This window comes from Arthrobacter sp. J156, assembly GCF_056172865.1.
On sequence record NZ_CM149650.1, the window covers coordinates 507932 to 564656 of the forward strand.

Here is a 56725-nt window from a genome sequence, read left to right on the forward strand (position 1 = left end):
CAGCCACCCGGCATGGATCGTCCGCGCACTCCGCCAGGCCCTCGCCGCCCACGGCCGCGCCGCCGCCGAGGCGACCGCGCTGCTCGAGGCGGACAATGCCGCGCCGCTCGTGAACCTCGTGGCGCTGCCCGGGATCGGAAGCCTCGACGAGGCCCTGGCCCAGGGTGCCGAGCCCGGCCGTCTCGTGGCCGGCTCGGCCACGTACGCGGGCGGGGACCTGCACGGCATGGCCGACGTCCGGCGCGGAACCACACGGGTCCAGGACGCCGGCTCCCAGCTCGTCGCCCGGGCCCTCGCCGCCGCGCCGATCGAGGGACGGGACACGGACTGGCTCGACCTCTGCGCGGGCCCCGGGGGCAAGGCGGCGCTCCTGGCCGCGCTCGCGCACCAGCGGGGCGCGGAGCTGACGGCCAACGAGCCCGCGCCGCACCGCGCGGAGCTGGTCCGCCAGGCGCTCGCCGCCGTGCCGCGCACGGCCTGGGCCGTCGTCGAGGGCGACGGCCGGCGCTACGCCGGCATCCCGGCCGACGAACGATTCGACCGGATCATGGTGGACGCCCCCTGCAGCGGGCTCGGAGCCCTGCGCCGCCGCCCCGAGTCCCGCTGGCGGAAGAGCCCCGGGGACCTGCCCGAGCTCACGGCCCTGCAGGGCGGCCTGCTCGACGCCGCCGTCGCGGCCCTGCGCCCCGGCGGCGTGCTCGCCTACGTCACGTGCTCGCCGCACGCCGCGGAGACCGTCGCGGTCGTCGACGACGCGTTGGCCCGCCACGCCGGGCTGCGCCTGCTCGACTCCGGCGCAGCCGTGGACGCGGTGGCCCTCGACGGGCGCGCCGGGTCCGCCGCCGCCCGGCCCGCGGGACGGCCCGGACCCGACGGCGCCCCGGACGGGTCCACCGTGCAGTTGTGGCCGCACGTGAACGGCACCGACGCCATGTTCTTCGCGCTCTTCACCCTCGATGCCTAGGCTGGGACCCATGAGCAGCTGCCGCATCCATCCGAGCATCCTGTCCGCCGACTTCGCCAACCTCGAGGCCGAGCTGACGCGGATCCACACCGCCGACGCGGTCCACGTCGACGTCATGGACAACCACTTCGTCCCGAACCTGACGCTCGGCCTGCCCGTCGTCGAGCGGCTGCAGGCGGTCTCGGCCCTCCCGCTCGATGTCCACCTGATGATCGAGGACGTCGACCGCTGGGCCCCCGGCTACGCCGACGCCGGCGCGGCCTCCGTCACCTTCCACGCGGAGGCGTCCAACGCGCCCGTGCGGCTCGCCCGGGAGCTGCGCGCCCGCGGGGCCCGGGCCGCGATGGCCCTGCGCCCCGCCACGCCCGTCGAGCCCTACCTGGACCTCTTGCCGGAACTGGACATGCTCCTGCTCATGACGGTGGAACCCGGCTTCGGCGGGCAGGCCTTCCTCGAGGTCGTCGTGCCGAAGATCCGGCGGGCCCGCCGGGCGATCGACGGTGCGGGGCTCCAGCTGGCCCTCCAGGTCGACGGCGGTATCACCACCGACACGATCCGCCGGGCCGCCGAGGCCGGGGCCGACGTCTTCGTCGCCGGGTCGAGCGTCTACGGGGCGCCGGACGCCGCCGAGGCCGTTGTTACGCTGCGCAACACCGCCGATGCGGCGCGGCCCTGAATATGGTGTAATCGTCAACAACAACTCAACGTGCTCCGGGGTCGGTGAAAGTCCGAACCGGCGGTCATAGTCCGCGACCCGTGGCGCCCCAGGCGCCCCGGTTGAGCCGGTGGAATTCCGGCACCGACAGTTAAAGTCTGGATGGGAGAAGCACGTACAGCCCGAGCGGCTGGCCGGCGTCCTGCGCCGTCCACCCGCCCGCACCTGTCGTACCCCCGGAGCCGCCGCGGCCCGAAGGAGGAACGATGGAATCCCTGCGGTGGCTCACTGAACTCTTCAACGCCTACATCCCCGTCGGCGCCAGCGCCCTGCTGGTCCGCGAGGTCGTCGGCAACGCCTTCGGCCTGGCCAGCGCCCTCGGCGGGATGCGCCGCAAGGTCTGGGCCTGGCCCGTCGGAATCGTCGGCAACGTGCTGTTGCTCACCGTCTTCCTCGGCAGCATCTTCGACTCCGTCCAGACGGCGAACCTGCTCGGCCAGGCCGGCCGCCAGATCATGTTCATCGCCGTCTCGGTCTACGGCTGGAAGCGCTGGCACGAGAGCCGGGGCGGCAGCGGAACCGCGATCGTGCCGCGCTGGGCCACGGCGCGCGAACGCACAGGCCTCGTCCTCGCGCTCCTCGTCGGGACCGTCGCCATCACGCCGCTCTTCCGCATCCTCGGCTCCTACGAGCCGGTATGGGCCGACGCCTGGACGTTCGTCGGCTCCCTCCTGGCCACCTACGGGATGGCCAAGGGCTGGGTCGAGTTCTGGCTCGTCTGGGTCGCGGTCGACGTCGTCGGGGTCCCCCTGCTGTTCAGCGCCGGCTACTACGCGAGCGCGGTGATGTACCTCTTCTACGGCGGCTTCACGCTCGTCGGCTTCTTCGTCTGGTGGCGGGCCAAGGACCGCGCCAAGCCGGGCGTCGAGACGGCCCTGCCGGATCCGACCCTGAAGAGGATCCCGTGAGCGCCGCAGCCGGCGCCGCCGTGCCGGCCTCCGCGTTCCAGCTCGCCCTCGACGAGGCGGCCCGCGGCGTGCGCGGGGCGAACCCGCTCGTGGGGGCCGTCGTCCTCGACGGGGCGGGGACCGTCCTCGCCACCGGGCACCACCGCGGCGCGGGGACACCCCACGCCGAGGCCGACGCGCTCACCCGGCTGGGCCGCCTCGGGCCCGCCGCAGCGGCGGAGGCCACGATGCTCGTCACCCTCGAACCCTGCAACCACACGGGGCGCACGGGTCCGTGCTCGACCGCGATCGCCGAGTCCGGGATCGGCCGCGTCGTCTACGCCGTCGCCGATCCGACGGCGGAGGCCGCCGGCGGTGCCGCGGCGCTGCGGGCGCGGGGCATCGAGGCCGTCGACGGCGCCCGGCTGGACCCCGCCTGGGCCGCGGCCGCCCGCGAGCTCAACCGCCGGTGGTTCGCGGCCCGCCGGGAGGGTCGTCCGTTCACGAGCCTTCACCTGGCCCAGACCCTCGACGGGCGCATCGCGGCCGCCGACGGTTCGAGCCAGTGGATCACGGGAAGCGCCTCCCGGGCCCACTCCCACGCCCTCCGCGGCCGCGTCGACGCGATCGTCGCCGGGACCGGCACCGTCCTCGCCGACGACCCGCGGCTCACGGCCCGCACCCCCGACGGGCGGGACGCCGAGCACCAGCCGCTGCGCGTCGTCATGGGGCGCCGTCCCGTCCCCGCCCGGGCCGCGGTGCGCGGGGACGGCCACTGGCTGCAACTGGCCACCCACGATCCCCGCGAGGTCCTCGCCGAGCTCGGCTCCCGCGGGCACGGCCACGTGCTCATCGAGGGCGGAGCGGCGATCGCCACGGCGTTCCTCGCCGCCGGACTCGTCGACGAGGTGTGGGCCTACCAGGCGCCCCTCCTGCTCGGGGCCGGGCGCGGCGCCGTCGGACCGCTCGGCGTCGACACCCTCGACGCGGCCCTCCGCTTCCTCCCCGACGACGCCGGGGGAGCCGCCGTGCAGCGGCTCGGCACCGACGTCGTCCTCCACCTCCTCCCCGCCCCCGCGGGGAACCACACGACCACCACGACCCCGGAACCCCGCGCGCAGGGCGCGGTGGACGCCGGCTAGGAAGGGCAGCATGTTCACCGGAATCATCAGCGGCACCGGCCGCATCCACGAGATCCGCCCCGCGGCGGGCGACGCCGTCGTCCTGGTCCTCGACGCGCCGGGCCACGCCCACGACCTCGGGCTCGGGGGCTCCATCGCCGTCAACGGCGTCTGCCTCACGGCGACCGCGATCGACGGCGACCGGATCGACATCGACGTCATGGGCGAGACGCTCGCCCACACGACCACGGGGCGGCTCGCTCCCGGCGACGAGGTGAACCTCGAGCGCTGCGTTCCCGCCGGCGGCCGGCTCGACGGGCACGTCGTCCAGGGCCACGTCGACGGGACCGGCGCCCTCCTGGAACGCGAGGACCGGGGCAACTGGGAGCGGCTGCGCTTCTCCGTGCCCCGCGAGCTGGCCCGGTACGTCGCCCGCAAGGGATCGGTCGCCGTCGACGGCGTGTCCCTCACGGTCGCCGAGGTCTCCCCGGCCACGGAAGCGGAACAGTGGTTCGAGGTCGGGCTCATCCCCACGACCCTGCGCGAGACGGTCCTGGGCCGCCGCCGCCCCGGTGACGCCGTGAACCTCGAGGTCGACGTCCTCGCCAAGTACGCCGAGCGGCTCGCCGCCTTCTGGACGCAGGAGGGGGCGTGAGCGCGCGGCAGCCGGGCGGACCCGTGCGGCTGGACCCGGTCGAGGACGCCATTGCGGCGATCGCGGCTGGCCGAGCCGTCGTCGTCGTGGACGACGAGGACCGCGAGAACGAGGGCGACATCATCTTCGCGGCGGCCTTCGCGACCCCGGAACTGATGGGCTGGACCATCCGGCACACCTCCGGAGTCGTCTGCGTCCCGTTGCCGTCGGCGGAGGCGGACCGGCTCGGCCTGCCGCCGATGGTCGAGGTCAACCAGGACGCCAAGGGCACCGCCTACACCGTCTCGTGCGATGCCGCCGCGGGCGTCACGACGGGCATCAGCGCCGCCGACCGGGCCACGACCGTGCGCGTCCTGGCCGATCCCGCCTCGGGCCCCGGCGACATCACGCGCCCGGGGCACCTCTTCCCGCTGCGGGCCGTCGACGGCGGCGTGCTGGCCCGCCGCGGGCATACCGAGGCCTCGGTGGACCTGTGCCGGCTCGCGGGCGTCGCGCCCGTCGGGGTCATCGCCGAGATCGTCCACGACGACGGGGACATGATGCGCCTGCCCGCGCTGCGGCGCTTCGCCGACGCGTGGGAGCTGCCGCTCGTCAGCATCGAGGACCTCGCCGCCTACCTCTCGGCCGGGGGAGCGGAGGCCGCGAGCGTGCCGGATGCCGCCGCCGTCGTGGGCGGACCCGAGGTCTCGGTGCCCACCCCGTTCGGCGTCTTCTCCGTCCGGGCCTGGACGGAGCGCGCGACGGGCGACGAGCACCTCACCTTCAGCGCGCCGGGTTCCGGGGCCACGGACGGGGACGCGGACGACGCCGGGGCCGACCTGGAAGGGCCTGCGGAACGCCGCGGGGGAGCGGGCCCGGTGACGGCGCCGCTCGTGCGGATCCACTCCGAATGCCTCACGGGGGACGTCTTCGGCTCCTATCGCTGCGATTGCGGGGAGCAGCTCGACGCGGCCCTCGAGGCCGTGGCCCGCGGGGGCGGGACGATCGTCTACCTGCGCGGCCACGAGGGCCGGGGGATCGGGCTCGCCAACAAGATCCGCGCCTACGCGCTGCAGGACGGCGGCGCCGACACCGTCGAGGCCAATGAGCAGCTCGGGCTGCCCGTGGACGCGAGGCGCTACGACGCGGCGGCCGCGATCCTGCATTCGCTGGGCCTGGAACGGATCCGGCTCATGACCAACAACCCGCTGAAGACCCGGTGGCTCGAGGAGGCCGGCATCCACGTCGCCGGCACCGTGCAGCCGCACATCCCGGCCCGCCCGGAGAACACGCGCTATCTGCGCACCAAGCAGGAACGCATGAGCCACCAGATCGCCGAGGCCGTCTTCGGCGGTACCGGCGCGGCACCGGACGCCGTCCGGGCCGGCACGCGCAACCACGCGAGTACGTCGACCACCACCACAGGAGGAGCAGCATGAGCGGACACGGAGCACCGCAGATCGAGACCGAGTCGCTGGCGGCGGCCGGGCGGGCGGGGCTACGCGCCGTCGTCGTCGCGGCCAGCTGGCACCAGGAGGTGATGGACGGGCTCGTCGCCGGCGCCCTGCGCGCGGCCGAGGAGGCCGGGATCGCCGCGCCGGACGTCGTGCGCGTTCCGGGCACGTTCGAGCTGCCGGTCGCGGCGGCGCGCCTTGCGCACGGCTACGACGCCGTCGTCGCCCTCGGGGTCGTGATCCGCGGCGGCACGCCGCACTTCGAGTTCGTCTGCCAGGGTGCGACGGCGGGGCTCACCGAGGTCTCGGTGCGCACCGGAACCCCGGTCGGCTTCGGCGTCCTGACGTGCGACACGGAGGAGCAGGCGATCGACCGCGCCGGATTGCCCGGCTCGCACGAGGACAAGGGCCACGAGGCCATGGCGGCGGCGCTCACGACCGCGGCGGTGCTCGCCGGACGGTGAGCCGCCTGTCACATTGCCGCCCCCGGTGACGGGGGCGGCACGGGCAGCCGCTACCCTTGAGGCGTGAAGAGCTTTGATTCCCTGTTTGCCGAACTGGCCGAGAAGGCCGCCTCCCGTCCCGCGGGATCCCGCACCGTCGCGGAACTGGACTCGGGCATCCATGGGATCGGCAAGAAGGTCGTGGAGGAGGCCGCCGAGGTCTGGATGGCCGCCGAATACGAGTCGGACGAGGCCGCCGCCGAGGAGATCTCCCAGCTCCTGTACCACCTGCAGGTCCTGATGCTGGCGAAGGGGCTCTCCCTCCAGGACGTCTACCGCCACTTGTGACCGCGGGCCCGTCCCCGCCCGGCCGAATCCGCCACTGAGCACCGAAGGAAGTCCCCGCATGCTGCGAGTTGCCGTGCCCAACAAGGGCGCCCTGTCCGAAGCCGCCTCCGCGATGCTGAGCGAGGCGGGATACCGCCAGCGCCGCGACAACCGCGAGCTCGTGATGGTGGATCCCGACAACGACGTGGAGTTCTTCTACCTGCGGCCGCGCGACATCGCGGTGTACGTCGGACGGGGCATCCTGGACGTCGGCATCACCGGCCGCGATCTCTTCCTCGACGCCGAGGTCAATGGAGACGCCGAGGAGATCCTGCCCCTCGGTCTCGGCGCCTCGACCTTCCGCTTCGCGGGGCCCGTCGGGGACTTCGGCCAGGCGGCCGAGCTCTCCGGCCGGCGGATCGCCACGAGCTATGACGGGCTCCTGCGCGGGTACCTCGCCCGGCAGGGCATCGACGCCAAGGTCGTCCGCCTCGACGGCGCCGTGGAGTCCTCGGTCCGCCTCGGCGTGGCCGACGCGATCGCCGACGTCGTCGAGACGGGCAACACGCTCAAGGCGGCCGGGATGGAGACCTTCGGGGAACCGATCCTGCACTCCGAGGCCGTGCTGATCGGCCGGACCGGGGAGAACCCGTCCGGGCTCGACGTGCTCAAGCGCCGCCTCACGGGCGTGCTCGTGGCCCGCCGCTACGTGATGCTGGACTACGACATCCGCAAGGAGCTCGCCGACGAGGCCTGCCGCCTGACGCCGGGCCTCGAATCACCGACCGTCTCGCCGCTGCAGGACTCCGAATGGGTCGCCGTGCGGGCCATGGTCAAGAAGAACCAGACCAACAACATCATGGACGAGCTCTACGATCTGGGAGCCCGGGCCATCCTGGTCACCAACATCCACGCCATCCGCATCTGAGGTCCCCGTGAGCGTAGCCATCCGAGTCATTCCCTGCCTGGACGTCGATGCCGGCCGGGTCGTCAAGGGCGTCAACTTCGAGGGCCTGCGCGATGCGGGCGACCCCGTGGAGCTGGCCAAGCGCTACAACGCCGCCGGTGCCGACGAGCTGACGTTCCTGGACGTCACGGCCTCCTCCGGCAACCGCGAGACGACGTTCGACGTCGTCGGCCACACGGCCGAGGAGGTCTTCATCCCCCTGACCGTCGGGGGCGGGGTACGCACGGTGGACGACGTCGACCGCTTGCTGCGCGCCGGCGCGGACAAGGCCTCCATCAACACCGCCGCCGTGGCGCGTCCCGAGGTGATCAACGAGATCACCGAGCGCTTCGGCTCCCAGGTGCTCGTCCTGTCCCTCGACGCCCGCCGCACGCAGGATGCGGGGTGCCCCTCCGGATTCGAGGTCACGACCCACGGCGGGCGCACGGGAACGGGGATCGACGCCGTGGCCTGGGCGCGCGACGCGGCCGCGCGCGGCGTGGGCGAGATCCTGTTGAACTCGATCGACGCCGACGGGACCCAGCAGGGCTTCGACCTGGAGATGATCCGGGCCGTGCGCGCCGCTGTCACCGTGCCGCTCATCGCCTCGGGCGGTGCCGGCGGACCGGAACACTTCCCGTCGGCCATCGCCGCGGGGGCCGACGCCGTGCTCGCCGCGTCGATCTTCCACTTCGGTCCCGTGGACATGATCGCCCGCGTCAAGCAGGCCATCGAGGAGGCTGGTTTCCCTGTTCGTTGAACCCGCCTACCTCGATGGGTTGATGGATGCCGGCTGGCCCGCCGTCGAACGCGGCCGGGTGGAGGGCTGGACCCTGCGCTTCTCCGCCGGGGTCACGCAGCGAGCCAACTCCGTCCTGCCGGCGGGTGAGCCGGGCGACCTCGAGGCCGCGGTGGCGGAGGTCGAGCGGCGCTGCGCCGAACGGTGGCTCGACCCCGTGTTCCAGATCAGCCCGGCCGCACGCCCGGAAGGGCTCGTGGACTTCCTCGTCCACCGCGGTTACACGGCCGGCTCGCCGACGCTCGTGCAGTTCATGGACGCCCACGACCTGGCCCGCTTCGGCGACCGGAGCGCGGAGCCGGAGATCGGGTTGTCCGATGCGCCCGACGCCGAATGGCTCGAGCTCTTCTGGGCCCAGGAGGGCCCGCAGGAGGAAGACGCGCAGACCGTCTCGACGCGCATCCTGACCGGGGCGCCGGCCGTCTATGCGGCCGTGCGGATCGAGGGGCGCATTCAGGCGATCGCCCGCATGGCCGTCGTCGACGGGCACGGCGGGATCTATTGCCTCGTGACGCGCCCGGACGCGCGCCGACAGGGCCTGGCCCGCCGGGGGTCCTGGAAGCGCTGCTCGGCGAGGCCTCGGCGCGCGGGCTGGACGGCGTCTGGCTGCAGGTCCGGGAGTCCAACGTGGGGGCGATCGTCCTCTACCACGCGCTGGGATTCACGACCGTCTCGAGCTACTACTACCTCACGCGATCCCTCTAGCCGCGGGCGGGTCCGCTCTCAGCTGCCGAGCTCGGCGCTCGAGAGCAGCGCGACGGCGTCGGGGGAGCCCTCGAAGGTCACGAGGGCGTGTCCGCGCCGGCCGTGGGCGTGCATCAGCAGCTCCTGCGGCTCGCCCGTGATCGCGACGGACGTCGCGGCCTTCCTCACGACGTGGCGCTGTCCGTCGGGACGGACCAGGATGATGCCGACGTCGACGCCGCGGTAGAGCAGGGCCGAGCTGCGCACGAGCGCGCGCCACAGCTCCTCGGAGTACTCGGTGTCCAGGACGCGCGGCGCCCAGCGGTCGGAGGCGCGGCGGACGTCTTCCGTGTGCACGAAGTACTCGACGAGGTTCGCGGCGTGGTCCAGCGCGGGCACGCGCAGCGGGTGCAGCCGCGAGGGCCCCCGGCGGAAGCGGGAGACGAGCCGGGCCAGCCCTTCCGGCTCGGCGGCGGCGTCGGACCAGCGGGCCAGGAGGCGCTCCATGCGGGGACGGAGGGCGTCGAGGCCGATCCCCGCGGCGAGGGGATGGTGTTCGCGGAGCACGAGGTGCGCCGCGAGGTGCCGTACCTGCCAGCCGGTGCAAAGCGTCGGTGCTTGGGGCCCCGCTGCCAGCAGGACCTCGGCCAGGACTTCGCGAGAAGGCGGTACGAATCTCATCACTGTGAAACTAGCACGGAGCGGCGGCCTTTCGGAGACCATGAAGCCGTCATCCACTGCGTGGCGTGGCCGCCCGAGCGTCTAGACTGGCTGCGATGTCGCACAACCCAGCCACCCCCGGCCGCGAGGCCCCCGAATCCACCGCCGCCGGACGGCTCGATCCCGGCGTCGCGGCGCGCCTGAAGAAGGACGGCGACGGGCTTGTCGCCGCCATCATCCAGCAGCACGGCACCGGCGAGGTGCTGATGCTCGGATGGATGGACGAGGAGGCGCTGCGCCGCACGCTGACCGAGGGCCGCGTCACGTTCTGGTCCCGCTCGCGCCGCGAGTACTGGCGCAAGGGGGACACCTCGGGCCACGTGCAGTTCGTCCGGAGCGCCGCGCTGGACTGCGACGGCGACGCCCTCCTGGTCCAGGTGGAGCAGATCGGGGCGGCCTGCCACACGGGCACGCGCACGTGCTTCGACGGGCGGGGACTCGCCGCCGTCGCCGGGCACCCCACGGACCACTGACCAGAACCACCTGCAACCGCACCACGGAGAGCGCCACAGCATGCACCAGCTTGGGGTCGTAGGACCCACCCTCGACGAGTTCCGCGCCCTGGCCCCCGGCCGCCGCGTGATCCCCGTGACGCTGCGCGTCCTGGCCGACGAGCTGACGCCCATCGCGATCTACAACCGCCTCGCGCAGGGCCGTCCCGGCACCTTCCTCATGGAGAGCGCCGCGGCGGGCGGCGTGTGGAGCCGCCACTCGTTCATCGGCGTCGATTCGCCGGCCACGCTGACGACGCGGGACGGCAGGGCGCACTGGATCGGCGAGACTCCCGCGGGCATCCCGACAGGGGGCAGCGTCGTGGACGTCCTGCGGGACACGGTCGCCTTCCTCAAGACGGAACCCCTGCCCGGCCTGCCGCCGCTGACCTCCGGCATGGTGGGCTTCATCGGCTGGGACTGCGTGCGCTATTGGGAGAAGCTGCCGAGCCCCCCGCTGGACGACCTGGGCCTGCCCGAGCTCGCCATGAACCTCGTCGGGGACATGGCTGTGCACGACAACACGGACGGGACCGTGACCCTCATCGCCAACGCGATCAACCACGACGGCGCGGCGACGGGTGTCGACGCGGCCTACGCGCACGCCGTCGAGCGCCTCGAGGCCATGCTGGAGCAGCTCGGCGCCCCGCGCGGGGCCCATCTGGCCGCGTTCTCCGGGACCGACGTGCCCACGCAGGAACTCATGGACTCCGTCACGCACAGCTGGGACGAGGACGGCTACCGGGCCGCCATCCTGCGCGGCAAGGAGGCGATCGTGGACGGCGACGTCTTCCAGGTCGTCGTCTCGCGCCGCTTCGAGCTGGAGACGGGCGCCTCCCCGCTGGACGTGTACCGGATCCTGCGCACCACGAATCCGAGCCCCTACATGTACCTCTACAACCTGCAGGACCACGACGGCCGCCCCTACGCGATCGTCGGCTCCTCGCCGGAGGCGCTCGTGACCGTGGACGGCCGCCAGGTCGTCACGCACCCGATCGCGGGGTCGCGGCCCCGCGGGGGCGACTTCGAGGCCGATGTCCTGCTCGAGAAGGACCTCCTGGAGGACGAGAAGGAGCGGGCCGAGCACCTCATGCTCGTCGACCTCTCCCGCAACGACCTGTCCAAGGTCTGCGTCCCCGGGACCGTCGAGGTGAGCCAGTTCATGGAGGTCGAGCGCTTCAGCCACATCATGCACCTCGTCTCCAATGTCGTCGGGCACCTCGCCGAGGACGCCACGGCCTACGACGTCCTGGCCGCGACCTTCCCGGCCGGGACCCTGTCCGGCGCGCCGAAGCCCCGCGCCCTGCGCCTGCTGGACGAGATGGAACCCCACCGGAGGGGCATCTACGGCGGCGTGGTCGGCTACCTCGATTTCGCGGGGGACATGGACCTGGCGATCGCCATCCGCTCGGCCCTGCTCAAGGACGGCCGGGCCTATGTCCAGGCCGGGGGCGGGATCGTGGCGGACTCCCAGCTCGACGCCGAGGCCCAGGAGAGCGTGAACAAGACCGCGGCACCGCTGCGCGCCGTCTGGGCGGCCGGGACCATGGCCGCGGCCCGGCAGGAGGCGTGATGCCCGCCGAGGGCGTCCGGCGCCGCCCGGGCCGCCGCGGCGTCGTCCTCGCCGCCATCGCCGGGGCGGGCCTCGCGCTCGCCGGGACCACGCAGACCTGGATCCAGGTCCTCCCCGCCGCGGGTTCCGTGGTCCGCGCGCCCATCGACGTCCCGGGTTCCTCGGCGGCTGCCGCTGTCGCCGCCCTCGCGGTGGTCTCCCTCGCCGGGGCGGTCGCCGCGGCGATTGCCGGCCGCGTCGCCCGGATCGTCATCGCCGTGCTCCTGGCCGTCGCCGGGATCGGCATCGCCGCCTCGGCGGCGACCGTCTTCGCCGATCCGCGGCGCGCCGCCGCGGGGGTCGTCGGCGAGGCGGCGGGCACCGCCACCGTTCCCGGGGACTACGCGGTGACGGCGTGGCCCGTCCTCGTCGCCGTGGCAGGGGCCTGCGTCCTGGCGGCCGCCGTCGCCCTCGTCGTCGTGGGCCGGCACTGGAACGCCGATCGCAAGTACGACCCGGCCGCTGCCGCCGTTCCGGCCGGTACCGGTTCCGGGGACGCCGTCGACGGCCCGCAGGCGGCCGAGCCGGGCGGCCGGTCCGCACCGGCACCGTTGGACGAGATCGACGGATGGGACAGCCTCTCCCGGGGCGAGGACCCGACCCGCTGATCCGGGGCCCTTCCACGGGCGCAACATGGCCCGCGTCCCCGCCGCTCCATGGCAGAATGGATCACGATCCACCGGGGCAGCGCCCCGCCAGCACTGCGATGAGGAGTACCAGAGCCATGGCCACGAACGCCACCGTCCAGACCCCCGAAGGCGTCGATCCGATGCACGCCGAACCGGTCGGCCACGGCAACAGCGTCGCCGCATGGGCCACCGTGGGCGTCATGATGGTCGGCAGCGTCATCGCCTGCCTCGGTTTCGCCCTGACCCTGATCCCGGTGCTCGCCGTCGGCGTCGCCCTCATCCCCGTGGGACTCGTCCTCGGCGGCGTGCTGAAGAAGGCCGGCTACGGCGTCGGCGGCAGCAAGTCCAAGAACAACGGACACTAGGCGTGAGCGTCCTCGATCAGATCATCGAGGGTGTCCGTGAAGATCTCGAGCGCCGCCGTGCGGAGATCGCGCTCGAGGAGCTGAAGCAGCGCGCCCTCGACGCACCCGCGGCCCACGATGCCTACGCGGCCCTCGGCGGCGGATCGCCCGCCGAACGGGACAACAGGCTGAGGGTCGTCGCCGAGGTCAAGCGCAAGAGCCCGTCCAAGGGCGCGCTCGCCGACATCCCCGAACCCGCCGTGCTCGCGGCCGACTATGCGGCGGGCGGCGCCTCCGTCATCTCCGTCCTCACCGAGGAACGGCGCTTCGGCGGATCACTCGCCGACTTCGATGCCGTGCGGGCCGCCGTCGTCACGCCGCTGCTGCGCAAGGACTTCATCGTCGACGAGTACCAGGTCTGGGAAGCGCGCGCCCACGGGGCCGACCTCGTCCTGCTCATCGTCGCCGCCCTCGACGACGCCGGGCTGGCCCGCCTCCTGGACCTCGCCCGGACGCTCGGGATGGAGGCCCTCGTCGAGACCCACACCGAGGAGGAGGTCCAGCGGGCCGTCGCCGCCGGCGCCAGGATCATCGGCGTCAACGTGCGCAACCTCAAGACCCTCGACGTCGACCGCTCCACCTTCGCCCGGCTCGCCGCCTCGATCCCGTCCGAGGCCGTGATCGTCGCCGAGTCCGGCGTCCGCGACGCCGCCGACGTCGCCGGCTATGCCGCCCAGGGGGCCGACGCCGTCCTGGTCGGCGAGGCCCTGGTCAAGGACCGGGAGCCGCGCGAAGCCGTCGCGGCGTTCATCGCAGCCGGGACCGCGGCGCGCCCCGCCCGAACAGCCTGAGCGGAACCGGTCCTGAGCGGACCGGAGCCCGCAGCCCCAGCACCACCGAGACGAAGGACGGCCACCATGAGCCACAGCGCAGAACAGCCCGCGGGAGACGGCCCCGCACCGGACGCGGAGGCGTTCCTCGCCGGGCCCGGGCTGCGCCACGCGCCCGGCCCGTACTTCGGCGACTACGGCGGCCGGTGGATGCCCGAGTCGCTCATCGCCGCGCTCGACGAGCTCCAGGACACCTTCGAGAAGGCCAAGGCCGATCCGGAGTTCATCGAGCAGGTGCGCGAGCTCAACAAGAACTACTCCGGGCGCCCGTCGCTGCTGACCGAGGCCAAGCGCTTCTCCGCGCATGCGGGCGGAGTGCGCGTCTTCCTCAAGCGGGAGGACCTGAACCACACCGGCAGCCACAAGATCAACAACGTCCTCGGCCAGGCCCTCCTGGCCAAGCGCATGGGCAAGACCCGCATCATCGCCGAGACGGGCGCCGGCCAGCACGGCGTGGCCAGCGCCACGGCCGCCGCCCTCCTGGGCCTCGAGTGCGTGGTGTACATGGGCGCGGAGGACACGCGCCGACAGGCCCTGAACGTCGCCCGCATGCAGCTCCTCGGGGCCTCGGTGGTCCCCGTGACCGCGGGGTCCCAGACCCTCAAGGACGCCATCAACGAGGCGCTGCGGGACTGGGTCACCAACGTCGACACGACGCACTACCTCCTGGGCACGGCCGCGGGTGCGCACCCGTTCCCGGCGCTCGTGCGGTACTTCCACGAGGTCATCGGGGACGAGGCCCGCGAGCAGGTCCTGGCCCAGACGGGCCGGCTCCCGGACGCCGTCTGCGCCTGCATCGGCGGAGGCTCGAACGCGATCGGCATCTTCCACGGGTTCCTCGACGACCCCTCCGTCGAGCTGTACGGCTTCGAGGCCGGAGGCGACGGCGTCGACACGGGCCGCCACGCGGCGACCATCACGCTCGGCCGGCCCGGCGTGCTGCACGGGGCGCGGAGCTACCTCATGCAGGACGAGGACGGCCAGACCATCGAATCCCATTCGATCTCGGCCGGGCTCGACTACCCCGGCGTCGGGCCCGAGCACTCCTACCTCCACGACATCGGCCGGGTGAAGTACGAGCCCATCACCGACACGGAGGCCATGGAGGCCTTCAGCCTGCTGTGCCGCACCGAGGGGATCATCCCCGCGATCGAGTCCGCCCACGCCCTGGCCGGAGCGCTGAAGGTGGGCCGCCGGGCGGCCGGGTCCGCGGCGGACCCGGGCGACGTCGTCGTCCTCGTGAACCTCTCGGGGCGCGGGGACAAGGACGTCGGCACGGCGGCCGAATGGTTCAACCTCATCGAGAACGCCGAAGGGCAGGCCTAGCCATGACGGACTCCATCCTCCCCGCGCCGGCCACGCACGCCAGCAAGTCCGCGGCCGCGATCGAACGGGCCAGGGCCGCTGGCCGACCGGCGCTGATCTGCTACCTCCCGGCCGGTTTCCCGGACGTGCAGACCACGATCGACGCCGCCGTCGCGATGGCCGAGAACGGTGCCGACGTGATTGAGATCGGGATCCCCTATTCCGATCCCGTCATGGACGGGCACGTCATCCAGGCGGCCACCGTCCAGGCCCTCGCGGACGGCTTCCGCGTCGCCCAGGTCTTCGAGATCGTCCGGGGCATCACCTCCCGCTGCGACGCGGCCGTGCTCGTGATGACCTACTGGAACCCCGTCCTCCGGCTCGGCGTGGACGAGTTCTCCCGCCGCCTCGCCGAGGCCGGGGGCGCCGGGCTCATCACGCCCGACCTGATTCCCGATGAGGCCGCCGAATGGTTCGAGGCCTCGGACCGCTACGGACTGGACCGCGTGTTCCTCGTGGCGCCCAGTTCCACGCCGGAGCGCATGAAGGCCACCGTCGAGGCGAGCCGCGGGTTTGTCTACTGCGTCTCCATCATGGGCGTGACCGGCGCGCGGGACAGCGTCTCGAGCGCCGCCGAGGCCGTCGTCGAGGCCGCACATGCCGCCGGTGCCGAGCGGGCGTGCGTCGGGCTCGGCGTCTCCGCCGCCGCGCACGTGCGCGAGATCGGCGCATACGCCGACGGGGTCATCGTCGGGACCGCGCTCGTGGCCGCCCTCCGTGACGGGGGAGTCGACGCCGTCGCACGCCTGACCGCCGAGCTCAGCGGCCGCGCCGTGGCCTGAGATCCCGGTGCCCGGCAGGGCCGCGGACGCCCGTAAAAATCCGGCGCGGTCTGGGGAGCGCCGCTCCGCGGATGCTAATCTCTCCCTACTTCGGTAGAGCGGTCGCCCGAGCACCTCGGGGCGCCCCTCCGCCGGAGAAGCCGGTACCGCGGCAACCTGCCTGGGCGCCGGCCACCACAACGACGTGGGTTTCCGTTTCGTGGAACACCGCCCCACCATCTGGCGGCCCACCGCGGCCGGGACGGCGGCGCGATGCCCGACATCGCCCCCCTCCCGACTCATCAGGGTCCGGCCGGCCACCACGGCCGCCGTCGGCCCCCGGGGCCAATGCAGTCCCCTCCGAACACTGTGCACCGCACCAGCGGTCGACCTGCTTCCCACGGAGAAAGGACACCATGAACCACAACACAGGGAACCAGTACAGCGCCTCGCGCACTCTAGGCGGGGCCCCGGTCTCGCCATTCACCCGGTTTGCGAACATCCCGGAGGCCTCGGGCCTCTACCACCCCGAGAACGAGAAGGACGCGTGCGGCCTCGCCGTCATCGCGACCCTGCGCAAGGAACCCGGCCACGACATCGTCGACGCCGCGCTGACCGCCCTGCGCAACCTGGAGCACCGCGGCGCCGTCGGTGCGGACGAGGGCACCGGCGATGGGGCCGGACTGCTCACCCAGATCCCCGACGAGTTCTTCCGCGCCGTCGTCGACTTCACCCTGCCCGAGGCCGGCGCGTACGCCGTCGGCACGGCCTTCCTGCCCGACGAGCCCTCGATCGAGGCGTCCGCCCGCGAAGGCATCGAGGACCTGGCCGGCCAGGAGGGCCTGACGGTCCTCGGCTGGCGCGAGGTCCCCGTCGAGGCCTCCATCGTCGGAGCCATGGCCCGGGCCTGCATGCCCCGCTTCGTCCAGCTCTTCGTCGCCCCGGCCGACTCCGCGGCCACCGACCTCGACGCCCGTGCCTTCCGCCTGCGCAAGCGCGCCCAGAACAAGCACGGCGTCTACTTCCCGTCGCTGTCCTCGCGCACCATCGTCTACAAGGGGATGCTGACCACGGCCCAGCTGGAGCCGTTCTACCCCGACCTGTCCGATGCCCGCTTCAAGACCCGCCTCGGGATCGTGCACTCCCGCTTCTCCACGAACACGTTCCCGTCCTGGCCGCTCGCGCAGCCCTTCCGGACCATCGCCCACAACGGCGAGATCAACACGGTCAAGGGCAACCGCAACTGGATGCGCGCCCGGCAGTCCCAGCTCGCGGGGGACATCCTGGGCGAGGTGCCCGAGGAGCTCTTCCCGATCTGCACGCCCGGGGCCTCCGATTCCGCCTCCTTCGACGAGGTCGCCGAGCTGCTCATGCTCTCGGGCCGGCCCATCACGCACGCGGTCATGATGATGATCCCGGAGGCCTGGGAGAACCAGGACTCCATGGACCCCGCGCGGCGGGCGTTCTACCAGTACCACTCCATGCTCATGGAGCCGTGGGACGGGCCGGCGGCCGTGTCCTTCACCGACGGCCGGCTCGTCGGCGCGGTCCTGGACCGCAACGGCCTGCGCCCGGCCCGCTACTGGGTCACCGACGACGGCCTCGTCGTCCTCGCCTCGGAGGTCGGCGTCGTCGAGATCGCCCCGGAGAAGATCGTCCGCAAGGGCCGCGTCTCCCCGGGCAAGATGTTCCTCGTCGACACCGAAGCCGGCCGGATCGTCGAAGACAGCGAGATCAAGGCCGACATCGCCCGCTCCCGGCCCTGGGAAGCGTGGGTGCGCGAAAACCTCATCGACCTCGCCGACCTGCCCGAGCGCGAGCACGTCGTACACAACTCCTCCTCCGTGCAGCTGCGCCAGAAGACGTTCGGCTACACCGAGGAGGAGCTGCGCATCCTCCTGAACCCGATGGCCCGCACGGGCGCCGAGCCGCTCGGAGCCATGGGTTCGGACACGCCGATCGCGGTGCTCTCGAAGCGCCCGCGGCTGCTCTTCGACTACTTCACGCAATCGTTCGCCCAAGTGACCAACCCGCCCCTGGACGCGATCCGCGAGGAGCTCGTGACGAGCATGAAGACCTCGATCGGCCCCGACGGGAACCTCCTGGACCCGGGGCAGGTCAAGACGCGCCACGTGTCCCTGGACTTCCCGGTGATCACCAACGACGAGCTCGCGAAGATCGCCAACATCCGCACGCCGGACGGCGCCAAGGCCGCCCTGAAGGTGCGGGGCCTCTACCGCCCCGCCGGCGGTGAGGCCGAGCTGAAGGCCCGCCTGCAGGAGATCTGCGAGAAGGTCTCGGCCGCGATCAACCGGGGAGTCCAGTACGTCGTCCTCTCCGACCGCGACTCGAACGCCCAGTGGGCGCCCATCCCGTCGCTTCTGCTCACGAGCGCCGTGCACCACCACCTGCTCAAGAGCGCCAACCGCACCAAGACCTCGCTCGTCGTCGAGGCCGGCGACGTGCGCGAGGTCCACCACGTGGCGGTCCTCGTCGGCTACGGGGCCTCGGCGATCAACCCGTACCTGGCCCTCGAGACCGTCGAGGAGATGGCGAACAACGGCGAGCTCGGCGGGGTCACGGCCCCGCAGGCGCAGTACAACCTCATCAAGGGGCTCGGCAAGGGCGTGTTGAAGATCATGTCCAAGATGGGCATCTCCACCGTCTCCTCCTACTGCGGCGCGCAGACCTTCGAGGCCCTCGGCCTGTCCCAGCAGCTCGTCGACCAGTACTTCACGGGCACCATGTCCCAGATGGGCGGCGTCGGCCTCGACGTCGTCGCGAAGGAGGCGGCCGAACGCCATGCCGGCGCCTACCCCGGCGACGGCAACGACGAACCACACCGCATCCTGGACATCGGCGGCGAGTACCAGTGGCGGCGCGAGGGCCCGCCGCACCTGTTCAACCCGGAGACGGTCTTCCGGCTGCAGCACGCCACGCGCGAGCGCCGCTATGACATCTTCAAGGCCTACACCCGCGGCATCGACGACCAGGCGCGGGACCTCATGACGCTCCGCGGCCTGCTGGGCTTCAAGTCCGGGCTCCGCGCGCCCGTCCCGCTGGACGAGGTCGAGCCCGTCTCGGCCATCGTCAAGCGCTTCTCCACCGGCGCGATGAGCTACGGCTCGATCTCCCAGGAGGCCCACGAGACGCTCGCGATCGCGATGAACCGCCTCGGCGGCAAGTCGAACACGGGCGAGGGCGGCGAGGACGTCGAGCGGCTCCTGGATCCCGAGCGGCGCTCGGCGGTCAAGCAGATCGCCTCCGGCCGCTTCGGCGTCACGAGCCTCTACCTCACGAACGCAGACGACATCCAGCTCAAGATGGCCCAAGGCGCCAAGCCCGGCGAGGGCGGCCAGCTCATGAGCCAGAAGGTCTACCCGTGGGTGGCCCGGACCCGGCACTCGACGCCCGGCGTCGGCCTCATCTCGCCGCCGCCGCACCACGACATCTACTCGATCGAGGACCTCGCCCAGCTGATCTACGACGCCAAGCGCTCCAACCCCCGCGCCCGCGTCCACGTCAAGCTCGTCTCCGAGGTCGGGATCGGCACCGTGGCGGCCGGCGTGACCAAGGCCAAGGCCGACGTCGTCCTCGTCTCGGGGCACGACGGCGGAACCGGCGCCTCCCCGCTGAACTCGCTCAAGCACGCCGGCGCCCCGTGGGAGCTCGGCCTCGCCGAGACCCAGCAGACGCTGCGCCTGAACGGGCTGCGCGACCGCGTCGTCGTCCAGGTCGACGGCCAGCTCAAGACCGGGCGGGACGTCGTCATCGCGGCGCTCCTCGGCGCCGAGGAGTACGGCTTCGCCACGGCGCCGCTCGTCGTCTCCGGCTGCATCATGATGCGCGTCTGCCACCTGGACACGTGTCCCGTGGGCGTCGCGACGCAGAACCCGGAGCTGCGCAAGCGGTTCACGGGCAAGCCGGAGTTCGTGGTGAACTTCTTCGAGTTCCTTGCCGAGGAGGTCCGGGAGATCCTCGCCGAGCTCGGATTCCGCAGCATCGAGGAGGCCATCGGCCACTCCGAGCTGCTGGACCGCCGCGCCGCCGTCGACCACTGGAAGACGGAGGGGCTGGACCTGGAGCCCATCCTGTCGGGCTACGAGGACGATTCCTCGCCCGTGCGGAACCTGACGGGCCAGAACCACGAGCTGGACCTGCACTTCGACAACCAGCTCATCGAGCTCAGCGCCGACGCGCTCGAGCGGCGCCAGCCGGTGCGGATCAGCCTCGACGTCGTGAACACCGACCGCTCCGTGGGCACCATGCTCGGCCACGAGGTCACCCGGCGCTTCGGCACGGAGGTCCTCGCGACCGACACGATCGACGTCACCCTCTCGGGCGAGGCCGGCCAGTCGCTCGGCGCCTTCCTGCCGGCCGGCATCACGCTGCGTCTGTTCGGCGACGCCAACGACTACGTCGGCAAGGGCCTCTCGGGAGGACGCGTCGTGGTCCGCCCGGACCGGGCGAGCACCTTCGTCGCCGAGCGCAACGTCATCGCCGGCAACGTGATCGGCTACGGCGCCACGAGCGGCGAGCTGTTCCTGCGCGGGATCGTGGGGGAGCGGTTCATGGTCCGCAACTCCGGCGCGACCGCCGTCGCCGAGGGGATCGGCGACCACGGCTGCGAGTACATGACGGGCGGCACGGTGCTGGTGCTCGGCACCACCGGGCGCAACTTCGGTGCCGGCATGTCCGGCGGCACCGCCTACGTGCTCGACCTGGACCGCGCGCTCGTGAACAAGCAGGCCCTCGACGCCGGCGAGCTCACGCTGCAGCCCGTGCCGGGCGAGGACGTGGAGACGGTGCGGCGGCTGCTCTCGCAGCACGCCGAGGAGACGGGATCGACGCTCGCCGCGACGCTCCTGCTCGACTTCCAGGACACCGTCGCGCGCATCACCCAGGTCATGCCCCGCGACTACGCGGCCGTGCTCCAGGCACGGGCCGCCGCGGAGGCGGAAGGACTCGATCCCGACGGCGAGGCCGTCTGGAACCGGATTTTGGAGGCAACCCGTGGCTGATCCGCGTGGATTCTTGAAGGTACGCGAACGCCAGACCCAGCCCCGCCGGCCCGTGCCGGTGCGGATCATGGACTGGAAGGAGGTCTACGAGCGCCAGGAAGCCGGAACCCTGAACGCCCAGGCCGGGCGCTGCATGGACTGCGGCGTTCCGTTCTGCCACCAGGGCTGTCCGCTCGGGAACCTCATCCCCGAGTGGAACGACCTCGTCTGGCGGGGCCGCATGGACCAGGCGAGCGAGCGGCTGCACGCGACGAACAACTTCCCCGAGTTCACGGGGCGCCTGTGCCCGGCGCCGTGCGAGTCCTCGTGCGTGCTGGGCATCAACCAGCCCGCCGTGACGATCAAGCAGGTCGAGGTCTCGATCGCCGATCAGGCGTTCGACGACGGGGTCGTGGTCCCGGTGCTGCCCCAGCGGCACACCGACCAGACGATCGCCGTCGTCGGCTCCGGACCCGCGGGCCTGGCCGCCGCCCAGCAGCTGACCCGCGCGGGGCACACCGTGGCGGTCTACGAACGGGACGACGCGATCGGCGGCCTGCTGCGCTACGGGATCCCGGACTTCAAGATGGAGAAGTCCGTCCTGGACCGCCGCCTGGCCCAGATGGCGGCCGAGGGGACGCGCTTCCGGACCAACGTGGAGCTCGGCAAGGACATCTCCTGGGACCAGCTGCGCCGGCGCTACGACGCCGTCGTGGTGGCGACCGGGGCGAGCGTGCCCCGCGACCTGCCGATCGCCGGGCGGGAGCTCGACGGCGTCCACTTCGCCATGGAGTACCTCGTCCAGGCCAATCGCGTCGTGGCCGGCGAGGAGGTGCCCGGGCAGATCGACGCCCGCGGCAAGCACGTGGTCATCCTCGGCGGCGGCGACACCGGCGCCGACTGCATCGGCACCGCCCACCGCCATCAGGCGGCCTCGGTGACGACGCTCGCCATCGGCAAGCAGCCGCCGACCGAGCGCCCCGGCCACCAGCCGTGGCCGATGTTCCCGACCCTTTTCGAGGTCGCGAGCGCCCATGAGGAGGGCGGTGAGCGCACTTACCTCGCGTCTACGGTAGAGTTTGTTGGCGAGGACGGTCGAGTGACCGGGATCACGGTCGCGGAGACCGAGTTCGTGGACGGCAAGCGGCTCCCGAAGGCCGGTACCGAACGGACCATTCCCGCCGACCTCGTCCTCCTGGCCCTCGGTTTCACCGGGCCCGAGCCCGCGGGGCTCGGCGAACAGGCCGGCACCGAGTTTGACGACCGGGGCAACGTCGCCCGTGACGGTTACTACATGACCAACACGCCCGGCGTGTTCGTCGCCGGCGACGCCGGCCGCGGACAGTCGCTGATCGTGTGGGCCATTGCCGAAGGGCGCGCGTGCGCCGCGGCGGTGGACAAGTACCTGATGGGCGACACCCGGCTCCCCGCTCCCGTGGCGCCGACCGACCAGTCCATCAGCATGCTCTGACGGGGGCGCCGCATGGCGCCCCCGGCACCTGACGAAGTAAAGCGGAGAGGCTGAGGAAAATGAGACGCGCCAAGATTGTTGCGACGTTCGGACCGGCGATCGGCACCTACGAGCTGACCCTTCAGGCACTGAAGGCGGGTGTCGACGTCGCCCGGCTCAACATGAGCCACGGCGAGTACTCGACCCATGCGGAGAACCTGGCCAATGTCCGCCAGGCCTCCGAGGAGCTCGGCCGGCCGGTCGGCGTGTTCGCCGACCTGCAGGGCCCCAAGATCCGGCTGGGCCGGTTCCAGGACGGCCCGCACCTGCTGGCGGCCGGCGACGAGTTCACGATCACCATCGAGGACATCCCGGGTACCAAGGACATCTGCTCCACCACGTTCAAGGGCCTTCCCCAGGATGTCCAGCCGGGTGACCGGCTGCTCGTCAACGACGGCCGCGTGGTCCTGCGCGCCGTGGAGGTCGACGACGTCAAGGTCGTCACTGAGGTCGTCGTCGGGGGAGAGGTGTCCAACAACAAGGGCATCAACCTCCCGGGCGTGGCCGTGAACGTCCCCGCGCTGAGCGACAAGGACGAGGAGGACCTCCGCTGGGCCATCCGCGCCGGCGTCGACATGGTGGCCCTCTCGTTCGTGCGCAACGCCGCCGACATCGACCGCGTCCACGAGATCATGGACGAGGAGGGGCTCCGCCTGCCCGTCATCGCCAAGGTCGAGAAGCCGCAGGCCGTGGACGCGCTCGAGGAGATCATCGACGCGTTCGACGCCATCATGGTGGCCCGCGGGGACCTCGGGGTCGAGCTCCCGCTCGAGGAGGTCCCGCTCGTCCAGAAGCGCGCCGTCGAGCTGGCCCGCCGTTGGGCGAAGCCGGTCATCGTGGCGACCCAGGTGCTCGAATCCATGATCGAGAGCCCCACCCCGACGCGCGCCGAGGCGAGCGACTGCGCCAACGCCGTCCTCGACGGCGCCGACGCGGTCATGCTCTCCGGCGAGACGAGCGTCGGCGCCTACCCGATCCAGACGATCGAGACGATGGCCCGCATCATCGAGGCGACGGAGGACCACGGCCTGGACCGGATCCCGCCGCTGGGCACGAAGCCCAGGACGCGTGGCGGGGCGATCACCCGTGCGGCCGTGGAGATCGCGACCCAGCTCGATGCCAAGTTCATCGTCGCGTTCACCCAGTCCGGCGACTCGGCCCGGCGCCTGTCCCGCCTGCGCCCGCAGCAGCCCGTTCTCGGCTTCACGCCGCTCAAGCACACCTACAACATCATGACCCTGATCTGGGGCGTCCAGCCGCGGCTCGTCGACTTCGCCGACCACACGGACAAGATGACCGCCCAGGTCGACGACGCGCTCCAGCGCGACGGCCTGGCCCAGGTGAACGACCTCGTCTGCATCGCGGCCGGCTCGCCTCCCGGGCAGGCGGGATCGACGAACTCGCTGCGCGTGCACCGCGTCGGCGACGTCGCGGACGCCGGCCAGCTGCTCAACGGCCAGGCCACGCCCGAGCGCGAGAAGATCGGCCCGTGGCGGACCAAGGAGCAGGCGCTTGGCGACATGATCGCCCGCATGCGCGGCGAGGACTAGCCGCGCGGCCTCCGGGCCGACACGAGGAAGACCCCCGGCGAACGCCGGGGGCCTTCCTCGTGTCGCGGGCGCGGAGCCCGCGGCGTGCTACTTGACCTGCGCGATGATGGTCTCGGCGACCTCGCGCATGCTCAGGCGCCGGTCCATCGACGTCTTCTGGATCCAGCGGAACGCCTCGGGCTCGCTCAGCCCCATCTTCGTCGTCAGGACGCTCTTGGCCCGCTCGACGAGCTTGCGGGTCTCGAACTGCTCCTGGAGGTTGCCGACCTCCTTCTCGAGCGCGATGATCTCCTCGTGCCGGGACATCGCGATCTCGATGGCCGGGACCAGGTCGTTCGGGGTAAAGGGCTTGACGACATAGGCCATCGCCCCGGCCTCGCGGGCCCGCTCGACGAGCTCCTTCTGGCTGAACGCCGTGAGCAGGACCACGGGGGCGATGCGCTCCTTCACGATGGCCTCGGCCGCGGTGATCCCGTCCATGACGGGCATCTTGACGTCCATCAGGACCAGGTCGGGGCGGTGCTCGCGGACCAGGTCGACGGCCTTCTGGCCGTTGTCGGCCTCGGCGACGACTTCGTATCCCTCGCCCTGGAGGATCTCGACGATGTCGAGGCGGATGAGGGTCTCGTCCTCGGCCACGACGACGCGGCGGGCCGGTGCGGGGGCCTGGGATGCGGGAGGGGTGGGGGTGGGCTGCGTCGTTTCTTCGGACATGCGGCATGCTCCTTGGCGCCCGGGAACGCTCCGCGGGCCTTGTGCTGTCGGGGATTCTGACCCAAGCCTATCGGCATGTAGAGTTGTTTACCGCACCCCGTGTCCGTGATCTTCCCGAAAGCCCCCAGTGGCCCGGAATCCGGCTCCGGGCGGTGGGGCAGTAGCCCGAGTGGCGGAATTGGCAGACGCACCGCACTCAAAATGCGGCGCCGAAAGGCGTGTGGGTTCGAGTCCCACCTCGGGCACCATGCGATCCCCAGTGACATCGGGGGCGCTTGGACGAGTTCCCAGGTCCTGCCGCCTTGACGCGGCGTGTCGGCGCGACACGCCGCGTTCCCGAAGGCGTGCGGGCCGGGACCTGGGAAGAAGCGCCAGCCATCGCGCCCATCCGGGAGCGTGACGGTCACTCGGTCGGCCTGACGACTCAGTCCTCGAAGCGCGAGGGATCCCCCTGGCCGACGCGGACGACCTCGGCGACGCCGCTCGAGAAGTCCACGACCGTCGTCGGCTCCGTCCCGCACTCGCCCGAGTCGACGACGGCATCCACGAGGTGGTCCAGCCGTTCCTTGATCTCCCAGCCGTCCGTCGGGGGCGCCTCGTCTCCCGGCAGGAGCAGCGTGCTGGAGAGGATGGGCTCGCCGAGCTCGTCGAGGAGGGCCCGCACCACGCGGTGGTCCGGCATCCGCACGCCGACCGTCTTCTTCTTCGGGTGCATGAGCCGGCGCGGGACCTCCGGAGTCGCGGGCAGGATGAACGTGTAGCTGCCGGGCGTCGCCGCCTTGATGCTGCGGAAGACGCGGTTGTCGATGTGGACGAACTGTCCCAGCTGTGCGAAGTCCCGGCAGACGAGCGTGAAGTGGTGCTTGTCGTTGAGCTGGCGGATGGAGCGGATGCGGTCCAGGGCCTCGCGGTTGCCCAACTGGGCCCCCAGCGCGTAGCAGGAGTCCGTGGGGTAGGCGATGAGGCCGCCGTCGCGGAGCATCGCCCCGAGCTGGGAGACCGCGCGCGGCTGCGGGTCCTCGGGGTGGACTTCAACGAATCGTGCCATGTCCCGAGCGTACGTCGCGGCGGCCGATCGCGCACGCGGTTGGATGCCGATGACCTTGTCCCTAGGATGTAACCCGGCCCGAGATGTACATGCCATGAACTCTTCATGAACAATGCGTGGGCCGCCCCCGTTCTGATCCGTTTCCAGATGGACCTGACGCTCATCGTCGTCCTCGTCATCGCGCTCGCCCTGTTCTTCGACTTCACCAACGGCTTCCACGACACGGCCAACGCGATGGCCACGCCCATCGCCACGGGCGCGATCAAGCCGAAGGCCGCCGTCGCCCTCGCAGCGGTGCTCAACCTCATCGGGGCGTTCCTGTCGACGGAGGTCGCGAAGACCATCTCCGGCGGGCTCATCCGCGAAGGTGAGGGCGGCATCCAGATCTCCCCCGAGATGATCTACGCGGGCCTCATGGGCGCCGTGCTGTGGAACGTGATGACGTGGCTCCTGGGCCTGCCGTCGAGCTCCTCCCACGCCCTCTTCGGCGGGCTCATCGGCGCGGCCGTGGTCGGCGCCGGCCTCGGGGCGATCGACTACGGCGTCCTGATGTCCAAGGTCCTGCTGCCCGCAGTCCTCGCCCCCGTCATCGCGGGCACCTCGGCCTTCCTCTGCACACGCCTGGCCTACGCTCTCACGCGCCGCCCGAGCGGCGTGTCCTCCCCGAAGCGCGGCGGCTTCCGCTACGGCCAGATCTTCTCCTCATCGCTCGTCGCACTCGCCCACGGCACCAACGACGCGCAGAAGACGATGGGCGTCATCACGCTGGCCCTCATCGCGGGCGGCTTCCAGGCGGCGGGCAGCGGCCCCGTGTTCTGGGTCGTCGCCTCGTGCGCCCTCGCGATCGCCCTCGGCACGTACGCCGGCGGTTGGCGCATCATCCGCACCATGGGCTCGGGGCTGACCGAGGTCAAGCCCGCCCAGGGCTTCGCCGCCGAGTCCAGCACGGCCGCCGCGATCCTGGCGTCCTCGCACCTCGGCTTCGCCCTCTCGACCACGCAGGTCGCGTCCGGCTCCGTGATCGGCTCGGGCCTCGGCCGCAAGGGTGCGGAGGTCCGCTGGGGCACCGCCGGCCGCATCGCCGTCGGCTGGCTCTTCACGCTGCCCTGCGCGGCGGCCGTGGGCGCCGCCGCCGCCCTCATGGCCCACTGGGGCGTCGGCGGGCTCGTGGCCGTCACGGCGATCGGCGTCGGCGCGCTGCTGGCCATGTGGATCCTGTCCCGGCGCAACGTCGTCGGCCACCACAACGCCATCAGCGACGTCGACGAGGCGGGCGCCGCCGTCGCGATCCCCAGCAAGAAGCACCGTCGGCGCCTCGCGCGCGCCGCGAAGGAGGCAGCCAAGTGACCATCCACTGGGACGCGTTCCTCATCGTCGCGGGAACGACCTGGCTCTCGGCCCTGGTCCTCGTGGGCCTGTATTCCTTCGGCGTGCGCCTCATGGCCGTCGCGGACGACGGCGGGCGCACCGCCGTCCCGGCCCGCGCCGGCGCGTACGGGTGCTTCGCGTTGTGCCTCGCCGTGGTGCTCTTCGGCATCTACCTGATCATCCCCGCGCTCGGCGGCAGCTGAACCCCTGCGCCGGGCGGCGCCGCGGCCTACCATGGAGCCATGACGCGCATCAGGTACTACGTGGCGGCCTCGGCGGACGGCTACATCGCCGATGAGCGGAACTCCCTGGACTGGCTCCTCCGCTTCGACGACACGGCCGGCCTCGAAGGGGCCACCGAGGAGTTCATGGCGGAGGTCGGAAGCATCGTCATGGGCGGGGAGACCTACGCCTGGCTGCTGGCCAACGCCCCGGGCGAGTGGCCGTACACGGGGATCCCGACCTGGGTCTTCACGCACCGCGAGCTCCCGGCCACGCCCGGCGCGGACCTCACCTTCATCCGCGGCGACGTCCACGAGTGGGTGGGCGACATTCGGGAGGACGCGGGGGAGAAGGACGTCTGGATGATGGGCGGGGGCTCCATCGCGGGGCAGTTCGCCGACGCGGCCCTGCTCGACGAGGTCATCCTGTTCACGATGCCCGTCGCGCTCGGCGGCGGGCGGCCGCTCCTGGCGATGCGCGGTCAGTTGAAGCTCGCCCCGACCCTCGTCAAGGAGTACGACGACGGCGTCCGGGAGACGCGCTACGACGTCGCCGGACCGCTCCTGGGCGGCTGAACGGCGAATCCGTCCTCCCTCAGGGCGCGGAGCCGGGCCCGCGTCTCGCGCGGCCAGCGGAAGACGACGACCCGCCCGCCCGGATCGGCTGCCGCCAGGGCGCGGACGCCGCGGCGAAGACCATCCGGCGCTGCTCGTCCACCGGCCGGGGCTGCCAGTCGGGGAGCCAGCCGAACTCCTCGTCCACGAGGTGCACGGGAAGTCCGAGCACGGCCCCGAGCTCGAGGGCGAGCGTCGACTTTCCGCTGCCCGTGGTCCCGTGGATGAGGATCCGGCGCGGCGCGCTGTCGCGGAAGAGCCGGACGGCGGCCGCGACGCTCCCGGTTCCCGGGTCCCCGCTCATCGTCCCGTGGGACGGGGGACGAGCATGTTGGTGATGCGGGCGGTGCAGACCCGCTCGCCGGCGTCGTCGCTGATGACGATCTCGTGCGAGGTCGCGCGGCGGCCGAGCTTGATCGGCGTGCAGACGCCGTGCACGAGTCCCGAGATCCCGGGACGGTGGTGCGTGGCGTTCAGGTCCACTCCGACGGGCATCACCGGATCCCCGTCGAGCCCCGCGGCGAAGACCCCGGCCGCGACGGAGCCGAGCGTCTCGGCGAGCGCGGCGCTGGCCCCTCCGTGCAGGATCCCCGCCACCTGCTGGTTGCCCTCGACGGGCATCGTGGCGCAGACGCGGTCCACCCCCATCTCGGTGAAGACGATCCCGAGCTTGCGCACGAGGGATCCCACCCCGTGCGCGCCGAACACGCCCCGGGCCGCGTCCGGGACGCCGTGCTCTCGCAGCTCTCCGGCATAGGGGTCGGCCGGTGGCGGGGTGGCCGCCGCGGTGTTGCCTGAAGTGTCAATGTCGCCCATGGGAACTAGGCTTGCACCCGTGAGCCCAGCAAGCAAAACCCCCGCCCCGACGAACCGCCTCCTGGTCATCGACGGCCATTCCATGGCCTTCCGCGCCTTCTACGCGCTGCCCGCGGAGAACTTCGCCACCGACACCGGCCAGCACACCAACGCGGTGTACGGCTTCGTGTCGATGCTCATCAAGATGATCGAGCAGCGCGAGCCGACGCACGTGGCGGTCGCGTTCGACCTGGACACGCCGACGTTCCGCTCCGAGGAATACACGGAGTACAAGGCCGGGCGCAACAAGACCCCGGAGGAGTTCCACGGCCAGATCGAGCTGATCCAGAAGGTCATGGAGGCCATGAACATCCCCTCCATCACCCTCGACGGCTACGAGGCCGACGACATCATCGCCACGCTCTCGGCGACCGGCGAGGGCCAGGGCTGGGACGTGCTCGTGGTCTCCGGCGACCGGGACGCGTTCCAGCTCATCACCGGGAAGACCACGGTGCTCTACCCGAAGAAGGGCGTCTCGGACATCCCCCCGATGGACGCCGCGGCCGTGGAGGAGAAGTACTTCGTCGGCCCGGACCGGTACTCGGACCTCGCCGCGCTCGTCGGCGAGACGGCGGACAACCTCCCGGGCGTCCCCGGCGTCGGCCCCAAGACCGCGGCGAAGTGGATCAACCAGTACGGCGGGCTCGAAGGCATCCTCGAGAACATCGACGCCATCAAGGGCAAGGTCGGGGACAATCTGCGGGAGAACCTCGAGAACGTCAAGCGCAACCGCCGGCTCAACCACCTGCTGCGGGACCTGGAGCTGCCCGTGACGCTCGAGGCGCTCGAGCTCGAGCACCCCAACCGCGAGGCCGTCGAGGAGCTCTTCGACGCCCTCCAGTTCAACACGCTGCGCAAGCGCCTGTTCGACCTCTTCGGCGACGAGGCCCCCGAGGCGGGCGAGGAGGAGGACGTCCCCGCCGCCGAGCTCCTCGGCGACGCCGACGCGGTCCGCGCCTGGTTCGGGCAGCACGGCGCCCAGCTCCTCGGCGTCCACCTCGCGACGGCGGCAGCCGGAGGGGCCGCCGAGGCGGTCGGCATCGCGTTCGCCGCGGAGGGCGTCACCGCCTACGTGGACCTCGCGGGGCTGGACGAGGAGGCCGAGCGGGAGCTCGCGGTCGTCCTCGCCTCGCCCGACCACAAGAAGGCCGTGCACGACTTCAAGGCGGCCTTCAAGCTGCTGCTCGACCGCGGCCTGGAGCTGGGCGGCGTCGTGGACGACACCATGATCTCCGCCTACCTCATCCAGCCGGACCGGCGCAGCCACGAGCTGGGCGACATCGCGCAGTACCACCTGCGTCTCACGCTCGCGCCGGCCGCGGAGGAGTCCTCGGACCAGCTCGCCCTGGACCTGGACGACGCCGGGGCCTCGGCCCCCGCGGCCCGCGCGGCGTTCATCGTGCGCCGCCTGAGCACCTACCTGGCCGGGCAGGTCCTCGAGCGCGGGGCCAACCACCTGCTCGGGGAGCTGGAGCTGCCGCTGTCCGTGGTCCTGGCCCACATGGAGCGCACGGGCGTCGCGATCGACGGGGACCGGCTCGACGGCCTGCTCGAGGACTTCACGCGCACCATCGACACGGCAACCCAGGAGGCCTACGCGGCGATCGGGCACGAGGTCAACCTGGGTTCGCCCAAGCAGCTGCAGGTCGTGCTCTTCGAGGAGCTGGGCCTGCCCAAGACCAAGAAGATCAAGACCGGCTACACGACGGACGCGGAATCGCTGCAGGACCTCCTGGCCAAGACGCAGCACCCGTTCCTGGCCTCCCTCATGGCCTATCGGGACGCGAGCAAGCTCCGCCAGACCGTGGAGGGCCTGCGCAAGGCCGTCTCCGCCGACGGCAGGATCCACACGACGTACGCGCAGACGGTCGCGGCCACGGGGCGCCTGTCCTCGCTGAACCCGAACCTGCAGAACATCCCCGTGCGCTCGGAGGAGGGACGCCGCATCCGCGAGGTCTTCGTGGTGGGCGGGGGATTCGAGACGCTCCTCACGGCGGACTACTCGCAGATCGAGATGCGCATCATGGCCCACCTCTCCGGCGACGAGGCGCTCATCCAGGCCTTCAAGGACGGCGAGGACCTGCACCGATTCGTCGGCTCGGAGGTCTTCGGCGTGGCCCCCGAGGACGTGAGCTCCGAGATGCGCTCCAAGGTCAAGGCGATGTCGTACGGGCTCGCGTACGGCCTGAGCTCGTTCGGCCTCTCGAAGCAGCTGAACATCCCGGTGGACGAGGCCCGCAACCTCATGAAGCAGTACTTCACGCGCTTCGGCGCGGTCCGTGACTACTTGCGTTCCGTCGTCGACCAGGCCCGGATCGACGGCTACACCGAGACGATCGAGGGGCGCCGGCGCTACCTGCCGGACCTCGCGAGCGACAACCGCCAGCTGCGGGACATCGCCGAGCGCGTCGCGCTGAACGCGCCGATCCAGGGCTCGGCCGCGGACATCATCAAGCGGGCCATGCTGGGCATCGACGCCGGACTCAAGGAGGAGGGCCTCGCGTCGCGGATGCTGCTCCAGATCCACGACGAACTCGTCTTCGAGGTCGCCCCGGGGGAGCTCGAGGCGCTCGAGGCGCTCGTGCGCTCGCGGATGGGACACGCGGCCGAGCTGTCCGTGCCCCTCGACGTCCATGTCGGCACCGGCACGAGCTGGCAGGCCGCAGGACACTGATCCGGACTGCGTGCGTGCGCCTCCTGCTCGGGTAGGCTCGTCGCTCATGAGCCATCACCAGGGCGGCGTAGCCGCCGAGCAGGCCGCCTTCCCGTTCCGGATCGAGCGCTTCGCCTCCGCGCTCGTCGACGGCGCGCCGGATCCCCGCACGCGCGGCTGGTTCGAGGCCGTGCGCCTCGGCTTCCACGAACCGCGCCCCGAGGAGGACCACCTGAAGGCCTTCGTCGAGGCGCACCGCGCCGACGGGCGCGAGATCACGGGCGTCTACGACGACGGGGAGCGGCCCGGGCCGTGGGACCCGGCCGTGCCGGTCGCGAGCTACGCGACCATGACGCACACGGTCAACGTCGGCGCGGGACGGCTGCTGGACGCGCACCAGATCACCGCCGTGACCGTTCGCCCGACCCACCGGCGGCGCGGCATCCTGCGCCGCATGATGACGGATGACCTCGCATCCGCCGCGCGGCGGGGCCTGCCGCTCGCCCTCCTGACGGCGTCGGAGGCCACGATCTACGGCCGCTTCGGGTTCGGGGCCGCCACGACGCTCCGCCACGTCGAGGTCGACGTGACGGAACGATTCGGCATCACATCGCCCCCCGCGGGCCGTGTCGAGGTCCTGGACCCGTCGGTGATCGAGGAGACGGCGCGGGACGTCTTCGCCGGCTTCCATGCCCGGCACCGCGGATCGGTCGACCGCCAGCGCTCCTACATCGAGCGCGTGACGGCCCGCTGGAGCGACGGCAAGCCGGAAGCGGACCGTTCCCTGCGCACGGCCGTGCACTACGACGCCGCGGGAACGGCCGACGGATACGTGGCCTACGCCTTCTCGGGCTGGGAGGAGCCCTACACGGTCAAGATCGTGGACCTCGTCGCGATCGACGACGCGGCCCGCCGGGAGCTGTGGCGCTACCTCGGCTCCCTGGACCTGGTCCAGCGGATCCAGTACCACGCGGCGCCCGAGGAGGACGTCCTGCCCTGGGCGCTCTCCGACTCCCGCGTCCACGCCGTCAAGGGCGCCGAGGACCACTTGTGGGTCCGGGTCCTCGATCCCGTCGCGGCCCTCGAGGCCCGGGGCTGGGAGGACGACGGCGCCGCCGCCGTGCGGATCACCGACGCCTTGGGGCACGCGGCCGGAAGCTACCGGATCGAGGTCTCCGGCGGGAGGGCGCGCGTCGGGCGGCTCGGGGAGCACGACGACGTCGACGCCGTCCTGGGAGTCGATGCCCTTGGTTCGCTCTACCTGGGCGGAGTCCGGGCCGAGCTGCTCGCGGCCGCGGGGCGGGTGGAGGCGGCCTCGTCCGGGGCGCTGTCCAAGGTGGACGCCCTCTTCCGCACGGCGGCCCGCCCCTCTTGCATCACGGGGTTCTGACGGCGGATCCACGCCCTCTGCCGGCCCGCGGGGGCGACACGCGCGGCTTTTGACCGGGTAGAAGGCCGGCACTAGACTGGAGGGGCGTGTCCTGCGCGCCGTCGTGCGCCGGATCCGTGACCAGCTAGACCCATTTCGGAAACTGCCGGGACTTCCGGCTGACCGACTGACCCAAGACTATCCACATCGGAGCCCCTACTACATGACCATCACCTCCAACGAGAAGACCGGTACCCCGCAGGTCGCCATCAACGACATCGGTACCTCTGAAGACTTCCTCGCTGCCGTCGACGCCACCATCAAGTACTTCAACGATGGCGATCTCGTCGAGGGCACCGTCGTCAAGGTCGACCGCGACGAAGTCCTGCTCGACATCGGTTACAAGACCGAGGGTGTCATTCCTTCCCGCGAGCTTTCCATCAAGCACGACGTCGACCCCGGTGACGTCGTCGCCGTCGGCGACAACGTCGAGGCCCTCGTCCTCACCAAGGAGGACAAGGAAGGCCGCCTGATCCTGTCCAAGAAGCGCGCGCAGTACGAGCGCGCCTGGGGCGACATCGAGAAGATCAAGGAAGAGGATGGCGTGGTCACCGGCACCGTCATCGAGGTGGTCAAGGGCGGCCTGATCCTGGACATCGGCCTCCGCGGCTTCCTCCCGGCCTCGCTCGTCGAGATGCGCCGCGTCCGCGACCTGGCCCCGTACATCGGCCAGCAGATCGAGGCGAAGATCATCGAGCTGGACAAGAACCGCAACAACGTGGTCCTGTCCCGCCGTGCGTGGCTCGAGCAGACCCAGTCCGAGGTCCGCTCCACGTTCCTCAACAAGCTCGAGAAGGGCCAGGTCCGCCCGGGCGTCGTCTCCTCGATCGTCAACTTCGGTGCGTTCGTGGACCTTGGCGGCGTCGACGGCCTCGTGCACGTCTCCGAGCTGTCCTGGAAGCACATCGACCACCCGTCCGAGGTCGTCGAGGTGGGCCAGGAAGTCACCGTCGAGGTCCTCGAGGTGGATCTGGACCGCGAGCGTGTCTCCCTCTCGCTCAAGGCGACGCAGGAAGACCCGTGGCAGACGTTCGCCCGCACCCACGCCCTGGGCCAGGTCGTGCCGGGCAAGGTCACCAAGCTCGTTCCGTTCGGCGCGTTCGTGCGCGTCGAGGACGGCATCGAGGGCCTCGTGCACATCTCCGAGCTGGCCGTGCGCCACGTCGAGCTGGCCGAGCAGGTCGTCTCCGTGGGCGACGAGCTCTTCGTCAAGGTCATCGACATCGACCTGGAGCGCCGCCGCATCAGCCTGTCGCTGAAGCAGGCCAACGACGGCGTCGACCCGGAGGGCACCGAGTTCGACCCGGCGCTCTACGGCATGGCCGCCGAGTACGACGAGGCCGGGAACTACAAGTACCCGGAGGGCTTCGACCCGGAGACCAACGAGTGGCTCGAGGGCTTCGAGACGCAGCGCGCCGCCTGGGAGCAGCAGTACGCCGACGCCCAGGCCCGCTGGGAGGCCCACAAGAAGCAGGTCGCCCAGCACCTCGCGGACGACGCCACCGCCGGCGACACGAGCTCCGACTCGGCCGCCACGAGCTACTCCTCGGAGGCCCCGGCCTCCGACGCGGGCACCCTGGCTTCCGACGAGGCCCTGGCCGCCCTGCGTGAGAAGCTGACCGGCAACTAGCCGCTGTCCGCTTCATAGCGACACCCACCGGAGGCGGGTCCCGCAAGGGATCCGCCTCCGGCGTTTAATCTCAGGCGGCCTTCGGGCCCCTGCCCCATGGGACCCCGATCAGGAGGACGGCATGCTGCCGGACGGATGGATGGCCGTGACGCGGCCCGGCGACCGGGAAACGGTCGGATACCTGGAGCCGCTCGATCCGGGTTACGAGCGCGTGCAGGCCCGGAGCCTGCTGGGGCATGCCGTCGGCGTCCCGGCAGACCTCGCCACGGCCGAGGAACTGCTCGTGGAGCGCGGCATCGTCGAGGTCGGCGCGACGTGGCTGCTCCTCGACGAGGACGGTGACGTCGCCGGACACGTCGCCGTGCTCGAGGTCTCGACGGACGGGATCGCGGTGGCCGATGCGCTCGCCACCAAGGCCCTGGCACCGACGCCGCGGACCCTCCTGGCCTGGCCGGACACGGACCGTCGGCTGCGTCCATCCTGAGCCGAGGACGGGCCGGCCTGTGGGAGTCTCCCGGCGACCTCCAGGCCGCCCGCGGAACCAGGCCCAGGGCCAGCGCGGCCTCCACTTCCCCCCTCCGCGCGCCGAGCTCGGCATTCATCCTCCGCCCGGCTAGGTTGGCCGCCGTCATGCTCCCGCCGATCAGCTGGCCGACGACGGCAACGCGCGCGAGCGGCTCCCACGGCAGCACGCCCGCGGCGAGCATCAGGAGCAGGAACGCGGCGGCCAGCGGCGTGGACGTCCCGAGCCGGGAGATCAGCAGGGCGACCACGGCGAGCTGGAGGACCGCCCGGAGGCACGCCGAGACGACGTCGCGCGCCCTCAGAGCGAGGACGCCGCGGGAGACCGCGGCCGCCACGGCCACGAGGACCGCGAGGACGATCCAGAGCGCGGGTCCCGTCCCGAGCAGCGTCGAGCCGCTGTTCACGGGCGGTCCGGACGCGTCGAGACCGTGATCGTGAACTTCGGGTTGCGGTCGACCTGGCGCGTCGGTCCCACGAGCCGCTCGAGCTGCGGCCGGTAGCGCAGATGCGAGTTCCAGACGCACCACAGTTCGCCGCCCGGGGCGAGGACCCGTCCCGCGTCCGCGATGAGCTTGAGGGCGATCCCGGCGTGCACGGCATTGCCGACGTGGAACGGCGGATTCAGGACCACGAGCTCCTGCGAGGCGTCGGGGAGGGAGGACAAGGCGTCGTCGCGGACCACGTCGATCCGGTCCGCGACCCCGTTGGCCTCGGCCGTCGCTGCCGTCGACGACACGGCGGAGGCCGACTGGTCCGACGCCCTGACCCGCAGCCCGGGCCGCGACAACGCCAGGAAGGCCGCGATCGTGCCGTTGCCGCACCCGAGGTCGACCGCCGTCGCGGCAGGACGCGCCTCCGCCAGCCGCGGGAGGAGGAACCGGGTCCCGGGGTCGAGCCGCGGGCCCCCGAACGTCCCGCCCCGGGCGAGGATCCGCAGGGGAGCCGACAGTCCGGCGTCGTACTGCGCCTCGAGGGGAAAGCGCGACGCAGGGCACTCCGCGGCGGAGCACGGGGACGTGGCGGTCAGCACTCGCGCCTTCTGCCGGGCCAGGCCCGCCGAGACCGAACCGAAGTGGCGGCCGAGGACGTCGTTCATCGCCAGGTTCATGTGCTTCACGCGCCCGCCCGCGAGGAGCACCAGGTCCTGATCGCCGTGCTCCGCGGCGAGCCCCGCGACCTCGTCGAGGGCGTCGAGCGAGCGGGGTAGTTGCAGCAGGACCAGCCGGGCGCCCGCGAACAGCTCCGGTCCTAGGCCGAGGACGGCGAAGTCCGCGGCGGGCGCCCCGGCACGGCCCGCATTTTCCTCGAGGGCGCGTTCCCCCGAGAGGCCGTCCTGGTGCACGCGCACCCCGGCCGCGCCGAGCGCCGCGGCTCCGAGGGTGAGCGCCCCGTAGTGGTCGTTGACGACGACGAGCCCTCCGGGTCCCGGCAGTCCCCGCTCCGCCGCGGCGCCGAGGAGGAGCCGGTCGGCGGCGTCGTGGGCCTGCAGCTCGGGCGCCTCGATGTCCGGCCAGCGGCGCAGGAACGAGGGGTCGAACGGGGCTGCGCCGCTCACGCGAGGTCCACCCAGGCGGTCCCGAGCCCATCGGCCCGGGTCGTACCGGCCGTGAGGGCGGCGAGCCGCGCGTCGAAGTCCCCACCGGCCCCCGCGGCATCCGGCAGGGCCACCCGCAGCCTCGCCGCCGCCGGAGCGTAGTCGGTGCCGAGGACCTGGACGCCGGCGGCGCGCAGCTCGTTCTCGAGCCGTCCCGCGGCGGCGTGGGGCGCGTCGATGCCGAAGAGCCGCATCCGCCGCCGGCGCAGCAGCGGGGCGGTGTCCAACGCGGAGGACACGGCCGCAGAATACGCGCGCACGAGGCCGCCGGCCCCGAGCAGGACCCCGCCGAAATAGCGCACGACGACAGCCGTCACATCGCTCAGCGCGGCCTCGTCCTCCGCCGTCTCCCGCTTGAGCAGGGCCTCGAGCATCGGGGCGCCCGCCGTGCCGGAGGGCTCGCCGTCGTCGTTGCTGCGCTGCACGCGGCGGTCCGGGCCCAGGACGAACGCGCTGCAGTGGTGGCGCGCGTCGTGGTGGGCGCGGCGCAGCTCGGCGACGAACGCCCGGGCCTGCTCCTCGTCCTCCGTGCGGCGCAGGTACGCCAGGAAGCGGGACCGCTTGACCTCCAGCTCGTGAAGGTGCTCGCCGTCCACGGTGGTGTACTCCGTCGCCCTGCCCTCGCCGTCCGTCACCGGACCAGTCTAGTGCGGGCCCGTAGACTGGCTCCGTGCTGAGCATTGGACTGACGGGCGGGATCGCCTCCGGAAAATCGGCCGTGGCCCGGCGGCTCGTGGAACGCGGCGCCGTCCTGGTCGACGCGGACCGGATCGCCCGGGAGGTCGTGGAACCGGGGACCCCGGGCCTCGACGCCGTCGTGGCGGCCTTTGGACCCGACGTGCTGGGCCGCGACGGCTCGCTGGACCGGGCGGCGCTCGGGGCGCTCGTCTTCTCCGCGCCCGAGGCCCGCGAACGGCTCAACGGGATCGTCCACCCGCTCGTCCGGGCCGAGAGCGCACGGCGCGCGGCGGCGGCCGGGCCCCGCGCCGTCGTGGTGCAGGACATCCCGCTGCTCGTCGAGACCGGGCAGGCGGGACGCTTCGACCTCGTCGTCACCGTGCAGGCGCCCCTCGACGAGCGCCTGCGGCGCATGGCGGAGGACCGCGGCATGGCACCGGAGGACGCCCGCGCCCGGATCGCCGCGCAGGCCGGAGACGAGGAGCGCGCGGCCGCGGCCGACGTCGTGCTGGAGAACGCGGGGACGCTCGACGAGCTGCGGACGGCCGTCGACGTCCTGTGGGACGAACGGATCGCCCCCCTCGCCGCGGCCCGGACGGCCGCCCCGTGAGCGCCGGGCGGGACGCCGGACAGCACCCCTTCGAGTTCGGCCGGCTGCTGTGGTGGGCCAAGGCCTGCTTCTGGGGCATGGGTGCGTGCCTCGGCGTGGCGCTGCTGCTGTGGCTCGTGGCCGGCGGCCGGGCCGAGTTCACGACGGGCACGGCGCCGTGGAGCTGGCGCGTGCTCGTCCCCGGATGGCTGTCCCTGGCCGGACTGCTCCTGGCCCTCGCCGGCAGCATCCTGTTCACGCAGCAGATGGCGTTCGCGATCCTGGGCCGCCTCGACCGCTCGCCGCTCTTCGGCGCCAAGGGGCGCGGCCGGCGCCGCTGAGCGGCTACTGGAGCGAGGACGTCAGGCGCGCGAGGTTGTCGCGGACCTTCTGGCCCAGCGGGCGTTGGAGCCAGTCCCCGAGCACGAGCTCCCGGCTCGCCGCGCGATAGCCGTCCTGGATCCGCCGGACATCGTCCACGAGTCCCCGCCCGTGGAGCATGACCGAGACCTCCATGTTGAGGCTGAAGGACCGGATGTCCATGTTGCTCGAGCCGATCACGGCCACGTCGTCGTCGATCGTGAAGTGCTTGGCGTGGAGGACCTGCGGGGCGCGGTAGAGGTGGATCCTCACGCCGGCCCGCAACAGCGCCTCGTAGTACGAACGCTGGGCGTGGTGCACCAGGGCCTGGTCGCCGATCTCCGAGACGAAGAGCTCCACCTCGACGCCCCGGGCCGCGGCCGTCAGGATGGCCAGCAGGATCGACTCCTCGGGGACGAAGTAGGGGCTCGTGATGCCGACCCGGTGCCGTGCCTGGTGGATCAGCAGGGCGTAGAGCTTGAGGTTGTTCTCCTGCGGGAACGACGGCCCGCTCGGCAGGATCTGCGCGTCCAGGTCGGCGGCCTCGCCGGAGAGGACCACGGGGCTCGTGTCGAGGGGCAGGAGCGTGCCGGTCTCGCTGTACCAATCGGTGACGAACACGGCGTCGAGCTCGCGGACCACGGGACCCTCGAGCCGCACCATGAGCTCGTGCCACGACAAACGGCCTCCGTCGCGGGCCGGCTTCTTGTGGTACCCGGCGTCGATCGCGTTCTGCGAGCCCGTGTACCCGATCCGCCCGTCCACGACGACGAGCTTGCGGTGGTTGCGCAGGTCGGGCCGCTGCCAATCGCCCCTCAGCGGCCTGAACGGCAGCATGGGATGCCACTGGATGCCCGCGGCGCGCAGGAACTCCTCGGTGTCCCGCCGGCCGGGGTACATCAGGCCCGCGAGGTGGTCGGACAGCACGCGTACGGCCACGCCGCGCGCGGCGGCCCGGGCGAGGGCGTCGAAGAGCACCTGCGTGGAGCCGTCGCGGACCAGGATGTAGAACTCGACGTGGACCTGCGTGCGGGCGCCGTCGATGTCCCGGGCGACCGCGGCGAACACGGCCTCGTAGTCGTCCAGGAGCACGGCCCGGTTGCCGCCGACCATGGGCAGGGCGCCCAGGTTCAGGCTCAGTGCCGCGGCCGAACCGAGCCAGGCGGGCCATTCGTCGCGGTGGCTGGCCAGTGACAGGCCCTCGGTTCGTTCGAGGACCAGGGCGTTGACCTCTTCCTGCTTCTCGCGACGGTGCCGGGGGAGGGTGTTGCGGCCGACGAGGCCGTAGGCGAGGGTCCCGAGGAACGGGATGAAGATGATGGCCATGACCCAGGCGATCGCCGCGGAGGGGCGGCGGTTGGCCGAGACGTAGACGGCGGCGGCGCTGCCCAGCAGCAGGTGCAGCACAAGCGCCAGCAGCGCGAGGAGGTCGACGGTGTCCCACCACTCGGCCACGGCCCTACCTCGCGTTCTGGGCCGGGATGACGACCTTCTTCAGGATCAGCAGGATCGAGGCCGTCGTCGGGCACGCGATGAGGGCGCCGAGCAGCCCGAGCAGCGTCCCGCCGACCATGGCGCCGATCAGGACGAGGGAGCCGGGGATGCTGATGGCCTTGCCGACGATCCGCGGCGTCAGGACGTAGGCCTCGACCTGCATGTACACGAGCATCACGAGGAGCACGACGAGCGCGGCCCCCGGCGAGGTGAAGAGCGAGACGATCGTGATGAGCGTCGTGCTGATGACGCTGCCGACGAGCGGGATGAGCGTGATGGGAAAGGCGAGGACGGCGAGGACGGCGGCATAGCGGACGCCGACGATGCTCAGGAGGGTGAAGGTGAAGACGGCGTTCAGGGCCGCCAGCACGGCCATTCCGCTGAGGTACTTGCCCACAGATTCCGCGATGGTCTCGGAGATCTCGGCGACCTCCTCGCGCCGCGAGGCCGGGACGAGGGCGTAGAAGCTGGACTTGATCGACTCCATGCCGGCGACGAAGTACAGTGTCAGCACCACCACGAACAGGACCGCGAATCCGGCGTTGACCACGTTGATGCCGACCTGCAGCGCGCCGCCGCCGATGGCGAGCCAGACCTCCGGGTCCGTCGAGGCGCGTTCGAGCCATTCGAGCAGCGGCGTCAAGGCGTCGCCGAGCCCGGCGTTGAGTTCCACGAACCAGGCCTGCCCCGCGATCGCCCCGAAGCCCTGGGGGAGGAGCGCGATGAGCGAGGTCCCCTGCTCCACGAGGATCGGCACCACGATGCGCAGCAGCAGTGCCACGATGAGGACGAACCCGAGCATCACGGCCAGCACCGCCCCGGTGCGGGAGAGCTTGCGGCGCTCGAGCCAGCGCACGAGCGGGTCGAGGCCGAGCGAGACGAAGAACGCGACGAAGATCAGCGTCAGGGCGAACTTCAGCGTGATCACGGCGGCGCCGAGGGCCAGCGCGGTCAGGACGCCCAGCGTCGCGACGAACCCGAGCCGGTACGGGCCGCCCCGTCCGCTCGTTTCAAGGAACTTCATGGCGCCGCCTCCCTCGTCCGGCGCAGCGGCCGGTTGACGCCAGTCTAGGTCGGGTTGCGCCCGGGGCGGCAGGGGCACGACGGCGGCGCCCCGCCGTCGTCCGCCCGGACGGTCCGCACGGGGCCCGGTGGGCGACCCGTGCCATGATCGAAGATGCGTTCGAAGCGGCGGGGGCGTAGCCTAGATCCATGAGCCTGGCCCAGCAGATCAACCGCGTCGTCGCCCCCTTCGAGGTCATCAGCGACTACCAGCCCGCCGGCGACCAGCCGCAGGCGATCCGCGAGCTGGCCGAGCGGATCAACGGCGGCGAGAAGGACGTCGTGCTGCTGGGTGCGACCGGAACGGGCAAGTCGGCCACGACGGCCTGGCTGATCGAACAGGTCCAGCGGCCGACGCTCGTCATGGTGCAGAACAAGACCCTGGCCGCGCAGCTGGCGAACGAGTTCCGCGAGCTGCTGCCCAACAACGCGGTCGAGTACTTCGTCTCCTACTACGACTACTACCAGCCGGAGGCCTACGTCCCGCAGACGGACACCTTCATCGAGAAGGACTCCTCCATCAACGAGGAGGTCGAACGGCTGCGGCACTCGGCCACCAACGCGCTGCTGACGCGCCGCGACGTCGTCGTGGTCGCGACCGTGTCCTGCATCTACGGGCTCGGCACGCCGGAGGAATACGTCGCCGGCATGGTGACGCTGCGCAAGGGGATGGAGCTGAACCGGGACGAGCTGCTGCGGAAGTTCGTCTCGATGCAGTACGCCCGCAACGACACCGACTTCCACCGCGGGACGTTCCGCGTGCGCGGGGACACGGTGGAGATCATCCCGATGTATGAGGAGCAGGCGCTGCGGATCGAGTTCTTCGGGGACGAGATCGAGCAGATCCACACGCTGCACCCCCTGACCGGGGACGTGATCCGCGAGGAGGAGGAGATGTACGTCTTCCCCGCGAGCCACTACGTCGCCGGGCCGGAGCGGATGAACCGGGCCATCACCGACATCGAGGACGAGCTGCGCGGGCGGTTGAACGAGCTCGAGGGGCAGAACAAGCTCGTCGAGGCCCAGCGGCTGCGCATGCGCACCACCTACGACCTCGAGATGATGCAGCAGATGGGCTTCTGCAACGGCATCGAGAACTACTCGCGCCACATCGACGGCCGCGGCGCCGGCACGGCGCCGCACTGCCTCCTGGACTACTTCCCGGACGACTTCATGCTCGTCGTCGACGAGTCCCACGTCACGATCCCGCAGATCGGCGCGATGTACGAGGGCGACATGTCGCGCAAGCGCACGCTCGTCGAGCACGGCTTCCGGCTCCCCTCGGCCATGGACAACCGGCCGCTCAAGTGGGACGAGTTCCTCGAGCGCATCGGCCAGACCGTCTACCTTTCCGCGACGCCGGGCAAGTACGAGCTCGGCAAATCCGACGGCGTCGTGCAGCAGATCATCCGCCCCACCGGCCTGGTCGACCCGGAGATCGTGGTCAAGCCGACGAAGGGACAGATCGACGACCTGCTCGACGAGATCCGGGTACGCGTGGAGCGCGACGAGCGCGTCCTCGTCACGACGCTGACCAAGCGCATGGCGGAGGACCTGACGGGCTACCTCACCGAGCACGGCGTCAAGGTCGAGTACCTGCACTCCGACGTCGACACCCTGCGCCGCGTCGAGCTCCTGCGCGAGCTGCGCCTCGGGACGTTCGACGTCCTCGTCGGCATCAACCTCCTGCGCGAGGGGCTGGACCTGCCGGAGGTCTCGCTCGTGGCGATCCTCGACGCGGACAAGGAGGGCTTCCTGCGCTCCGGGACCTCGCTCATCCAGACCATCGGGCGCGCGGCCCGCAACGTCTCCGGGCAGGTGCACATGTACGCGGACCGGATCACCGACTCGATGGCCACCGCGATCGACGAGACGAACCGGCGCCGGGCCATCCAGCAGGCCTACAACGCCGAGCGCGGGATCGACCCGCAGCCGCTGCGCAAGAAGATCGCCGACATCACGGACCAGCTGGCCCGCGAGGACGCGGACACGCAGGAGCTCCTGAACAACCAGCGGCTGGCCAAGGGCGCCCGGCGCACGAGCGGGAGCCAGACCGCCAAGGCCGAGTCCGTGGTGCGCCGCGACGGGCTCGCGGCCGTCCCGGCCGAGGACCTCGTGGACCTCATCACCCAGCTCACGGAGCAGATGCACGGGGCGGCCGCCGAGCTCCAGTTCGAGCTCGCGGCCCGGCTGCGCGACGAGGTCGGGGAACTCAAGAAGGAGCTGCGGCAGATGCAGAAGGCCGGCCACGCCTAGCCGCGTCGTGTGACGCCCGCCGGCGTGCCGGCGGGCCCGCTTCGGCTACACTGATCCGAGCGTAGGGGAGTATCCCGAACACTGTGGACGTCAGCACGCGGGTCGACGACGACCCGCCGGGCACAGTGGCCGGACCCGGTGGACCGGGCGGCGGAGAGACTTGCGGCCCACATCCGTACCCTCTACCGGCGCCAGCGCGCCGTCGAAAGGCCGTCCGTGTCAGACCAGCTTTCCGTCCAGTTCCAGGCGATCTCGTTCGCCGTCCTGGGCCTCATCCTGCTTTTCGACCTGCTCTACGTCGTCAAGCGCCCCCACGAGCCCTCCATGAAGGAGGCCGGCCTGTGGGTCGGCTTCTACGTCACCCTCGCCTTGTGCTTCGCGGGCCTGCTGTTCTGGCAGGCCGGCCCGGACTACGGCCAGGAATTCGTGGCCGGCTGGGTCACCGAATACAGCCTCAGCGTCGACAACCTGTTCGTCTTCATCATCATCATGGCCCGCTTCTCCGTGCCCCGGAAGTACCAGCAGGAGGTGCTGATGTTCGGCATCATCATCGCGCTGATCCTCCGCGGCATCTTCATCATGGTCGGCGCGACCGTGATCGAGCACTTCAGCTGGGTCTTCTACCTCTTCGGCGTCTTCCTGCTGTGGACCGCCTGGAAGCAGGCCACCGATTCGGGCGAGGACGAGGAGGAGGGCTCGGAGTCCGGCCTGATCGCGCGCCTGACCAGGAAGCTCCCGGTGAGCGAGCACTACGACGGCAACAAGCTGCGCACGACCGTCGACGGCCGCCGCGTGTTCACGCCCATGGTCCTCGTCTTCATCACGATCGGCATGACCGACCTGCTCTTCGCGGTCGACTCCATCCCGGCCATCTTCGGCCTGACCCAGAGCGCCTTCATCGTCTTCACCGCGAACATCTTCGCGCTCATGGGCCTGCGCCAGCTCTACTTCCTGCTCGGCGGACTCATGGACCGCCTCGTGTACCTCAAGCACGGACTCTCGGTCATCCTGGCCTTCATCGGCGTCAAGCTCATCTTCCACGCGATGCACGAGAACGAGCTCCCGTTCATCAACGGCGGCCAGCACATCGAGTGGGTCCCCGTCATCGGCACCCCGCTGTCCCTCGGCGTGATCCTCGGGACGATCGTCGTCGCGACCGTGGCCTCGCTCGTGAGCCCGGCGGGCCGCCGCGCCGCGATGGACGCCCGGCTGCAGAAGGACATCGAGAGCGTCCGCAGCGACGCCGAGTAGGCGCCCGGCGCGCGCCGCGCCCTCCCACCGGCCATGGCCCCCGCCTCCGCGGGGGCCATTGCTACGCTGGGCGGGTGGCAGAACACGCAACGACGGCGCCCGGCGCCCGGCGTCAGGCCGTGCAGCGGCGGGTGGTCGCCACGCTCGCCGCGGCGCAGCTCTTCAGCGGGATCGGCAACGGCGCGGGGCTCGCGATCGGATCCCTCATGGCGGTCGAGCTGACCGGCAGCAACGCCTTCGCGGGGGCCAGCACGACGGCCATCTCCGTGGCCGGCGCGCTCGCCGCCCTGCCGCTCGCCGGCCTCGCCGCGCGCCGCGGACGCAGGACGGCGCTGTCGGCCGGCCTGCTGCTCGCCGCGGCCGGCGCCGTGGCCATGGCGGCCGCTCCGCTCCTCGGCAGCTTCGCCGCCCTGCTGGCGGGCTCCCTCCTGCTCGGCGTCGGTGCCGCGGCGAACCTCCAGGCGAGGTTCGCGGCGACCGACCTCGCCGACGACGCGACGCGGGGCCGCGACGTGGGCCTCGTCGTCTGGTCGATCACCGTCGGGGCGGTCGCCGGGCCCAACCTCATCGGACCGGGCAGCGCGTGGGGCGCCTCGCTCGGACTGCCTCCGCTCAGCGGGCCCTTCCTGTTCTCGCTCGCAGGGCTGCTGGCCGCCGCCGTCGTCCTCCAGATCGGCCTCCGCCCCGACCCGCTCGCGTTCGGAGCGGAGATCCCGGCCGACGCCGGTCGCGGGGGATCCGCGGCAGGGGGCCCGGAGGGCGTTCCCGCCTTCCCCGCGGCGGCACCGGGCCGGCCCTCGCTGCGCGACGGGGTCCGCGCCGTCCGGGACTCGCCCGCGGCGCGGCTCGGCATCGCCACGGTCGTCGGCGCCCACCTCGTCATGGTGTCCGTCATGGCGATGACGCCCGTGCACCTCAGGGAACTCGCGGAACCCGCCGGGCATGCCGGCCACGCTGCCTCCCCGGACACGCTGGTCCTGATCGGCTTCACGATTTCGCTGCACATCGCGGGCATGTATGCCTTGTCCCCGGTCATGGGGTGGATGGCGGACCGGCTCGGGCGCCGTCGGACGATGCTCGCGGCCCAGTGCGTGCTGGCCGCGGCGCTCGTGACGGCCGGGCTCGGACGGGAGAGCCACCTGGCGGTCGCCGCGGGGCTCGTGCTCCTGGGGCTGGGGTGGTCGATGGCGGTCGTCGCCGCGTCCGCGTTCCTCGCCGAAAGCGTGGACGGACGACGCCGGGTCCTGGTCCAGGGGCTCTCGGACACGCTCATGGGCGCGGCGGGCGCGCTGGGAGCCGCCGGATCCGGCGTCGTCCTCGCCTGGGTGGGGTTCACGGGACTGAACCTCGCCGCCCTCGCCGTCGCGGCCGGCGTCGCGCTCTGGTGCGCGGCGTCCCTCAGGACGGGGCGTCCCCGGCGGGTTCCTGCGGCCTGATCATGCCGAGCAGGCGGGAGAACACCGCCGCGCCGTCGTCCGCGATCCCGTCGTGGTGGAACTCGTCCGTCTCCCAGACGCGCAGGCCGCGCACGGCCGCCGCCGTCTCCAGGCTCAGCTCACGGTCGACGTAGACGTCGTCCGCGTAGACCACGGCCGCGACGGGCACCGTGTTCCGGGCGAGGCGCTCGGGGTCGTAGAGCGCCGGCCAGTCCCCGTGGCCGGCCAGGAGGGCGGCGACCTGCTCGAGCGGGCGCAACGCCGGATCCTCCTCGAAGTACCAGGGGTAGACCATCTCGCCGGTCAAGAGCGGGCTCGCTGCGTCCGGCGCGAAGTCGGGGAACTCCTCCAGCACTCGGGCGGCAGACCACGCCGTCGGCCCGCCCTGGCCGTAGATCGACTCGTGCATCAGCGCGTAGAGGGGGTTGGAGTAGCGCGAGGCCTGCCCCTGCAGCGCCTCGAGGAACGCGTCGGAGAGCGATTCCCCGCCGCGCGTGCGCACGAGGGCTCCCTCGAGCACGTGGTGGAGCTGGTCGACGCGCGTGTTGCCGCCGAGGAACTGCCCCAGCATCTGCACGGTGTGCCTCCGCACCGGGCGCCCGTCCGGCAGCTGCTCCTCGACCCGGTCGACGTGCGCGAGGATCCGGTCCAGCATCGCCCGGTCCTCCGGATAGGCCGCGAAGTACTCGGCGTTGCGGGCGGACATGCGCGCGTAGGTGGCCCGGTAGACGAGGTCCGGGCCGCCGGCCAGGGGCGGCAGCCCGCCCGCGACGAGGCAGCCGGCGAGGCCCCCCGGCGCCAGGGACAGGTAGCTGAGGGTGCAGAAGCCGCCATAGCTCTGCCCGAACGTCGTCCACGGCCCGTCGGCGAGCAGGCCGCGCAGCAGCTCGGCGTCGCGCACGATCGCGTCGGCCCGGAAGCGCGCCAGGTAGGCCGCCTGCGCGGCGGGATCCCCGCGCAGGGGCAGCGTCTGCCGCGTTGCGGGGGAGCTGAGTCCCGTGCCGCGCTGGTCCAGCAGCAGGACCCTGAACTCCTTGCAGGCCTCCTCGAGCCAGCCGCCGAGCGTCGAGACCCGGGGCCCCTTGCCGCCCGGACCACCCTGGAGGAAGAGCAGCCACGGCAGCCGCCCGGGATCCGCGTGTTCCGTCGAGGAGACCTCGCGGGCGAAGAGCGTCAGCTGCCCACCGTCCGGATCGTCGTGGTCCAGCGGGACCTCGAAGTAGTGCTCGGTGGTCCGCATCCCGCGGAACTCGTGGACTGCGGCGATCCGGTGGGGCGTGGTGCGCTGGCTCATGAAACCCAGCGTATAGGGTGGAAGGCCGCCGGATCCCCGGCGCCGGACACCGTGCCACGGGGGAGGAGCGCCGCCATGATGGGAGGCAACCACGCCGTCTGCGGGGCGGCCGCGTGGACCGCCGTCGCGAGCCGGGTCGAGATCCCCCTGGGCTCCGCCGCGTGGCTCGACGCCCCGTGGCAGGCCGTCACGGGGGCCCGGCTGCCGGAGACGATCACGGTGGGGCTGGGACTCATCGCCGCGGAGCCCGCCGGCTTCCTCGCCGGGCTGCTCGTCTGCGCGGGGGCGGCCCTGCTGCCCGACGCCGACCACCGCCACGCCTCGATCGCCCAGGCCCTTCCTCCCGTGTCCCGCTGGCTGTGCGCGCGCCTCGGCCGCGTCGCCGGAGGACACCGGCAGGGCACCCACTCGGCGGTCGGACTCGTGGTGCTCGCCGTCCTGGCCTGGCTCACGGGCCTCTGGGCCTGGGAGGCCGGGCGGGTCGGGGGCGTGGACCTCGGGACCGTCTACCCGGGGGCCGGGCTCGCCGCCGTGCTGCTCGTCTCCCTCGCGGCGAAGGCCCTGCGCTTCATCCCCGATACGATGCGGCGCACACCGTGGGTGCTCGGGGTCGCCGCCGGGGCCTTCGTGGGGCTCGCGGGACCGGAGGACCAGCGGTGGTTCGTCGCCGCCGTCGTGCTCGGCGCCGCGGCGCACGTGGCGGGCGACCTCCTGACGACCGGCGGCTGCAACATCCTCTGGCCGCTGCGCCTGCGCCGACCGCGGGCCGTGTCCCGCGTGCCGCTGCTGGGCCGCCTCTGGCGGCCCAACGGCAACCTGGCCGTGCCGTTGCTGGGCAGCACGGGATCCCGGCGCGAGTGGATGCTCGCCGTCCCGGTCGCCGCCTACGCACTCGCGGGGACGGGCGCCTCGGCGGCGGCGCTGCTGCTCGGCCCCGCCGCGCTCGCCGGGCTCCCCGTTCCGCTCCCGCGCTGAACCCGGGCCGGCCCGGGCCCGGCCCCACCGCCGGGTGGCTGCTAGAGTCCAGCCATGGGGACCCCATTGGACGACTTCCTGCGCCACTTCGCCGAGCTGTCCGACGCCGCCCACGCGGCCCGTCAGGCGGAGCACACCGGCCCGCAGCTGGGCGACGCCCTCGACAAGCACCTCGGCGCAGACGCCTCCGCCCTGCCGGTGGTCACCGAGGAGCATCCCGCGCACCGCCTCGCCGACGTGGCCCGCGCCCTGGGCGTCCTCTGCGGCGGTGGAGGCCGGCTGATCGGCGTCGGCGGTCCGGAGCGGCACCACCTGGCCCTGCAGGACATGCTCGTGCAACGCCGTGGGTTCCAGCTGCCCCTGGCGGAGCCCGAGTACCGTTCGGTCGCCATCGGGCCCGACGAGCAGGAGCGCGTGGTCTCCTTCGGCGTGCACTTGTTCCACCGCGGCGCCGTTCCCCTGGCCGTCCTGCTCCGGGCGGCCAATCCGCAGTTCGGGCGCGGCGCGACGTCCCTCGAGGTCATCGGCCCCGACGCGGGGGCCGTCGACGGCTTCATCGGGGAGGTCCGCGGCCACTTGCGCCGCCACAGCATCTACCAGGGCCACGTCGTCTCCTTCACGGCGAACGAGTTCGAGGCGACGACGGGCGGCGTGACCTTCCACCGCCGGCCGGAGCTGGAGGCGTCCGACGTCGTCCTGCCCGCGGGCGTGCTGGAGAGGATCGAACGCCACGTCGTCGACCTCGGAGCGCACCGTGGGGCCCTGCTCGCGGCCGGGCAGCACCTCAAGCGCGGGGTCCTGCTCTACGGGCCGCCGGGAACCGGCAAGACGCACACCGTCCGCTACCTCCTGGGGCGGGCCCGGGGGACGACGGCGGTGCTGCTCTCGGGCGGTTCACTCGCCCTCGTCTCGGAGGCGGCCCGGCTCGCCCGTGCGCTGCAGCCCGCCGTCGTCGTGCTGGAGGACTGCGACCTCGTCGCAGGGGACCGCGGACACCTTCCCGGTGCGCAGCCGCTGCTCTTCGAGGTCCTCGAGGCCATGGACGGGCTCGATCCGGACGCGGACGTCGCATTCGTGCTGACCACGAACCGGGTCGACCTGCTGGAGCGGGCGCTCGCGCAGCGACCCGGCCGGGTCGACCTGGCCGTGGAGATCCCGCGGCCGGAGAGGGAGCAGCGCCGTGCCCTGCTGGCGCTCTACGCCGACGGCCTGGACCTCGACGACGCGGTCCTCGACGCGGCGGCCGGGCGGACGGAGGGCACCACGGCGTCGTTCGCCAAGGAGCTCGTGCGGCGGGCGGTGCTCGCCGCGGCGCTCGCCGGGACGCAGGTCGAGGGCCGGCACCTGGCCGGGGCGGTCGAGGAGCTCATGGCCGACGGCGCCGCGCTGACCCGCAGCCTGCTCGGCGGCGACGGATCGGGCGTCCCGCCCGGGACGGCGCCGGACGCCGGTCCGGGAGGCGACGAGGGCGTGGACTTCGGCTTCGTCGCAGGACCCGCGCAGGGATCGTTCGGATGGTTCGCCCAGGCGCCCGGCACCGGGCAGGTGTTCGGCCCCGGCGCCCACGCCTCGTCGCTCGACGTCGGCTGGGACGAACCGGACGCACGGGATGCGGCCGCCGGCCCCGTCGACGGGGACTGAGCCGCGCTAGTCGAGCCGCCCGACGCCGACCACGGTGACGACCGCCGCTCCGGCCTCGTCCGAGGCGGCGAGGTCGACCACCGCGTCGATGCCCCAGTCGAGGTGGCCCGCCGGATCCTTGAAGATCTGGCGGACCTTCCACCGCGTGGGCTCCGGCGTGATGACGAGCAGCTGCGGCCCCCGGGCGGCGGGACCGTCGTCGATGTCCTCGTGCTCGTCGAAGTAGGCGTCCATCGCGTCGGCCCACGCGTCGGCGTCGAAGCCGTGCTGGCCGTCGAGCTCGCCGAGGGCGCGGTCCTGCTCGTCGGCGAAGAGCTGCACGCGGCGGAACATCTCGTTGCGCACCATGACGCGGAAGGCCCGCTCGTTCGAGGTGAGCCGTTCAGGGACCGGCGGAACGATCTCCTCGGAGGCGTCGCGGGGCCCTGCACCGGAGGCGAGCTCCTCCCATTCGTCGAGGAGGCTCGAGTCGGTCTGCCGCACGAGCTCGCCGAGCCACGCGACCAGGTCCTCGAGGTCCTCGCGCAGCGCGTCCTGCGGTACGGTCTGGCGCAGCGCCTTGTAGGCGTCGGTGAGGTAGCGCAGCAGGATGCCCTCCGACCGGGCGAGCGAGTAGAACTGGATGTACTCGCCGAACGACATCGCGCGTTCGTACATGTCCCGCACCACGGACTTCGGCGCGAGCTCGAAGTCCCCGAGCCACGGGGCGCCCTGGCGGTAGGTCTCGAACGCCGCCTCGAGCAGCTCTTCGAGGGGCTTGGCGTAGGAGACCTCGTCGAGGGCGGCCATGCGGGCCTCGTATTCCACGCCGTCGGCCTTCATCGCCGCGACGGCCTCGCCCCGGGCCTTCTTCTCCTGCGCGGCGAGGACCTGGCGCGGCTTTTCCAGGGTCGCCTCGATGACGGAGACGACGTCGAGGGCGTACGACGGCGAGTCCCGGTCCAGGAGCTCGAGGCTCGCCATCGCGAACGGGGAGAGCGGCTGGTTGAGGGCGAAGTTCTGCTGCAGGTGGACCGTGAGGCGCAGCCGGTTCCCGTGCTCGTCGGGTTCCCGGGTGCGCTCGACGACGCCGGTCGCGAGCAGCTCGCGCAGGATGCCCAGGGCGCGGCGCAGCAGGGCGCGCTGGCGTGCGGGTGGCTCGTGGTTCTCCGTCAGGAGCCGGCGTGCCGCCGCAAAGGAGTCGCCGGGCCGCTCGAGCAGGTTCAGCAGCATCGAATGCGTGACCTGGAAGCTCGACTGCAGGGGCTCCGGCGTGGAGACGACCATCTTGTCGAAGGTCTTCTCGCTCCAGGAGACGAAGCCCTGCGGGGGCTTCTTCTTCACGACCTGGCGCAGCTTGCGCTGGTCGTCGCCGAATTTTGCGACGGCCTTGTCCATGGCCTTCTTGTTCTCGATCGCGAACTCGGGGGCCTGGACCACGACCGTTCCGGCCGTGTCGAACCCGGCGCGCCCGGCCCGTCCGGCGATCTGGTGGAACTCGCGGGCATTCAGGGGACGAGTACGGGTTCCGTCGTACTTGGACAGGGCCGTGAGCATCACCGTGCGGATCGGCACGTTGATGCCCACGCCGAGGGTATCCGTGCCGCAGATGACCTTGAGCAGGCCCGCCTGGGCCAGCTGCTCGACGAGGCGCCGGTACTTGGGCAGCATCCCGGCGTGGTGGACGCCGATGCCGTGCCGCACGAGCCGGTTGAGCGTCTTGCCGAACCCGGCGCTGAAGCGGAACCCGGCGATGAGCTCGGCGATCCGGTCCTTCTCCTCGCGGGTGCAGACGTTGATGCTCGTGAGGTTCTGCGCCCGCTCGATGGCCTCCAGCTGGCTGAAATGCACGACGTAGACGGGCGACTGCCGCGTGGAGAGCAGTTCCTGCAGGGACTCCTGGACGGGGTCCTCGGAGTAGTAGTAGTGCAGCGGGATCGGGCGTTCCGCGTGGGCCACCGTGACGGTGGGGCGTCCCGTGCGCAGGGTGAGCTCGTCCTCGAAGCGCGTGACGTCGCCCAGCGTCGCGGACATGAGCAGGAACTGGGCCTGCGGCAGCTCGAGGAGCGGCACCTGCCACGCCCAGCCGCGCTGGGGGTCGGAGTAGAAGTGGAACTCGTCCATGACGACCGTTCCGACGTCCGCGTCGGCGCCTTCCCGCAGCGCGATGTTCGCGAGGATCTCGGCCGTGCAGCAGATCACGGGGGCGTCGGCGTTGACCGAGGAGTCGCCCGTGACCATCCCGACGTTCTCCGGCCCGAAGATCTCGCAGAGGGCGAAGAACTTCTCCGAGACGAGGGCCTTGATGGGGGCCGTGTAGAAGCTGACCTCGCCGCGGGCGAGCGAGTGGAAGTGCGCGGCGACGGCCACGAGCGACTTACCCGAGCCCGTGGGCGTCGCGAGGACGACGTTGTGCCCCTGGACGAGCTCCATGACGGCCTCGTCCTGTGCCGGGTACAGGCCGATCCCGCGGTCGGAGACCCAGGAGGCAAAGGCGGCATAGGTGGAGTCGGGGGTCGTCCCGCGTGGGGGATCGGAGGGCAGCAGCGCGGTGAGAGTCATGGTCTCCCCAGCCTACTGCCGGGCGGAGCGGCCCCGCCTACGCTGGAGGCATGACCTGGGACCCAGCACAGTACGAGCGCTTCGCCGACCACCGCGACCGCCCCTTCCACGAGCTCACCGCACGCGTGCGGGCCGAGGCGCCGGCGCACGTCGTCGACCTCGGCTGCGGCCCCGGCCCGCTCACGGCCTCGCTCGCAGCCCGCTGGCCCGGCGCCCGCGTCGAGGGGCTGGACTCCTCGCCGGAGATGATCCGCGAGGCGCTGGCCCGGCACGCGTCCAGCCCCGACCTCGCCTCGGGCCGGCTGGGCTTCGCGCTCGCCGATGCCGCCTCGTGGATTCCGGACGAGGACGTCGACGTCCTCGTCAGCAACGCCATGCTGCAGTGGATCCCGGACCACGCCCGGCTCGTTGAACGGTGGCTCGACGCCCTCCGCCCGGGCGCCTGGTTCGCCGCCCAGGTCCCCGGAAACTTCGGGGCGCCGTCCCACGCGCTGATGCGCCGCCTCGCGTCGAGCCCGCGCTGGGATCCCGTGCTCGGCTCCGTCCTGCGCGCCGACCCGGTGGGGGAACCGGCCGACTACGTACGGCTCCTCGTCGACGCGGGCTTCGAGGCGGACGTGTGGGAGACGGGCTACCAGCAGCTGCTGCCCGGGGCCGATCCCGTCCTGGAATGGGTGCGCGGGACGGGCCTGCGCCCGGTCCTCGCCCGGCTGGACGCAAGGCAGACCGAGGAGTTCGAGGCCGAGTACGCGGCCCTGCTGCGCGACGCCTACCCGCCCCGCACGGCGCCCGACGGGACGACGTACACCGTCTTCCCGTTCCGGCGGATCTTCTTCACGGGGCGCAAGCGCTAGGAGGCGTCACCAGCCGCGGGCCGCCCATTCCGGCACGTGCGGACGCTCCGCCCCCAGCGTCGTGCCGCGGCCGTGCCCCGGATGGACGAGGGAGTCGTCGGGATAGGCGCCGAAGAGACGTTCCGAGACATCGGCCAGGAGGGACGCGAAGCGCTCGGGGTCCTGCTGGGTGTTACCGACGCCTCCGGGGAACAGCGAATCGCCCGTGAAGAGGTGCGCCGGCCCGGCGGGATCCTCGTAGACGAGGGCGACGGAGCCGGGAGTGTGCCCCCGCAGGTGGACGGCCGTGAGCTCGAAGCCGTCGAAGCGGCCCACGTCTCCGTGGTCCAGCCGGACGTCGATCCGCACGCCGGTGGCCATCTCGATCGCCTCGGCGTCCCCGCTCCCCGCGGCAAGCCGGGCCCCCGTGGCCTCCGCGAGCGCGGCCAGCGCCCCGATGTGGTCGGCGTGCCGGTGGGTCGTCACGATGAGTGCCAGGCCCGCGTCCCCCTCGGCATCCGCGGCACCCTCGCGGAGCAGGCCGAGCAGCGCCGGCGCGTCGGCGGCGGCGTCGACCAGGACCTGGGCGCCGGTGCGGCGATGCGTCAGGAGATAGCAGTTGTTGTCCATCGCGCCGACCGCCAAGCGGCGGACGACGACGTCGCGCAGGGAATGCAGCAGGGTCGGGGAACCGGTGTTCTCGCTCATGGCCCCAGCGTAGCGGCGCCGCCGCCCCGCGCGGCTACGCTGGATGCGGGCCCGGCCGCCGCGGGCCCCCGACGAAGGGACACGACATGGACGACGTCCTCGACGACGTGGTCGACCTCCAGCCCGGGGGAGCGCACCCGTACGAGCAGATCCGTCAGCAGGTCATCGCCGCCGTCCGGGACGGCCGCCTCGTCGCCGGAACCCGGCTTCCCTCGGTCCGCGCGCTCGCCGGACGGCTGGGCGTCGCAGTGAACACGGTCGCGCGCTCCTACCGCGAGCTCGAGGCCCTGGGCGTCGTGAGGACCCGGGGGCGCAACGGCACCCTCGTCCAGGCCGGGGACGACGACGGGGCGGGGCCCCTGGCCGACGCGGCCGCGGAGTTCGCCGCCCTCGCCCGCCAGTGGGGCGTCGATCCGGAGCGGGCGCTCGCGTACGTGCGGGCGGCCTTCGAGGCGCGCTAGGTTCGAACGAGCTTTCGAAGACACTTTCGACTACCATGTGAACGTGGCTATTCCTTCCCAGACCGAACTCCAGGACCCCACCCTCGACGGCGAGCTGCTTCCGGCGCGCCCCGACCAGTCGCGGCTGATCGTCAAGGGCGCGCGCGAGCACAACCTGCGCAACGTCGACCTGGACCTGCCGCGCGACTCGATGATCGTGTTCACCGGACTGTCCGGTTCCGGGAAGTCCTCCCTCGCCTTCGACACGATCTTCGCCGAGGGACAGCGGCGCTACGTCGAGTCGCTCTCCGCCTACGCCCGCCAGTTCCTCGGCCAGGTGGACAAGCCCGACGTCGACTTCATCGAGGGGCTCTCGCCCGCCGTCTCCATCGACCAGAAGTCGACGAGCAAGAACCCCCGCTCCACCGTGGGCACCATCACCGAGATCTACGACTACATGCGCCTGCTCTGGGCGCGCGTCGGGCGTCCCCACTGCCCGGTCTGCGGCGAGGTCGTCGCCCGGCAGACGCCGCAGCAGATCGTCGACCAGCTCCTCGAGCTCGAGGACGGGACGCGCTTCCAGGTCCTGGCCCCCGTCGTCCGCGGCCGCAAGGGCGAGTTCGTCGACCTGTTCAAGGAGCTCGCGGCAAAGGGCTACTCGAGGGCCCGCGTCGACGGGGAGACCGTCCAGCTCAGCGACCCGCCGAAGCTCGGCAAGCAGTTCAAGCACACCATCGAGGTCGTGGTGGACCGCCTCGTGATCAAGGAGGGCATCCGGCAGCGCCTCACCGACTCGGTGGAGACCGCGCTGGGCCTGGCCGAGGGCCGCGTCCTGGCCGACTTCGTGGACCTCGACGCCCAGGACGACGCCCGTGTCCGGGCGTTCTCCGAGCACCTCGCGTGCCCCAACGAGCACCCGCTCGCGATCGACGAGATCGAGCCGCGCTCCTTCTCCTTCAACAACCCCTTCGGCGCGTGCCCCGCCTGCACCGGCATCGGCACGCGGCTCGAGGTCGATGAGGAGCTCGTCGTCCCCGATCCCTCGACGTCGCTGCGTGACGGGGCGATCGCCCCCTGGTCGCTCGGGACCGCGACCACCGAATACTGGAACCGCCTCCTCGAGGGCCTCGCCCACGAGCTCGGCTTCTCGATGGACACGGCGTGGGGCAGGCTTCCGGCCTCGGTGCGGACGGCCGTGCTGCACGGCAAGGACCACAAGGTCGTGGTGCAGTACCGCAACCGCTTCGGCCGCGAGCGCAAGTACAGTACGGGCTTCGAGGGCGTCGTCCAGTACATCCACCGCAAGCACCAGGAAACCGAGTCGGAGAACGCGCGCGACCGCTACGAGGAGTACATGCGGCAGATCCCGTGCCCCGAGTGCAACGGCGCCCGCCTGAATCCCGCCTCGCTGTCCGTGCTCATCAACGGGCGCTCCATCGCCGAGGTGGCCGCGATGCCGCTGCGCGACTGCGCGGACTTCCTGCACGGGCTCGAGCTGACGGGCCGGGAGCGGCAGATCGCGCAACAGGTCCTCAAGGAGATCCAGGCGCGCCTGTCCTTCCTGCTCGACGTGGGCCTCGAGTACCTCAACCTCGAGCGAGCCGCGGGCACGCTCTCCGGCGGCGAGGCCCAGCGCATCCGCCTCGCTACGCAGATCGGCTCCGGCCTCGTCGGCGTCCTCTACGTCCTGGACGAGCCGTCCATCGGCCTGCACCAGCGGGACAACCGCCGCCTCATCGAGACGCTCAGCCGGCTGCGCGACCTCGGGAACACGCTCATCGTCGTCGAACACGACGAGGACACCATCCACGAGGCGGACTGGATCGTCGACATCGGACCCGGCGCCGGCGAACACGGCGGACACGTCGTGCATTCCGGGCCGCTCGCGGGACTTCTGGAGAACGGCGAGTCGCTCACGGGTGCCTACCTCTCCGGCCGCAAGTCCATCGAGCTGCCAGCGGCCCGCCGCCCGGTGGACCGCAAGCGCCAGATCACCGTCGTCGGGGCGCGCGAGAACAACCTGCGGGACGTCAAGGTGAACTTCCCGCTCGGCGTCCTCACGGCCGTCACCGGCGTGAGCGGCTCGGGGAAGTCCACGCTCGTCAACGACATCCTCTACAAGGTCATGGCCAACAAGCTCAACGGCGCCAAGCAGGTCGCGGGGCGGCACACGCGCGTCGAGGGCCTGGAGCACCTGGACAAGGTGATCCACGTGGACCAGAGCCCCATCGGACGCACGCCGCGCTCGAACCCCGCGACCTACACGGGCGTGTTCGACCACGTGCGCAAGCTCTTCGCGGAGACCAACGAGGCCAAGGTGCGCGGCTACCAGCCGGGACGCTTCTCGTTCAACGTCAAGGGCGGCCGCTGCGAGGCCTGCACGGGTGACGGCACGCTGAAGATCGAGATGAACTTCCTGCCCGACGTCTACGTCCCGTGCGAGGTCTGCCACGGCGCCCGCTACAACCGCGAGACGCTCGAGGTCCACTACAAGGGCAAGACCATCGCCGACGTCCTCGACATGCCCATTGAAGAGGCCGCGGAGTTCTTCGCCGCCTTCACTCCGATCGCCCGGCACCTGAACACGCTCGTCGACGTCGGCCTGGGCTACGTCCGGCTCGGCCAGCCGGCGACGACCCTTTCCGGCGGCGAGGCGCAGCGCGTCAAGC

The 56725-nt window shown here is 71.9% G+C and carries 50 protein-coding genes, 1 tRNA gene, 2 pseudogenes and 1 riboswitch (2 of these 54 cut by a window edge); of the genes and pseudogenes, 40 read left to right on the plus strand and 13 right to left on the minus strand.

Annotation, left to right across the window (positions count from 1 at the left end; all coding sequences use genetic code 11):
• From AC0QR5_RS02395 to AC0QR5_RS02450, 12 genes and pseudogenes are all read left to right on the plus strand, one after another.
• Positions 1-964, plus strand: the 3' portion of a protein-coding gene (locus AC0QR5_RS02395; protein WP_329860024.1) for an RsmB/NOP family class I SAM-dependent RNA methyltransferase. Its footprint begins 569 nt before the window's first position; 964 of the gene's 1533 nt are visible here — the last part of the coding sequence; its start codon lies beyond the left edge, outside the window; it ends in the stop codon at positions 962-964.
• 10 nt (positions 965-974) lie between these two features.
• Complete coding sequence (gene rpe, locus AC0QR5_RS02400) at positions 975-1640, plus strand: ribulose-phosphate 3-epimerase (RefSeq protein WP_329860025.1); 666 nt, start codon at positions 975-977, stop codon at positions 1638-1640.
• 27 nt (positions 1641-1667) lie between these two features.
• Positions 1668-1797: riboswitch (FMN riboswitch) on the plus strand.
• Between the two features lie 88 nt (positions 1798-1885).
• A complete protein-coding gene (pnuC, locus tag AC0QR5_RS02405; RefSeq protein WP_329860026.1) occupies positions 1886-2587 on the plus strand; it encodes a nicotinamide riboside transporter PnuC in 702 nt (233 codons plus the stop codon).
• Entirely contained in the window at positions 2584-3708 is a 1125-nt protein-coding gene (gene ribD / locus AC0QR5_RS02410; protein ID WP_329860027.1) for a bifunctional diaminohydroxyphosphoribosylaminopyrimidine deaminase/5-amino-6-(5-phosphoribosylamino)uracil reductase RibD, read from the plus strand. Before pnuC ends, ribD begins: the two co-directional genes overlap by 4 nt.
• Before the next feature lie 10 nt (positions 3709-3718).
• A complete protein-coding gene (locus AC0QR5_RS02415; RefSeq protein ID WP_329860029.1) occupies positions 3719-4342 on the plus strand; it encodes a riboflavin synthase in 624 nt (207 codons plus the stop codon).
• On the plus strand, positions 4339-5760 hold the full coding sequence (gene ribB / locus AC0QR5_RS02420; protein WP_329860030.1) for a 3,4-dihydroxy-2-butanone-4-phosphate synthase: 1422 nt from the start codon (positions 4339-4341) through the stop codon (positions 5758-5760). The genes AC0QR5_RS02415 and ribB overlap by 4 nt, the downstream gene beginning before the upstream one ends.
• Positions 5757-6239 carry a 6,7-dimethyl-8-ribityllumazine synthase gene (gene ribH, locus AC0QR5_RS02425; RefSeq protein WP_329860031.1) on the plus strand — a complete coding sequence of 161 codons (483 nt, stop codon included), beginning with the start codon at positions 5757-5759 and terminating at the stop codon, positions 6237-6239. The genes ribB and ribH overlap by 4 nt, the downstream gene beginning before the upstream one ends.
• A 63-nt stretch (positions 6240-6302) precedes the next feature.
• Positions 6303-6566, plus strand: coding sequence for a phosphoribosyl-ATP diphosphatase (locus AC0QR5_RS02430; RefSeq protein ID WP_329860033.1), 264 nt, complete (start codon positions 6303-6305; stop codon positions 6564-6566).
• 58 nt (positions 6567-6624) lie between these two features.
• Positions 6625-7473, plus strand: coding sequence for an ATP phosphoribosyltransferase (hisG, locus tag AC0QR5_RS02435; RefSeq protein ID WP_329860034.1), 849 nt, complete (start codon positions 6625-6627; stop codon positions 7471-7473).
• A 7-nt stretch (positions 7474-7480) separates the two neighbouring features.
• Complete coding sequence (gene hisF / locus AC0QR5_RS02440) at positions 7481-8251, plus strand: imidazole glycerol phosphate synthase subunit HisF (RefSeq protein ID WP_329860035.1); 771 nt, start codon at positions 7481-7483, stop codon at positions 8249-8251.
• A 22-nt stretch (positions 8252-8273) separates the two neighbouring features.
• A pseudogene (locus AC0QR5_RS02445) lies at positions 8274-8774 on the plus strand (GNAT family N-acetyltransferase, cg3035/Rv0428c family); the annotation flags it as partial.
• A 17-nt stretch (positions 8775-8791) separates the two neighbouring features.
• The gene (locus AC0QR5_RS02450; RefSeq protein ID WP_329860037.1) at positions 8792-8995 is read left to right on the plus strand and encodes a GNAT family protein; all 204 of its coding nucleotides are present in this window, start codon (positions 8792-8794) and stop codon (positions 8993-8995) included.
• Positions 8996-9013: 18 nt separating this feature from the next.
• Here AC0QR5_RS02450 and AC0QR5_RS02455 read toward each other — a convergent pair whose 3' ends face one another.
• Positions 9014-9655 carry a TIGR03085 family metal-binding protein gene (locus AC0QR5_RS02455; RefSeq protein WP_329860038.1) on the minus strand — a complete coding sequence of 214 codons (642 nt, stop codon included), beginning with the start codon at positions 9653-9655 and terminating at the stop codon, positions 9014-9016.
• Between the two features lie 95 nt (positions 9656-9750).
• Here AC0QR5_RS02455 and hisI point away from each other — a divergent pair, with 95 nt between their 5' ends.
• From hisI to pyk, 10 genes are all read left to right on the plus strand, one after another.
• Entirely contained in the window at positions 9751-10167 is a 417-nt protein-coding gene (gene hisI / locus AC0QR5_RS02460) for a phosphoribosyl-AMP cyclohydrolase (RefSeq protein WP_329860039.1), read from the plus strand.
• Between the two features lie 40 nt (positions 10168-10207).
• Positions 10208-11758, plus strand: a complete 1551-nt coding sequence (locus tag AC0QR5_RS02465; protein ID WP_329860041.1) for an anthranilate synthase component I — start codon at positions 10208-10210, stop codon at positions 11756-11758.
• Positions 11758-12405: a Trp biosynthesis-associated membrane protein gene (locus AC0QR5_RS02470; RefSeq protein WP_329860043.1), complete on the plus strand. Its 648-nt coding sequence runs from the start codon at positions 11758-11760 to the stop codon at positions 12403-12405. The genes AC0QR5_RS02465 and AC0QR5_RS02470 overlap by 1 nt, the downstream gene beginning before the upstream one ends.
• Positions 12406-12521: 116 nt before the next feature.
• Complete coding sequence (locus tag AC0QR5_RS02475) at positions 12522-12791, plus strand: DUF6704 family protein (RefSeq protein WP_329860045.1); 270 nt, start codon at positions 12522-12524, stop codon at positions 12789-12791.
• 2 nt (positions 12792-12793) lie between these two features.
• Positions 12794-13621 (plus strand): indole-3-glycerol phosphate synthase TrpC, encoded by an 828-nt coding sequence (gene trpC / locus AC0QR5_RS02480; protein WP_329860046.1) that lies wholly within the window; start codon positions 12794-12796, stop codon positions 13619-13621.
• 66 nt (positions 13622-13687) lie between these two features.
• The gene (gene trpB, locus AC0QR5_RS02485; RefSeq protein WP_329860047.1) at positions 13688-14986 is read left to right on the plus strand and encodes a tryptophan synthase subunit beta; all 1299 of its coding nucleotides are present in this window, start codon (positions 13688-13690) and stop codon (positions 14984-14986) included.
• A gap of 2 nt (positions 14987-14988) precedes the next feature.
• Entirely contained in the window at positions 14989-15807 is an 819-nt protein-coding gene (gene trpA / locus AC0QR5_RS02490) for a tryptophan synthase subunit alpha (RefSeq protein WP_329860048.1), read from the plus strand.
• Positions 15808-16202: 395 nt separating this feature from the next.
• A complete protein-coding gene (gltB, locus tag AC0QR5_RS02495; RefSeq protein ID WP_329860049.1) occupies positions 16203-20807 on the plus strand; it encodes a glutamate synthase large subunit in 4605 nt (1534 codons plus the stop codon).
• Positions 20800-22257 (plus strand): glutamate synthase subunit beta, encoded by a 1458-nt coding sequence (locus AC0QR5_RS02500; protein WP_329860051.1) that lies wholly within the window; start codon positions 20800-20802, stop codon positions 22255-22257. Before gltB ends, AC0QR5_RS02500 begins: the two co-directional genes overlap by 8 nt.
• A 59-nt stretch (positions 22258-22316) precedes the next feature.
• The gene (gene pyk / locus AC0QR5_RS02505) at positions 22317-23846 is read left to right on the plus strand and encodes a pyruvate kinase (RefSeq protein ID WP_329860053.1); all 1530 of its coding nucleotides are present in this window, start codon (positions 22317-22319) and stop codon (positions 23844-23846) included.
• 87 nt (positions 23847-23933) lie between these two features.
• On the opposite strand, the gene AC0QR5_RS02510 is transcribed toward pyk, so the two are convergent.
• The gene (locus AC0QR5_RS02510) at positions 23934-24560 is read right to left on the minus strand and encodes an ANTAR domain-containing response regulator (protein WP_329860054.1); all 627 of its coding nucleotides are present in this window, start codon (positions 24558-24560) and stop codon (positions 23934-23936) included.
• A gap of 163 nt (positions 24561-24723) precedes the next feature.
• Here AC0QR5_RS02510 and AC0QR5_RS02515 point away from each other — a divergent pair.
• Positions 24724-24808, plus strand: a tRNA-Leu gene (locus tag AC0QR5_RS02515).
• 176 nt (positions 24809-24984) lie between these two features.
• On the opposite strand, the gene AC0QR5_RS02520 is transcribed toward AC0QR5_RS02515, so the two are convergent.
• Positions 24985-25608: an L-threonylcarbamoyladenylate synthase gene (locus tag AC0QR5_RS02520; RefSeq protein WP_329860056.1), complete on the minus strand. Its 624-nt coding sequence runs from the start codon at positions 25606-25608 to the stop codon at positions 24985-24987.
• A gap of 147 nt (positions 25609-25755) precedes the next feature.
• On the opposite strand from AC0QR5_RS02520, the gene AC0QR5_RS02525 reads away from it, so the two are divergent.
• From AC0QR5_RS02525 to AC0QR5_RS02535, 3 genes are read left to right on the plus strand one after another with little or no spacing between them, the layout of a single operon-like run.
• Positions 25756-26955: an inorganic phosphate transporter gene (locus tag AC0QR5_RS02525; RefSeq protein ID WP_329860111.1), complete on the plus strand. Its 1200-nt coding sequence runs from the start codon at positions 25756-25758 to the stop codon at positions 26953-26955.
• Positions 26952-27179, plus strand: coding sequence for a hypothetical protein (locus AC0QR5_RS02530; protein ID WP_329860057.1), 228 nt, complete (start codon positions 26952-26954; stop codon positions 27177-27179). Before AC0QR5_RS02525 ends, AC0QR5_RS02530 begins: the two co-directional genes overlap by 4 nt.
• 39 nt (positions 27180-27218) lie before the next feature.
• Positions 27219-27773 carry a dihydrofolate reductase family protein gene (locus tag AC0QR5_RS02535; protein WP_329860059.1) on the plus strand — a complete coding sequence of 185 codons (555 nt, stop codon included), beginning with the start codon at positions 27219-27221 and terminating at the stop codon, positions 27771-27773.
• A gap of 19 nt (positions 27774-27792) precedes the next feature.
• Here AC0QR5_RS02535 and AC0QR5_RS02540 read toward each other — a convergent pair whose 3' ends face one another.
• Together AC0QR5_RS02540 and AC0QR5_RS02545 are read right to left on the minus strand one after the other, a co-directional pair.
• Positions 27793-28116, minus strand: a complete 324-nt coding sequence (locus AC0QR5_RS02540) for a P-loop NTPase family protein (RefSeq protein WP_329860060.1) — start codon at positions 28114-28116, stop codon at positions 27793-27795.
• Positions 28113-28628, minus strand: coding sequence for a hotdog fold thioesterase (locus tag AC0QR5_RS02545; RefSeq protein WP_329860061.1), 516 nt, complete (start codon positions 28626-28628; stop codon positions 28113-28115). Before AC0QR5_RS02545 ends, AC0QR5_RS02540 begins: the two co-directional genes overlap by 4 nt.
• Before the next feature lie 82 nt (positions 28629-28710).
• On the opposite strand from AC0QR5_RS02545, the gene polA reads away from it, so the two are divergent.
• The 4 genes from polA (at position 28711) to AC0QR5_RS02565 (ending at position 34863) form a co-directional block, all read left to right on the plus strand.
• The gene (polA, locus tag AC0QR5_RS02550; RefSeq protein ID WP_329860112.1) at positions 28711-31341 is read left to right on the plus strand and encodes a DNA polymerase I; all 2631 of its coding nucleotides are present in this window, start codon (positions 28711-28713) and stop codon (positions 31339-31341) included.
• 46 nt (positions 31342-31387) lie between these two features.
• Entirely contained in the window at positions 31388-32710 is a 1323-nt protein-coding gene (locus AC0QR5_RS02555; RefSeq protein WP_329860062.1) for a GNAT family N-acetyltransferase, read from the plus strand.
• A 202-nt stretch (positions 32711-32912) separates the two neighbouring features.
• Positions 32913-34379, plus strand: a complete 1467-nt coding sequence (rpsA, locus tag AC0QR5_RS02560; protein WP_329860064.1) for a 30S ribosomal protein S1 — start codon at positions 32913-32915, stop codon at positions 34377-34379.
• Between the two features lie 121 nt (positions 34380-34500).
• Entirely contained in the window at positions 34501-34863 is a 363-nt protein-coding gene (locus AC0QR5_RS02565; RefSeq protein ID WP_329860066.1) for a hypothetical protein, read from the plus strand.
• A gap of 97 nt (positions 34864-34960) precedes the next feature.
• On the opposite strand, the pseudogene AC0QR5_RS02570 reads toward AC0QR5_RS02565, so the two are convergent.
• The 3 genes and pseudogenes from AC0QR5_RS02570 to AC0QR5_RS02580 all read right to left on the minus strand — a co-directional run.
• Positions 34961-35086, minus strand: a pseudogene (locus AC0QR5_RS02570) (hypothetical protein); the annotation flags it as partial.
• 218 nt (positions 35087-35304) lie between these two features.
• Positions 35305-36459, minus strand: a complete 1155-nt coding sequence (locus AC0QR5_RS02575) for a class I SAM-dependent methyltransferase (protein ID WP_329860067.1) — start codon at positions 36457-36459, stop codon at positions 35305-35307.
• A complete protein-coding gene (locus tag AC0QR5_RS02580) occupies positions 36456-37133 on the minus strand; it encodes an IMPACT family protein (protein WP_329860069.1) in 678 nt (225 codons plus the stop codon). Before AC0QR5_RS02580 ends, AC0QR5_RS02575 begins: the two co-directional genes overlap by 4 nt.
• A gap of 35 nt (positions 37134-37168) precedes the next feature.
• Here AC0QR5_RS02580 and coaE point away from each other — a divergent pair, with 35 nt between their 5' ends.
• Both coaE and AC0QR5_RS02590 read left to right on the plus strand, forming a co-directional pair.
• Positions 37169-37786, plus strand: a complete 618-nt coding sequence (gene coaE / locus AC0QR5_RS02585; RefSeq protein ID WP_329860070.1) for a dephospho-CoA kinase — start codon at positions 37169-37171, stop codon at positions 37784-37786.
• Positions 37783-38106, plus strand: a complete 324-nt coding sequence (locus AC0QR5_RS02590) for a hypothetical protein (protein WP_329860071.1) — start codon at positions 37783-37785, stop codon at positions 38104-38106. Before coaE ends, AC0QR5_RS02590 begins: the two co-directional genes overlap by 4 nt.
• A 4-nt stretch (positions 38107-38110) precedes the next feature.
• Here AC0QR5_RS02590 and cls read toward each other — a convergent pair whose 3' ends face one another.
• Positions 38111-39580: a cardiolipin synthase gene (gene cls / locus AC0QR5_RS02595; protein WP_329860073.1), complete on the minus strand. Its 1470-nt coding sequence runs from the start codon at positions 39578-39580 to the stop codon at positions 38111-38113.
• Positions 39581-39584: 4 nt separating this feature from the next.
• A complete protein-coding gene (locus AC0QR5_RS02600; protein WP_329860074.1) occupies positions 39585-40643 on the minus strand; it encodes an AI-2E family transporter in 1059 nt (352 codons plus the stop codon).
• A 188-nt stretch (positions 40644-40831) separates the two neighbouring features.
• Here AC0QR5_RS02600 and uvrB point away from each other — a divergent pair, with 188 nt between their 5' ends.
• The 3 genes from uvrB (at position 40832) to AC0QR5_RS02615 (ending at position 45624) form a co-directional block, all read left to right on the plus strand.
• Positions 40832-42937, plus strand: a complete 2106-nt coding sequence (gene uvrB / locus AC0QR5_RS02605; protein ID WP_329860075.1) for an excinuclease ABC subunit UvrB — start codon at positions 40832-40834, stop codon at positions 42935-42937.
• A gap of 216 nt (positions 42938-43153) precedes the next feature.
• Positions 43154-44188 carry a TerC family protein gene (locus AC0QR5_RS02610; RefSeq protein ID WP_329860077.1) on the plus strand — a complete coding sequence of 345 codons (1035 nt, stop codon included), beginning with the start codon at positions 43154-43156 and terminating at the stop codon, positions 44186-44188.
• 74 nt (positions 44189-44262) lie between these two features.
• On the plus strand, positions 44263-45624 hold the full coding sequence (locus AC0QR5_RS02615) for an MFS transporter (protein WP_329860078.1): 1362 nt from the start codon (positions 44263-44265) through the stop codon (positions 45622-45624).
• Here AC0QR5_RS02615 and AC0QR5_RS02620 read toward each other — a convergent pair.
• Complete coding sequence (locus AC0QR5_RS02620; protein WP_329860079.1) at positions 45587-46918, minus strand: alpha/beta fold hydrolase; 1332 nt, start codon at positions 46916-46918, stop codon at positions 45587-45589. The two genes, AC0QR5_RS02615 and AC0QR5_RS02620, sit on opposite strands and share 38 nt — an antisense overlap.
• 75 nt (positions 46919-46993) lie before the next feature.
• Here AC0QR5_RS02620 and AC0QR5_RS02625 point away from each other — a divergent pair, with 75 nt between their 5' ends.
• On the plus strand, positions 46994-47893 hold the full coding sequence (locus AC0QR5_RS02625) for a metal-dependent hydrolase (RefSeq protein WP_329860081.1): 900 nt from the start codon (positions 46994-46996) through the stop codon (positions 47891-47893).
• 54 nt (positions 47894-47947) lie between these two features.
• Positions 47948-49534 (plus strand): ATP-binding protein, encoded by a 1587-nt coding sequence (locus tag AC0QR5_RS02630; protein WP_329860082.1) that lies wholly within the window; start codon positions 47948-47950, stop codon positions 49532-49534.
• Between the two features lie 6 nt (positions 49535-49540).
• On the opposite strand, the gene AC0QR5_RS02635 is transcribed toward AC0QR5_RS02630, so the two are convergent.
• Entirely contained in the window at positions 49541-52075 is a 2535-nt protein-coding gene (locus tag AC0QR5_RS02635) for a DEAD/DEAH box helicase (protein ID WP_329860084.1), read from the minus strand.
• Between the two features lie 50 nt (positions 52076-52125).
• Here AC0QR5_RS02635 and AC0QR5_RS02640 point away from each other — a divergent pair, with 50 nt between their 5' ends.
• Positions 52126-52929: a trans-aconitate 2-methyltransferase gene (locus tag AC0QR5_RS02640; protein WP_329860086.1), complete on the plus strand. Its 804-nt coding sequence runs from the start codon at positions 52126-52128 to the stop codon at positions 52927-52929.
• Positions 52930-52935: 6 nt separating this feature from the next.
• Here the strand turns inward: AC0QR5_RS02640 and AC0QR5_RS02645 are convergent, their stop codons facing one another.
• Positions 52936-53616, minus strand: a complete 681-nt coding sequence (locus AC0QR5_RS02645) for an MBL fold metallo-hydrolase (protein ID WP_329860087.1) — start codon at positions 53614-53616, stop codon at positions 52936-52938.
• Positions 53617-53702: 86 nt separating this feature from the next.
• Between AC0QR5_RS02645 and AC0QR5_RS02650 the strand changes: the two genes are divergently transcribed.
• Both AC0QR5_RS02650 and uvrA read left to right on the plus strand, forming a co-directional pair.
• A complete protein-coding gene (locus AC0QR5_RS02650) occupies positions 53703-54077 on the plus strand; it encodes a GntR family transcriptional regulator (protein WP_329860089.1) in 375 nt (124 codons plus the stop codon).
• Between the two features lie 94 nt (positions 54078-54171).
• Positions 54172-56725 carry the 5' portion of an excinuclease ABC subunit UvrA gene (gene uvrA / locus AC0QR5_RS02655; RefSeq protein WP_329860114.1) on the plus strand. The gene runs 320 nt beyond the window's last position, so only the first 2554 of its 2874 coding nucleotides appear in the window; its start codon is at positions 54172-54174; its stop codon lies beyond the right edge, outside the window.

Coding starts and splice junctions, on each gene's coding strand:
- rpe (WP_329860025.1), top strand. CDS start 975: ATGAGCAGCTGCCGCATCCATCCGAGCATCCTGTCCGCCGACTTCGCC.
- pnuC (WP_329860026.1), top strand. CDS start 1,886: ATGGAATCCCTGCGGTGGCTCACTGAACTCTTCAACGCCTACATCCCC.
- AC0QR5_RS02415 (WP_329860029.1), top strand. CDS start 3,719: ATGTTCACCGGAATCATCAGCGGCACCGGCCGCATCCACGAGATCCGC.
- ribH (WP_329860031.1), top strand. CDS start 5,757: ATGAGCGGACACGGAGCACCGCAGATCGAGACCGAGTCGCTGGCGGCG.
- hisG (WP_329860034.1), top strand. CDS start 6,625: ATGCTGCGAGTTGCCGTGCCCAACAAGGGCGCCCTGTCCGAAGCCGCC.
- AC0QR5_RS02455 (WP_329860038.1), bottom strand. CDS start 9,655: ATGAGATTCGTACCGCCTTCTCGCGAAGTCCTGGCCGAGGTCCTGCTG.
- hisI (WP_329860039.1), top strand. CDS start 9,751: ATGTCGCACAACCCAGCCACCCCCGGCCGCGAGGCCCCCGAATCCACC.
- AC0QR5_RS02465 (WP_329860041.1), top strand. CDS start 10,208: ATGCACCAGCTTGGGGTCGTAGGACCCACCCTCGACGAGTTCCGCGCC.
- AC0QR5_RS02470 (WP_329860043.1), top strand. CDS start 11,758: ATGCCCGCCGAGGGCGTCCGGCGCCGCCCGGGCCGCCGCGGCGTCGTC.
- AC0QR5_RS02475 (WP_329860045.1), top strand. CDS start 12,522: ATGGCCACGAACGCCACCGTCCAGACCCCCGAAGGCGTCGATCCGATG.
- trpB (WP_329860047.1), top strand. CDS start 13,688: ATGAGCCACAGCGCAGAACAGCCCGCGGGAGACGGCCCCGCACCGGAC.
- trpA (WP_329860048.1), top strand. CDS start 14,989: ATGACGGACTCCATCCTCCCCGCGCCGGCCACGCACGCCAGCAAGTCC.
- gltB (WP_329860049.1), top strand. CDS start 16,203: ATGAACCACAACACAGGGAACCAGTACAGCGCCTCGCGCACTCTAGGC.
- pyk (WP_329860053.1), top strand. CDS start 22,317: ATGAGACGCGCCAAGATTGTTGCGACGTTCGGACCGGCGATCGGCACC.
- AC0QR5_RS02510 (WP_329860054.1), bottom strand. CDS start 24,560: ATGTCCGAAGAAACGACGCAGCCCACCCCCACCCCTCCCGCATCCCAG.
- AC0QR5_RS02520 (WP_329860056.1), bottom strand. CDS start 25,608: ATGGCACGATTCGTTGAAGTCCACCCCGAGGACCCGCAGCCGCGCGCG.
- AC0QR5_RS02525 (WP_329860111.1), top strand. CDS start 25,756: ATGGACCTGACGCTCATCGTCGTCCTCGTCATCGCGCTCGCCCTGTTC.
- AC0QR5_RS02535 (WP_329860059.1), top strand. CDS start 27,219: ATGACGCGCATCAGGTACTACGTGGCGGCCTCGGCGGACGGCTACATC.
- AC0QR5_RS02540 (WP_329860060.1), bottom strand. CDS start 28,116: ATGAGCGGGGACCCGGGAACCGGGAGCGTCGCGGCCGCCGTCCGGCTC.
- AC0QR5_RS02545 (WP_329860061.1), bottom strand. CDS start 28,628: ATGGGCGACATTGACACTTCAGGCAACACCGCGGCGGCCACCCCGCCA.
- polA (WP_329860112.1), top strand. CDS start 28,711: ATGGCCTTCCGCGCCTTCTACGCGCTGCCCGCGGAGAACTTCGCCACC.
- AC0QR5_RS02555 (WP_329860062.1), top strand. CDS start 31,388: ATGAGCCATCACCAGGGCGGCGTAGCCGCCGAGCAGGCCGCCTTCCCG.
- rpsA (WP_329860064.1), top strand. CDS start 32,913: ATGACCATCACCTCCAACGAGAAGACCGGTACCCCGCAGGTCGCCATC.
- AC0QR5_RS02565 (WP_329860066.1), top strand. CDS start 34,501: ATGCTGCCGGACGGATGGATGGCCGTGACGCGGCCCGGCGACCGGGAA.
- AC0QR5_RS02600 (WP_329860074.1), bottom strand. CDS start 40,643: ATGAAGTTCCTTGAAACGAGCGGACGGGGCGGCCCGTACCGGCTCGGG.
- uvrB (WP_329860075.1), top strand. CDS start 40,832: ATGAGCCTGGCCCAGCAGATCAACCGCGTCGTCGCCCCCTTCGAGGTC.
- AC0QR5_RS02620 (WP_329860079.1), bottom strand. CDS start 46,918: ATGAGCCAGCGCACCACGCCCCACCGGATCGCCGCAGTCCACGAGTTC.
- AC0QR5_RS02625 (WP_329860081.1), top strand. CDS start 46,994: ATGATGGGAGGCAACCACGCCGTCTGCGGGGCGGCCGCGTGGACCGCC.
- AC0QR5_RS02630 (WP_329860082.1), top strand. CDS start 47,948: ATGGGGACCCCATTGGACGACTTCCTGCGCCACTTCGCCGAGCTGTCC.
- AC0QR5_RS02635 (WP_329860084.1), bottom strand. CDS start 52,075: ATGACTCTCACCGCGCTGCTGCCCTCCGATCCCCCACGCGGGACGACC.
- AC0QR5_RS02640 (WP_329860086.1), top strand. CDS start 52,126: ATGACCTGGGACCCAGCACAGTACGAGCGCTTCGCCGACCACCGCGAC.
- AC0QR5_RS02645 (WP_329860087.1), bottom strand. CDS start 53,616: ATGAGCGAGAACACCGGTTCCCCGACCCTGCTGCATTCCCTGCGCGAC.
- AC0QR5_RS02650 (WP_329860089.1), top strand. CDS start 53,703: ATGGACGACGTCCTCGACGACGTGGTCGACCTCCAGCCCGGGGGAGCG.